The sequence below is a fragment of the Streptomyces sp. 351MFTsu5.1 genome (assembly GCF_000383655.1).
In the GTDB taxonomy this organism is placed as follows: Bacteria; Actinomycetota; Actinomycetes; order Streptomycetales; family Streptomycetaceae; genus Streptomyces; species Streptomyces griseorubiginosus.
In genome coordinates this window covers 459,453-514,747 of record NZ_KB911780.1, presented here as the reverse complement: position 1 = coordinate 514,747, position 55,295 = coordinate 459,453, and the positions used below count along the sequence as shown (strand labels likewise).

Genomic DNA, 55,295 nt, shown 5'->3' with positions numbered 1-55,295 from the left:
AACGGGCGGGAGCCACTTTGTTTTCTCACGGTACAAAACCGGAGCGGGTTCACGCCACCGCCTTCGGGAACCACCCGGAACAGTTCACCCGCTGTTCGCCTCAGCCGGCCACGGCCTCCCACAGGCTCCACAGGCCGAGGGCCAGCATCAGCAGCGCCGCGATCCGGGTGATCAGCTTCAGCGGCACCCGCCTCATCAGGGCCTTTCCGCCGACGATCCCGAGTCCGGCCACCGCCCACAGCGCGAGCACCGCACCCAGGCCCACGGAGAGCGGGTCGTCGTAACGGGCCGCGAGGTTGGCCGTCATGATCTGGGTCAGATCGCCGAACTCGGCGACGAGGATCAGCATGAACCCGGCCCCGGCGACCTTCCAGAAGGACTGGTTCTCAGGCTTGCGGATCTCCTCGTCGCCGTCGTCCTTCTTCAGCAGCAGGACGGCCGCGCCGCCCAGGAAGAGCACGCCGGTGATCGCCTGCACGATCTGCTGCGGCAGCAGGGTCAGCACACTGCCGGCCGCGACGGCGAGCGCGACATGCAGCGCGAAGGCGGCGGCGACGCCCGCGAAGACATAGGAGGCGCGGTAGCGCGTGCCCAGGACGAGGCCCGCGAGCGCGGTCTTGTCGGGCAGTTCGGCGAGGAAGACGACGCCGAACACGACGGCCGTCACGGTGATGCTGATCAAGGGTCCTCAATCGGTCGGGCCGCCCCACCGAGAGTGCTGCACCTCACACACGACACCTCGGCACGGCAGCACACACGGCGCCCGAGCCGGGTCGGCACGGGCGTGCACTGCTTGCCGAAGGTCTCGCTGGCCGGCCCGCGCAATCGGGCCTGCCTCCGGGCGCCGGCTCAGATCGAGCTGAGCAGTATGTCGACGGTCCGGCGAAGAGCTACTCCCCTTCAACTCCGACCATCGTACGTGATCGTTTCCGCCGCACACCTTGTCATGTCATGTACGCGTCATTAACTTCTTACCGGGCGCACATCTCCCGGCAACACGGTGCGCCGAGCATTCGATCGCCCGCGCCTCAACACCCCCACCCCGCCAGGGAGTTCGCATGTCGAAGTTCTACGCGCGTCGACGGCTCAGCATACTCGGCGCCCTCACCGCCCTCATAGCCTCCGTCGCGGTCCTCAACGGCCCGACCGCCTCCGCGGCCCTCCCCACCCCGGTCAGCGCGGCCACCGCCCGCAGTTACCTCGCCTCGCTCACCGTGGCGACCGAGAACCGCACCGGCTACAACCGGGACCTGTTCCCGACCTGGATCACCATCAGCGGCACCTGCAACACGCGCGAGTACATCCTCAAGCGCGACGGCTCCAACGTCGTCACCGACTCCGCCTGCGCCGCCACCAGCGGCAGCTGGTACTCCCCCTACGACGGTGCCACCTGGACCGCCGCCTCCGACCTGGACATCGACCACCTGGTCCCGCTCGCCGAGGCCTGGGACTCCGGCGCGAGCGCCTGGACCACCGCCCAGCGCCAGGCCTTCGCCAACGACGTCACCCGCCCGCAGCTCCTCGCGGTCACGGACAACGTGAACCAGTCCAAGGGCGACCAGGACCCGGCCACCTGGATGCCGTCCCTCACCTCGTACCGCTGCACCTACGTCCGCGCCTGGGTCCAGGTGAAGTACTACTACGGCCTCTCCGTCGACTCGGCCGAGAAGACCGCGCTGACGAACTACCTCGCGAACTGCTGACGATTCCGCGCCGGAACCTCCCCGCGGACCTCCGTCGTTCCGTACCGTACGGGGCGACGGAGGAGGATCACGTGACCGATCTGCGGCTTGGCCCCCTGCTCAGGTACGTCGACGGCTCGTCCGCGACCGTGTGGGTCGAGACGAGCCGTCCGTGCACGGCCGAGGTGCGCTGCTCGGACGGCACCTCCGGCACGTCCGGCACCTTCCAGATCGCGGGCCACCACTACGCCCTCGTCCCGGTCGACGGCTTCACCCCCGGCACCACCCGGTCGTACGAGGTGTTCCTGGACGGCACACGCGCGTGGCCGCTGCCCGACTCGCCGTTCCCGCCGTCGGTCATCCACACCCCCGCCGAGGACGCCGGCGTCCGGGTCGCCTTCGGCTCCTGCCGCTGGGCCGCGCCGCCGGAGGGCGAGAAGGACCCCGTGGGCCCGGACGCCCTGGACACGCTCGCGACCCGGATCGCCGCCGACCCGGACGGCGAACGCCCGGACGTCCTCCTGCTGCTCGGCGACCAGGTCTACGCCGACGAGACCTCCCCGGCCACCCAACGCTGGCTGGCCGCCCGCCGCGACCTGAGCGACCCCCCGGGCGCCCAGGTGGCGGACTACGAGGAGTACACCCACCTCTACTACGAGTCCTGGCTCGACCCGGAGGTGCGCTGGCTGCTCTCCACCGTTCCCAGCTGCATGATCTTCGACGACCACGACGTCATCGACGACTGGAACACCTCCGCCGCCTGGCTGGAGGACATGCGCGCGGTCTCGTGGTGGCGCGAGCGGCTGCTGAGCGGCCTCATGTCGTACTGGGTCTACCAGCACCTGGGCAACCTCCCGCCGGCCGAACTGGCCGCCGACCCGCTCTACGCCGCCGTACGGCAGTCCCCGGACGGCACCGACGAGTTGCGCGCCTTCGCCTGCAAGGCCGACGCCGACGCCGCCTCCGTGCGCTGGAGCTACCGGCGCGACTTCGGCCGGGTGCGGCTGCTCATGGTCGACTCCCGCGCGGCCCGGGTCCTCGAGGAGGAGAAGCGCTCGATGCTGGACCGCGGCGAGGCCGAGTGGCTGCGCGAGCAGGTGCTGGAGGAGCGTTCCTCCTACGACCATCTCCTGATCGGCACCTCGCTGCCCTGGCTGCTGCCGCACCTGGTGCACGACGCCGAGGCCTGGGACGCGGCGCTGTGCCGGGGCGAGCGCGGGGCGCGCTGGGCCCGGTTCGGGGAGAACCTGCGGCGCAAGGCGGACCTGGAGCACTGGGCGGCGTTCCCGCGGTCGTTCGCCGCGCTGGCGGACCTGATCGCCGAGGTGGGCTCCGGGCCCGAGGCGCCGGCGACGGTGCTGGTGCTCTCCGGGGACGTGCACCACGCGTACGTGGCCGAGCCGAAGTGGCACACCGGCGGTCCCGACGCGCGGGTCCTCCAGCTGACCTGCTCCCCCGTCCACAACTCCGTCCCGGGCTACATCCGGTTCGGCTTCCGCTTCGGCTGGAGCGCGACGGCGCGGGCGCTCGGACGGCGGCTCGCCCGGCACGGCCGCTGCGAGCAGCCGCCGGTGTCCTGGCGGCACACCGGCGGCCCGTGGTTCGGCAACCAGCTCATGACACTGACCCTGAACGGCCGTTCGGCACGGCTGCGGCTGGAGCAGGCGCGGGAGTCGGGGCAGGGGCAGGGGCAGGTACGGCTGCTGACGGTGTCGGAGTCCGAACTCACCGCAGCGGGCGGGCACAAGAAGTCCCGGCTTCCGAACGTGTGACAGTGCCCACTATCTGACGGCCCGTCAATAATGTTGCTCCGTAGGACAGTTGACCTTCCGGTGAGAACGGGCCCAGAGGCACATTCGGACACACTTTCGGAAGCGGATATGGCCGCCACAGCCCTCCCACGTGCGGTTGCGAGTGAAACGGCTGGGACAACGGAGACGAATCAGTGGCCAGATGTTGAACTTGCAAGCATTGATTCGGGGCCCCTACCGTTGATGGCTCACTCGGTCCCATCCCCCTGGGGCGATCCCCCAAGTGGGACCGACCCGACCGAAGGAGTCCCCCACAATGACCGGACGCCTCAACAGCGCCCAGCCATACGCCCTCGGCCTGTACCGCATCGTCGTCGGCCTGCTCTTCCTCTGTCATGGCGCCGCCTCGCTCTTCGGCGTGCTCGGCGGTGCCGCGGGCACCGGCGGCACCCTCGACGCCGGTACCTGGCCCGGCTGGTACGCGGCCGTGATCCAGCTCGTCGGCGGAGCCTTCGTGCTGCTCGGCCTGGGCACGCGCGTCGCCGCGTTCGTCGCGGCGGGATCCATGGCGTACGCGTACTTCAAGGTCCACCAGCCGAACGCCCTGTGGCCCATGGAGAACGGCGGTGAGGCCGCGGCGATGTTCTGCTGGGCCCTACTGCTGCTGGTCTTCACCGGCTCCGGCGCGTTCGGCCTGGACCGGCTGTTCGCCAAGCGCTCGACGGAGGAACGCAAGCCGGCCGCCGAGCCGGTGACCGTCTGAGCGGATCCCGTACGGTGCCCTCCCCGCCTCCCCTGGGGAGGGCACCGGCGCGTTCGCGAGACCCGGCCCGCTCCCCGGGACCCGGCAGCCGGGTGAACATGTCGCGCGCATCTCATGAGCCCCCCGTGAATCTCCTGTCACACTCCACGCGTACGCTGTATGGCTGTCCAGGGGGAATCACGGGGAGACGCGGTGTTGGAGAGTCTGGGGTCGCTGACCGGCAGTCCATGGATCTACGCCATGGTCGCGCTGTCGGTGCTCCTCGACGTGTTCCTGCCGGTGCTGCCGAGCGGGGTGCTGGTCATCACGGCCGCGACGGCGGCGGCCGCGGGCAGTGCGGCGACCGGGCGGGTACCGGACGTCCTCTCCCTGATCCTCTGTGCGACGACCGCGTCCGTCCTCGGCGACCTCGCGGCGTACCGCCTCGCCTTCCGGGGCGGGGAACGCCTCGACCGCGCCATCGCCCGCTCCCGTCGGCTCACCACGGCGCAGGAACGTCTCGGCGATGCGCTGGCCGCGGGGGGCGGGGCGCTGGTGGTCCTGGCCCGCTTCGCACCGGCCGGCCGCTCGGTGGTCTCCCTCCTCGCCGGCACGGCTCAGCGCCGGGCCCGCGACTTCCTCCCCTGGTCCGCCCTGGCCGGTCTCTCCTGGGCCGCGTACAGCGTCGCCCTCGGCTACTTCGGCGCGCACTGGCTGGGGGCGACCTGGCTGGCCACGGGAGTGTCGGTGGCAGCACTGTTCGGAGCGGGCGCGGGAGCGGCGTACGTGATGCGCCGCAGGCCGGTGGAGGCGGGGTAGGCGAGGGACGACGGGCGGGAGATGACGGGCGGGGGAATCACCGCGCCGGACTCCCGCGCGGGCTGAGCGCGGGGCACGCACGACTTGGTGGCGTAAGGCTCGGGGCACGTACGACTTGGTGACGTAAGACTCGGGTCACGTACGACCCGGGGCCCGCTTCACGGGACCCGCACCCCCAAGGGCAGACCGCTCCCCACAGCCCACCGAGCCAGCCTCACGCCGGCGGACTCGCCCAAGGTGGGCCCCCTTCCCGCCCAGGTCGAAGCTCGCCGCGCTCAGCTCGCCTCTCGTCGGGCGGCGCCGCGGACCTCCAGGCCGGCCAGCAGTTCCGCGGTCGCCTCGGCGATCACCTCGACGGCGCGGTCGAACACCTCCTGGTTGTGTGCGGCCGGGGCGCGGAACCCCGACACCTTGCGCACGTACTGGAGCGCGGCGGCCCGGATCTCCTCCTCCGTGGCCTCTTCGGGCAGGACGGGCGGACGAAGCGTCTTGATACTGCGGCACATACCGACAGTCTCCCTCCCGGAACGGATCGGCGCTTCCGCCCGCTCCTGAACGAATGTGATGGTCCTCAACGGCCGCCGGAGCCGGTGCCGACGGCACCCCGCACTCGCCCCTGACCGACTCGGCTCAGCCCTCCCCCGCCTCCAGATCGAACCGCCAGTCGTTCGACGTGATCCAGTGGCCCTTCGGATACTCGAACTCGGCCTGCCCCAGCAACGTGAAGCCCGCGCGGCGACAGACCCCGTTCGACGCGAGGTGCTCCACGCTCGGGAACGCGTGGAGATACCGGTGTCCGCCGGCGGCCCGGGCCTCCGCGACGAGGGCTCGGGCCGCCCGCGCGGCCAGCCCCCGCCCCTGGAACTCCGGAAGGATCCCCCACCCGGTCTCCCACACCCGCGTCCCCTGCCACTCCCGCTCCCAGAACCCGATCGACCCGACGGTCTCGCCGCCCTCCGCCAGCGTGACGCGGTACATCCGCCCCGCCGACAGCTCGACGTACCGCCGATGCCGCGAGACGAGCTTCTCCTCGCTCTCGGGCCCGCCCAGGTGCGCGGTCATCTCCGCGCTGTTGGTCCGCTCCAGCAGCCAGAAGTCCCCCTCCGCCCAGGGCACCAGCCGCACCTGCTCCGCTCGCTCCACCCGCACACCCGCCTCCGCCGCAGCCATGTCCCCCACAGTAGGGTCCGGGTCTGACAACGCCCCGGCCACGACGGCTCCCGGTCCGCTCCCCCGCCCCTGGCAGGACCGAGCGGCGCCCCCACACGTCATCGCCGTACGGCCGCCGGACCGTGCTGCTCGTGCTCGGCCGGGCCCGCCCGGTGTGCCGCCACCGCCATGACGGCGACCGCGGTCAGGGTGATGACCGCGCCGACGTAGAGCGGGGCGGTGTAGCCGAGGCCCGCCGTGATCGCGAGGCCGCCCGCCCAGGCGCCCAGGGCGTTGCCGAGGTTGGACGCCGACACGTTGGCGCCCGCGGCCAGGACCGCGCCCTGTGCGTAGTCGGTGACGCGGGTGATCATGCCGGGCACGGCGGCGAACCCGAACACGCCCATCAGGAACACCAGGAGGACCGACGCCGTGGCGCTGGCGGCCAGCAGTCCGAACAGGGTCAGGGTGACGGTGAGCCCGGCCGGCGCCAGGATCAGGGCGCGGTCACGGTCGTGGTCGGCGGCGCGTCCGCCGAGCAGGTTCCCGACGACCAGGCCGACGCCGTAGACCATGAGCAGCCAGGCGACATCCGTGGAGGAGAAGCCGCCGACCTCGGTGAAGGTGTAGGCGAGATAGCTGAACGCGCCGAACATCCCGCCGTAGCCGAGCGCGGTGGCCGCCAGGGTCAGCCACACCTGTCCGGACCGCAACGCGCGGACCTGGGCGCGGAGTCCGGCGGACGGTGCGGACCCGGCCGGTGGGTCCCCGGCCCCGCTCGGCACCCGGGCGGCGATCCCCGCGAGCGCGACCAGGCCGATCGCGGTGACCGCCCAGAACGCGGCCCGCCAGCCCCAGCGCTCCCCGACCAGCGCGCCGAACGGCACGCCCAGCACGTTCGCGACCGTCAGACCGGCGAACATGACGGCCACCGCGCGGGACGTGCGCTCCGGGGCGACGAGCGAGCGCGCGACCAGGGAGCCGATACCGAAGAACGAACCGTGGCACAGGGCGGCGACGATCCGTCCGAGCAGCATCACGCGGTAGCTCGGTGCGACCGCCGACAGCAGGTTGCCGACGACGAACAGGACGAGGAGGCCGAGCAGTACCCGCTTGCGGGGCAGGCGTGCCGTGGCGGCGGTCAGGACGATCGCACCGACCGCGACACTCAGCGCGTATCCGGAGATCAACCCTCCCGCGGCCGCTTCGGACACCCGGAAGTCCTGCGCCACCTGCGGCAGCAGCCCGGCGATCAGGAACTCGGTCAGCCCGATGCCGAATCCGCCGGCAGCCAGCGCGAGAAGCCCGGTGGGGGCCCGCCGGGACCCGGCCGCCCGCCTATGCACGACAATCCCCGAGATCCGCACTCATGGACCGACCCTCGCGCGGCGGCCGCGCACCGGTCCATGGACAAAGGCGCGGCGGCCCTTGGACGAAAGCGAAGCCACGCGATGTTCACCGCCGAACAACGGGAGCACCTCAGGGGGCGGTTGATCGCCCGCGCCGAAGCCGACGAAGCCGTCGTGGGCGCCGCCTTCACCGGCTCGTACGCCCTCGGGGAGGGCGATCGCTGGTCGGACACGGACCTGGTCCTCGCCGTCCGCGGCGAACTCGCGCCGACCCTGCGGCGGTGGACCGACTGGCTCTACGACGACCTCGGCGCCCGGCACCACTGGGACCTGCCCGTCGGGGCCGCCGTGGTCCGGGTGTTCCTCCTGACCGACTGGCTGGAGGTCGACCTGACGTTCGCGCCGGAGGAGGGGTTCGGGCCGCGCGGCCCGCAGTGGCGGACGCTCTTCGGCAGGCCGCGCGCACTGGAGCCCTTCGCGCCGCCCGACCACGACACCCTGGTGGGTCTTCTGTGGCACCACGCGCTCCACGCGCGCGCGTGCGTGGAGCGGGGGCACTGGTGGCAGGCCGAGCACTGGATCAGCGGCCTGCGGGACCAGGTGATCACCCTGGCCTGTCTGCGGCTCGGGCACGCGCACGCGTACGCGAAGGGTGCCCATCTGCTCCCGGACGGGCTCTCTGCCGAGCTGGCGGAGACCCTGGTGCGCTCGCTCACCGCCGCGGAGCTCGATCGCGCCCTGACCGCCGTGATCGGCGTCGCCGCGGCCGAACTCGCACGCTCGCGTCCCGGTCTCGCCGCCCGGCTGGCCCCGATGTTCGCGGAGCTGGTGAACACGCCACCGGGGTAATGCCGTTGAGCCGCCGCTCGTGGTGGGCGAGGCTGCCGGCATGGAGTTCTTCTGCTACCACCGTGACCGTCCCGGCTCCCTCCCCCTGCGTGAGGAGCTGACGGAAGCGCACTGGGCCTACATGGACGGCTACGAGGCCGAACTGATCGCTCGCGGGCCGACGTTCACCCCCGACGGCGAGACGCTCACCGGCAGCGTGCACATCGTCGACCTGCCCGGTCCCGCCGCCGCGCGGGCGTTCGCGTTCGAGGAGCCGAACTACCAGGCGGGCGCCTACCGGGACGTGCTGCTGCGTCGCTGGCGCAATCTGCTGGGCCGCACCATGTGGGACTTCCCGGGCGGCCGGACCGGTGACGACCGCTACCTGGTGCTCGGTCTCGGCTCGGGAGAGGCCGCCGACCTCGCCGTACCGCCCGGCAAGGACGACCTGATCGCGTACGGCCCGCTGCTGTCCGACGACGCGAGCGCCTGGCTGGGCACCGCGGCCCTGGTCCGTGCCGCGGACCCGGACCGGGCCCGGGCCGTGCTGACCCAGGAGCGGTACGCGGCCGTGGAGGTCCACGGGTGGGAGTTCGGCGGGCGACGCTGACAAGCCCGTTTCACGGGGCAAGCGCACAGGGAGCCGCCGTACGACAAGGAGCGCCATGGGTACCGCCGTCCACGTCCCGCAGACCAGGGACATGATCGGGGACGAACTCTCCGGAGACGAGGCGTTCGCCGCGCTGCGCCACTACGGCGGGCTGCGGCTGCTCACCGACTCCTTCGCACGCTTCCGGTACGCGGACGGCTTCACCAACGCGCGCGCCCTCGCCTTCCAGGTGGTGCTCGGCCTTGTGCCGTGCACGGTGGCGCTGGTGGGCCTGGCCACCTCGGTGCACACGGAGAGCGTGGGCCGGGTCATCGAGCTCACGCTCGGCCGGATCGTGCCGGGCGCCAGCGCCGACATCGTCGAGGAGGCGTTCGAGGGGACCCGGCGGACCGCGCACGGCAGTGTCTGGAGCACGCTCGCCCTGTGGCTGGGCCTCGGCTTCGCACTGCTGAACCTCGCCTCGGCCATGGGCCAGATCGAACGCGGCGCCAACCGGATCTACGGCATCGAGCGTGACCGGCCCTTCCCGCGCAAGTACGGGCGCGGGATCGTGCTCGCGCTCGCCGCCGGGCTCCCGCTGGTGCTGGGCTTCGTCGTGCTCGTGGCCGGTGAGGCGGTGGGCGACGCGGTGGCCCGGACCCTCGGCGAGGACGGCGGCGGGCCGCGCTGGTGGGGTGTGCTGGATGTGCCGGTGGGGCTGGCGCTGGCCTGGGTGGCGTCCGCGGTGATCTTCCGCTGGTCGCCGCGCCGCGTGCAGCCCGGCTACACCTGGCTGGCCTTCGGCTCGGCCGTACATCTGCTGCTGTGGGTCGCGGCCACCTGGCTGCTCGCGCTGTACGTCGAGGAGAGCGGTGCCTTCGGCGCGGTGTACGGGCCGCTCACGGCCTTCGTCGCGCTGCTGCTGTGGGCCAATCTGACCGGGGTCGCGCTCTTCCTCGGCATCGCGTTCGCCGCCCAGCTGGAGGCGGCGCGGGCCGGCATCGAGTCCCCCGTCCACCCGGACCCGGGCCCGGGCGACTGACCCCGGACGGGTCCCGTGGGGGCGGCGGCGCCCATGAGGGGCCACCCCAGCCGTCAGCCCTCCACCACACCCTGGCCTCAGCGCCTCCGCCGCACCCCAGCCCGCCGCCCGCAGCCCTCACCGCACCCGGCCGTCAGCCCCCGGCCGCCACGCCCCGACCGTCAGCCCTCCACCGCACCCCGGCCTCAGCGCCCCCGCCACACCTCAGCCTCAACCCCGCCGCCACGCCCCGGATCGCGGCCCTCACCGCATCCCCGCCGTCAGCCCCCCGCCGCCGCCGTGACCGTAGCCGGGTCCACCCCCGTCAGTTCGACGATGCGGTGCGGGGGCACACCCGCGGCCAGGGCGCGGCCGATGAGGTCGTCCCGGCCGTCCGCGAGGTCGCGGTAGGCGAGCAGTTCCTTCTCGACGTCGGCGTGCGACCCGGGTGCCGACAGATGGCGGACCCGGCTCAGTTCCTCGTCGCTCAGCGGCACGGGCAGCCGCTCCGCGCCCTCGGGCACGGCCGCGTTCTCCTCCGGGGGCAGCAGCCGCAGATGCGGCGAGGTGGGTGTGCTGCCCTGCGCGTCCAGCCACGCGCGGACCGCGGGAGTGTCCATGCAGGCCAGCTCCCCGACGTCGGCGGGGGCCACGCCGAGCGGCACGGACGGGTCGTCGAGCAGGAACAGGTAGGCGTCGTCGGTCATCCTCGGCTCTCTCTGCGCACGGGCTGAGCGCGTTCTCAACAGCGGCTGATGGACGTCCCTTTACCCCGCCTCGCCCGTATTACCGCCGCTCACCAGCCGCTCCCCCGGGGGCACACCCGTTCGCGTGAACCCCCAGAAGACACTCGCCACCCAAAATCGAACAGGCGTAGCATTGTGCCGTGGCAACGACCTATGACTTTCCGAGTGACCTCCTCGCCGGTCAGGAGGAGCTGCATCAGGTCCGGGCCGAGCTGTCGGCCCTGCTCAAGCGGCTTCCCTGGTCGGTCGCGCCCCTGGACGGCTTCAGCGACGACAGCGGCTGGCGGAAGGTGGAGCGCCCCGCCTCTCCCGGCTGGACCCCGGACGAACAGGCCGAGGTGGAGAAGCTCCGGCAGCGCGAACACGAACTCGCGGTCTTCGTCACCACCCACCGCTTCTGGACGGAGGTGCCCTCGTCCGAGCGCGTGGACGCCCGCTCCGGACTGAAGCACGCGCACGAATCCGGCGCACGGGAGAGCGACTGAACGCGGAGGGCGACCGACTGCGGGCGGAGCCCGGAGAACACGAGAAGACCCCGGCCGTGATCGGCCGGGGTCTTCTCCCGATGTGGGCGCGGACGGTTTCGAACCGCCGACATCCTGCTTGTAAGGCAGGCGCTCTACCCCTGAGCTACGCACCCGAGACGAGTCGACAGCCTACCTTGCCGCAGCCCCTGCCCTGCAAACCCTTACCCGCGGGGCCGCAAGGGTCAGGGTCGATACGGGGGAAAACCCCACCCCTTGTCCGGGAGCGGCCCGGATCCCCCTCGACCACCCCGGTCCCTAGGGTCGGAAGCAGGTCGCGGAGTGCCCGCGACCGCCCGCCCAGGGCCAGTTCAGGGGGAGATCGTCATGGTCCGTTCCGTTCCCGCACGTGCCGCCGCGGCGGCCGGTGTCGTCGCGCTCCTTGTCGCCGGCGCCACCGCCTGCGCCTCCGCCGGGGACGACAAGACCCCCGACCACAAGTCCTTCGCCCTCCAGGGCCGCACCCTCACCGTCGACTCCGACGACTCGGCGCTGGAGATCGTCGCCGCCGATTCGAACAAGTCGGGCTCGATCGAGGTGACCCGCTGGTTCCAGGGCACCGTCGCGGTCGGCAAGGACCCCGAGGTGACCTGGTCGATGAAGAACGACCGGCTGAAGCTGCGGACGAAGTGCAGCGGTGTCGTCGCCGACTGCGCGGCCAAGCACCGCATAGAGGTGCCCCGGGACATCACCGTGAAGGTCGAGAACCGGGACGGCAGCGTGCGGGCACGCGGGTTCACCCGGCCGCTGGGCATCAGCTCCGGTGACGGCTCCGTGCGCGTCACCGACTCCAGCGGGCCGCTGGACCTGCGCACCGGCGACGGCTCGATCCGCGCGGAGGTCACCTCCCGCCGGGTCACCGCCCGCAGTGGCGACGGCTCCCTCCACCTCGAACTGGGCGCCGTACCGGAGCGGGTGGAGACCCGCAGCGGCGACGGCTCCGTGACCGTCGAGCTGCCGAAGGCCACCTACCGGGTCGACACGAAGTCCGGTGACGGCGGGGTCGACGTGTCCGTGCCCCGCTCCGACTCCAGCCACCATGTCGTGTCCGCCCAGAGCGGAGACGGGAAGATCACGGTGCGAACCGCGAACTGACCGGCCCGTGTGTTCGTCCCTTACCGGTGGGAGAATGACACCGGGCACCGCCAGGACGGAACACAGCACGGGAGAGGGATGTGACGGCGACACCGAAGCAGCCGTACTTGTCGCCGTCGAGGCCGCGCGCACACCGCCAGGCGCTCAAGGACACCCTCACCCTGCTCGGGCTGCCGCTGCTCGCCGTCCTCGCCCTGCCGGCCGCCTTCGCCGGCGGTGGCACCCGGCGCTGGTTCGGCGGGCGCGCGGAGAGCCAGCGGGCCGAGGCGCAGGCCGCGAAGGACGCCGCCGCGGCGGCGTTCTACGAGCTGGACACCGCACAGCGGGATCTGCGGATCTCGATAGAGACCATCACGGCCGTCGACGACTCCCCCGCCGCCAAGCGCGCGGTCGCCGACTTCCAGGCGATCAGCACGCGCATCGACGAGGCGAGTCACCGCTACATCGAGGCCGTCGACGCCCATGACCTCGACCGGGACGACCTGGAGGCGTCGGTCGCCGCCCAGGCGCGCACCGAGCTGACCCGGGCCAAGGACGATCTCGGCAACGTCAAGAAGGAGCTGGACCGTTTCGGCGACAGCCTCGGTCCGCTGCTCGGCAAGGCCGAGACCCAGCTGGCCCGGCTCGCCCCGGCCGTGGAGCGGGCCCGGCAGGGGCTGCTGGCCGCCTCCAACGCCCTTGATGCCGTACGGGAGTCGGGGCTGAGGGCGGACGACCTCGCCGCCCGGCTCGCCGCCCTCGGACCGGAGCTGACGAAGCTGAACCAGGGCGCCGGGCAGCACGGTGTGCCGCAGACCCTGGAGCGGGCCGAGCGGGTGGCCCGGGAGGCCGGGGCGATCCGGGCGGAGGCCGAGCGGCTGCCGGAGCGGGCCGCGGAGATCGACCACCGGCTGGTCTCGCTGCGGACCCGCGCCGAGGCGCTCACCACCCGTGCGGGCCAGGTCGATCCGGTCCTGAGCGAACTGCGCCGCAGATTCACCGCCGCCTGCTGGCAGGACCTCCAGCACGTCCCGGACCAGGCCACGGAGAACGTACGGCAGGCCGAGCTGAAGCTCCGTGAGGCGCGGGCCGCGCGCGACGAACAGCGCTGGCCGGACGCGGCCTCGCTGCTCTCCACGGTGCGTGCCCTGCTCAACACCACCGACGAGGCCGTCTCCGCGGCGGGCGACCGGCTGCGCCGGCTGAACGCCGTGCAGAAGGACCCCCAGCAGGAGATCGACCGCACCCGCTTCGCCCTGCGGGACGCCCAGCGCCTGGCGATGACGGGCCGCACCACCCCCGACCCACGGCACGCCCGCCCTCTGGACGACGCGGTGGCCCGGCTCGACCGGGCGATCGGCACGCTGGAGGGCCGCCATCCCGACTACTGGCACTTTCTGACCGAGACGGAAGCGGTACGGCAGGCGGTGGCGCGGGTGGTCTCGCAGATCCGTGAGGAGCGGGGCGGCGCGCGCTGAGAGGCGCGCTCCGAGACCGTGCACTCTGCAACGTGCACTCCGAATTGGACATTTCATCCTTTTTTGCATAGATCGCCCCAATGCGGTGACATGGAACTAGACCCGCAGATCTCTCTCAAAGGAGATGGTGGTATGTCTTCCACCGAGTTCCAGCTCGACGACCTCACCGAGGTCCAGGGCATCGACGTCGAAGCGGCTCTCGACCCCGTCGAGGCCGACGGCTACTACCGCGACAGCCGCCAGTGCGCGGCGCTCGCTCTGACGTCCTCGTCGAGCAACCTCCTGCTGTCGCCTCCGACGCCACGGCCGAAGAAGGGCTGACGGGAGAATCCGCATGGAGCAGTCAGGCGCTTCGACCCGTCTCGCGGGCGCGGTGCAGGACCTCATGTCGGAACTGGTCTCCGCTCTTCGGAGCGGAGACCGCTTCCGGCTCGCAGGCAGGACCATGGACGGGGACGGCCCCGAGGCGGCCCCCGACCCGGCCCTCGCCGCCGTACGCGTGGTGGGAGCCGACGCCGTCCTGCCGAGCGTGTTGCGGCGCTGCGCACCCCCCGAGCCGGCCGATCTCACCGTGTTCGCCAAGGCCGTTCACGCCTGGCCGCCGCCTGCCGACGCCCCGCCCACCTCGCTGTGGAGCCACTGGGCGATGCGGCGGGCGCTGCTGCGGCTGGACGCGAGCCTCGACGGCGCCCCCGACGACGGGAGCGAGCCCGCAGCGGAGTGGCTCGACGAGGCACCGTGGCAGTTCCTGACCCACCAACTCGCGGTGCTCGCCCCGCTCGCGCTGCCCGGCGAGGACTGCGCGGTGGCCCGCGCGGCACGTGGCCGCCCGGTCGACGTCGCCCGGGGATTCGTCCGGGCCGTCCGCCGCCGCGACTGGCTCCAGGCGGCCGGAGCGGGACGCTGGCTGACCCTCCTCGACGGGGTGCCGGAATCCCTCGGCCTGGACACCGGGCTGGAATTCGTGGCCCAGATGGGCGGCGAGGACGCGCGCGTGGCGTTCCAGGTACGGGCCGCCCAGCTGATGCGCACCGGGGTGATGGTGTGACGGCGGCACCCGAGGTCCGCCCGGCGCGCGGCGTCCGCGACCTGGGCGAGGCCGCGCTGACATGGGTGTCCGCCCACCGTGACGGCTTCGCGCTCGACGAGGACGCGCTCGCCGAGCACGGCAACGTGAACACCACCTGGAAGCCCCTGGGCGAGCTGGCCCAGGTGTGCGTCGGCGTACGGCGACACACCGGGCGGACCGATCCGCTGCATGTGCTGGCGTCCGACCTGCTGTCGTTCGCGTGGCAACAGACCGGCCGGGGCGCCCTGTTCATGGAGCTGCAACGCCTCGAGCCCTTCGCGACCTACCCGTTGGAGGTCTACGCGGCGTTCGCGTCGGCGGGTCTGCGGCACGACCGCTACGAGAACGCCACCGCGACGGTCGCCCGCACCCGCGGCTGGCACGTCACGGAGCAGGAACCCAACCGGCGGCTGAGCGTGCTCAACTCCGAGCGCCGCAGCGGAATCGCCCCGCACGGCGACATGGCCCGGGCGTTGGAGCGCACCTGGCTCGCCGGGCTGCCGGAACCGTGGACCTTCGAACTGCCCTCCGGCTACACCCTGACCCACGTGGTCTTCCACCTCACCGACTGGGGCCTGACCCCGCGTGCCGTGCCCCCGCAGGTCGCGGACTACCTGCGGCACTGGCTCCCGCCCTGGCTCGACACCTGCCTGGAGGACGAGCAGTGGGACCTCTGCTGCGAACTCCTCGCGGTGGCGAGCAGCCTGCCCGGCCCGCCCGAGCGCGCCCTGCTCGAAGAGGCCTGGGCGGGACTCTCGCCGGCCCAGGACGACTCCGGTGCCGTCCCGGAGGTCGGCGGACGCGGCAGCCGTACGACCGCACCCGCCTTCCTCGACTGCTACCACTCGACCCTGATGACGGCGTTCGCCGCCGCACTGACCCTCGACCGGTTGCGCGGGGCCGCGGCCGGCGGACGGGGAGGGCCGGAATGAACCACACGCGTCTCGTCCACAACGTCGGCGTCGGGGCCCTGGAGTGGCTGCACGCCCACCGGGACGGTTTCCGGCTGGAGTCGGACGTCGACCCCGAGGTGGGGTTCCTCGAACGCTTCAAGCCGGTCGGCGAACTCGCCCTCATCTGCGCGGTGTTGTTCCGCGAGGGCGTGGCCGGGTCCCGACAGGTCATGCTGGCACGGCAGTTGATCGACCACGCCTGGTGCCACACCCTGGACGGCGGCCGGATGCTGGTGCGCGGCCAACGCGTCGAGCCCCTCTCCCCGATCCCCTTCGAGGTGTATCTGCCGTTCAGGGAACTGGGGTACAGCTGCCCCGAGGCCGAGCGGGCCTTCCGGCTCAACCAACGCCTGGACGGCTTCGCCGCGTTGGAGATGTCACCGGTCCGCCGCCTCGGCCTGTCCGCGTTCCAGCGCCGCTTCGGCGTACCGCCCCGGCCCCCGGAGGCCGAGCTCGTCGGCGCGACCTGGCTGGGGCGCTCGCCCGAACCCTGGACGGTGGAGGGGCACATCGCCTACGACATCAGCCACACCGTCTTCCATCTCACCGACTGGGGCGAGCGCCCCGAGGGCCTGCCGGCCGGGATCGCCGGCTATCTCGCGCTCTGGCTGCCGGTCTGGCTGGACGACTGGCTCGATCTGCGCCGCTGGGACCTGCTCGGTGAACTGCTCGTCGTCGACGCATGTCTGCCCGACCCCACCTTCGACGTACGGGCCTGGGAAGGCTTCGCCGCCGCCCAGCAGCCCGACGGAGCGATGCCCGCCGTGCGCGGGATGCCCGAGGGCGACCCCGACGAGGTGTTCGACATCGTGTACCACCCGACGCTGGTCGCCGCCTTCGCCTCCGTGCTGGCCACCTCCCGCGCCCTGACACGCCTCGCACGGACCCCGTCGTGACGGCCCACGCACACCCGGGGCGCCCCGCACCCTGGCCAAACGAGCCGGACGAGCTGGACGGGCCGGACAACCTGCTCGACCTCACAGGCGTACTCCCGCCTTTCAACCCCCACCCCCCTCCGCACGACGACGAGGAACTGCTGCGGCGCCTCGACGCGGCCGTCGCCGCCGTGGACGCGCCCGACGTGGTCCTCGCCCTCTCCCGGCACGGTCACCGCACCCTGCGCACCGGCGGCACCGCGCCGCCCCCGCCCGTCCCACGCCACCGGCTGCGCTACGAACTGGGCTCGGCCTCCAAGACGTTCACCGGACTGCTCCTGGCCCACCTGACCGGGACGGGCGCACTGTCCGCGGGACTGCCGGCCGCCGTACTGCTGGACCCGGCCCGGCGCGCCGACGGGGATCCCGTCACGCTCGCCCATCTGATCACCCACACCGCCGGACTGCCCGCCCTGCCCGCCGACTTCTTCGTCCGGGCGCTGCCGGCCTGGCACACGAACCCCTACGCCCGCTATCCGGCCGAGCGCGTGGTCGACGCCTTCCTGCGCCACCGGCCGCGCCACCGGCCCGGCACCCGCTGGCACTACTCCAACTTCGGCGTCGCCGTCCTCGGCCACGCCCTCGCAGCGGCGACCGGCACCCCGTGGGACGCCCTGCTCACCGGAGAGGTGCTGCGCCCCCTGGGGCTCGGCGGCATCGCCCTCGGGCCCGGCGGACCGGGCACCGACGCCACCGGGCACCGCAAGGACGGCACAACGCCCGTTCCCCCACTGGACGTCGGCGGCTTCCAAGCGGCCGGCGCCGTCCGGGCCGATCCGCACGACCTGCTCACGTTCCTCGAAGCCCACCTGGATCCGTCTGACCGCCCGCTCGGCGACGCGCTGCGCGCGGTACGCCGTCCGGTGCTCCGGCGCGGGATCGGGCGCCGGCACGTGCACACCGTCGCCTGGTTCCAGCACCCCACCGAGCACGGCCCGATGTACTTCCACGGCGGGGCGACCCTCAGCCAACAGGCCTTCCTGGGCTTCCGGCCCGCCACCGGAACGGCCCTGGCCGCCCTGTGCACCCGCCGCTTCCGCGCCCGCGACACCTTCGTACCGACGGCCTACGCACTGCTGGCCGAGCTGTAGCGCGGCGGTGGCAGCACGGCGGGGGCGGCCGGACCCCGGCCACCCCCGTCACTGCCACCGCGAAACCGCAACCTCAGTCCGTCCTCACACCGGCTGCCACAGCTCGGGGGCCAGCGCCGGCTGCCAGGCGGTCTGCGCCTGGTGCGACTGGAGGCACTCGTAGGAGACGCCGTCGAGGGTCACCCGCGCCCCGACCTCGTACACCCGGCCCGCGGCCCAGCCGCCCGCCTGGCCGTTGTCCTCGGGAGCCGGCGTCCCGCTCTCCGCCGTGCTGGTCCTGAGCGTGAGGCCGTACGTGCTGAGCAGCGGGTTGATCGGCTGGTAGAAGGTGGTCCCGCCGCGCGTGCAGTCGCCGGAGCCGCCGGACGTGACGCCCTGGGCCTGGACGCCCGAGATGAAGGAACCACCGGAGTCGCCCGGCTCCGCGCACACGGTCGTCCGGGTCACGCCGTCGACGGTGCCCTCGGCGTAGGTGACGCTCGTGTCGTGCTGCTGGATCGTGCCGCAGTGCCAGCCCGTGGTGGAGCCGGACCGGCACACCGCGGCACCCGTCAGCGCCTGCACCGAGCCGGCGGTCTGGACGTCCTGGTCGCCCTCGCCCTTGACGGCGGGTGTCGCGGTCCAGTCGGAGTTGACGCCCACCCAGGCCATGTCGTTGCCGGGGAAGACGGAGGCCTGGAAGGTGCCCTGCGCGACCTGGTTGTACCCGGTGGTCGTCGCGCCCGCCTGTCCGCAGTGGCCGGCCGTGGCGAACCCTTGCTGGTCGCCCTTGGTCACCCCGAATCCCACGGAACAGCGGGCCGTGCCGTCGATGTAGAAGGGGTCGCCGCCCCGGATGTCGTACAGCGCGCGGGGCTGGTCGGCCGACACCTGGACGTCCACGAGCGCGCTGTCGACCCCGGCCGCCGCGACGAGCGTGTCCGCGGCGGCGCGGCTCGTCGCCTGCACCGTGACCCGGTTGGTGCGGACGTCGATGTACCGGACCGGCGTGTCGAGAGCCTTGCCGGTCGCGGCGGCGTCCAGCTTCTTCCGTACCGCCTTCAGCTCCTCCAGCGGCGTCCCGACCACCACGGCCCGCGCGCCGGCGGCCTCGATGGCCGGGGTGTCCGCGATGTCGGTGGTCGCGACCGCCAGGTCGGCGGAGGTGAGGCCGCTGAGCCACGCGCCGGCGAAGCGCTCGCCGAGCGCGTTCTGGAGCCGGCCGGCGCGCGAGCCCGCCTCGGCCTCGTTGACCAGACGCGTCCTGGCCTGCGCCTCGGTCAGGTTCAGATCACGCTCCATCGCCCGCAGGACCGCGGGCGACGGCTCGCCGGCGCCGGGTGCCCCGGCGGCGGGTACCGGCGGTGGCGCGGGGGGCTCGGCGGCCGCGGCCGCGGGCAGTCCGGCCAGCACGAGCGCGCCCAGCAATGTCAGTGCGACACCGCCGGCCGCAACGTGTCTGTGGGCCATGGGAGGTCTCCTCGGATCGGGGGGCGAAAACATCTCGAATCCCTAGGCCTTGCCGAAAACGCGTCAGGGGATGTCCGCTCGCCCCGTCCGTTCCGCGCATCGGAGGACAGGAGGGGGCCGCCCGGCGCAGCACCGGATGCCGACGGACCGGCACCCCGGGTACGCCGGAGAGGTCGGGGCAGGACCTGGGTCGCCGGGGGCGGGCCGGTTAACCTGTGCTCATGCCTCGCTACGAATACCGCTGCCGGACCTGCGGCGACACCTTCGAACTCAGCCGCCCCATGGCCGAGTCCTCGGCCCCCGCCGACTGCCCGGCCGGCCACGACGACACCGTGAAGCTGCTGTCGACGGTGGCGGTGGGCGGCTCGGCCACCGCGTCGGCCCCGGCCCCTCAGGCGGGCGGCGGCGGAGGGTGCTGCGGCGGCGGCTGCTGCGGCTGACGGTCACGCGGCAGCCTTTTCAGGTTGGCTTCAGGTCCGCGTCCCTAACGTGGGCCCATGTCAGCCATCGAGTGGGTCAACGGCCTCATGGACACCCTGGGCGCGCCCGGCGCCGGGGTGGCCATCGCCCTGGAGAACCTCTTCCCGCCCATCCCGAGCGAGGCGATCCTGCCGCTCGCGGGCTTCGCGGCGAGCACCGGCAGGCTGAGCCTGCTCGCCGTGCTGCTGTGGACGACGGCGGGCTCGGTGATCGGCGCCCTCGCGCTCTACGGCGTCGGCGCGCTCCTCGGCCGGGACCGCACGGTGGCGCTCGCGGCCCGGCTGCCGCTCGTCAGGGCGAGTGACGTCGAGCGCACCGAGGCCTGGTTCCTGCGGCACGGCACCAAGGCGGTGTTCTTCGGCCGCATGATCCCCGTCTTCCGCAGCCTGGTCTCGGTCCCGGCCGGTGTCGAACGCATGCCGCTGCCGGTGTTCCTGACGCTGACCACGCTGGGCAGCGCCCTGTGGAACACGGCGTTCGTCCTCGCGGGCCACGCCCTGGGCGCCAACTGGACCCAGGTCACCGACGTGGTGTCCGCGTACTCGAAGGTCGTCCTGGTGGCCGCCGCCGTCGCGGTCGCGGCCTTCGTGGCCGTACGGCTGCGGCGGCGGCCGGCGTCCGCTACGGACGGGACGCCTTCAGGAACTCCCGAAGGATCCGCTCCCCCGCCAGCACGCCCCTCTCGGGCAGCGCGCTGATCGCGGGGGCCGTCCAGCCCTCGTCCGCCAGCTCCCCGTGCCCCGGCCGCCAGCCCCGGTCGGCGGCCAGCAGCAGGTCGGCGTCGAGCAGCGAGTCACCCGCGGCCAGCGTCCAGGAGGCCCCGGTGCGCCGGGCCACCTCGCGCACGGCCGCGCTCTTGGTGAGCGGCTTCGGGACGGCGTAGATCTTGCGGCCCTGGAGGGAGACCGTCCAGCCGCGCTCCTCGGCCCACACCGCGAGCTCCTTCACCCAGTCCTCGGGCAGCAGTTCGCGCTCCACGACGAGGTAGGCGAAGAGGTCCTCGGCGATCCGGTGCTTGCGCAGCCACACCGGGTCGGCCGTCTCGTGGAGGTGGGCGCTGATCTCGTCCAGGGGCGCGCACTCGTCGGCCAGGCGGGCGCTGACCCGGGCGTGCCAGTCGAGGTCCGTGACGCCGTCGACGAGCAGGTGGCCGCCGTTGGCGCAGATCGCGTAGGCCGGCGGGGGGCCGGGGAGGTTGATGCGCTGGTACTGCTTGCGGGTGCGGGTCGTCGTCGGCACGAACACCGCCTTGTCGCCGAGCTCGGAGAGCAGCCCGGCCGCCGTCTCCGTCATGTACGACAGGGGTCTGCTCTCGTGGACCTCGACACAGAGCAGCCGGGGGGCCCGCGCGTCCGGCATGGTCAGCGCGAGGGCGGCGGCGGAGTAGATGAGGGTACGGTCGAGGTCGCTGGCGACGAGTACGGGAGTCTGAGCGGGCATCAGAGGTTCACCGCCCTGCCGTCGGCGCCGGTCGCGCCCCGCGTGTACTTGGGGTGGATCAACCCCACGCAGGTGTACGGGAGTTCGGCGACCTCTTCCACGGGGACACCTCTCTGCCCGGCCAGCAGGCGGACATGGTCCAGGTCGGCGCCCGCACCGGCGCGCGCCAGGATCTTCCAGGGCACCCGGCGCAGCAGCACCCGGGTGGTCTCGCCGACGCCCGGCTTGACGAGGTTGACGTCGTGGATGCCGTACTCCTCACTGATGCGTTCGACGGCCGCCCAGCCCTCCCAGGTCGGTTCGCGGTCGCCGGCCAGCAGTTCCTTCACAGTGGCGTCAACGGCGTCCACCACCTCGGGGAAACGGGCGGCGACGGCGTCCAGGAAGTCCACCGACACGTCGGCGTCCGCGAGTTCGCGGTAGAACTTCGCGCCGTGGAAGTCGTCCGGGCCGACCAGGTCCGCGCGCAGGACGGTCCGTGAGATCAGGCCTGACACCGTGGAGTTGAGGCAGGCGGAGGGGATGAGGAAGTCCTCGCGGGTGCCGTACGTCCGCACGCAGGAGCCGGGGTCGGCGAGGACCGCGATCTCCGGGTCGAAGCCGGCGGCCCCGCCCTCGGCCTCGAACTCCTTGATCGCGTCGGCCAGTTCGCGGGTGATCGCGCCCTTGCCGGTCCAACCGTCCACGAACACGACGTCGGCCGGGTCGTGGTGGGCGGCCAGCCAGCGCAGGGCGTTGGCGTCGATACCGCGGCCGCGGACGATCGAGACGGCGTAGTGCGGCAGCTCGAGGCCGTGGCGGAAGCGGGCCCAGCGGCGCATCAGGACACCGACAGGGGTACCGGCGCGGGCCAGCGAGACGAGGACGGGCCGCGGTGAGCGCTCCTGGAGCACGATCTCCGTGACGGCGCCGACGGCCTGCGCGAGCCTCGCGGAGGATTCCTTCAGGGCGGTGTGGAACAGCTCCTGGTACTGCTCGCTCGGCTGGTACTCCACCGGCAGCGACTCCGCGTAGTGCGCGCCGCCGCTCTGGATGGCCTCCTCGCGCTCCTCGGTCGGCGCCTCCAGGGTGACGTCCGAGAGGTCCTGGAGCAGCCAGCCGACCTCTTCGGGGGCGTACGAGGAGAAGGCTGGGCCGCGGAGGGGCTCGGGCAGCATGGAGGGCCTTTCGGGGGTGTGACTGGGGACGACAGCGAGGACCACGTGCGGGGCGTGCGCGGCCAGCTGCGCCAACAGGCCGTCGGGGGCGTGCAGTTCGGGGGTGTCGGCGGTGTCGTCGACCACCGCGATCACCACGTCGAAGCCGGCTCCGGCGACGTTGTACGCGTAGCGGTCGCCGGGGCCGTCCGCGGGGTTGTCGTGGGCCGGGAAGGTGAGGCGGGTGCGGATCGCGTATCCGGGGTCGTCGACGGCGAGGACGGGGCTGCGGGTGGTGGTGGAGTAGGTGACCTCTGTGTCCTGAGCGGCCTGTTCGAGTTCTCGGGCGAGTCTCAGGGGGGCGTACATCAGCTCTTCGAAGCCGAGGATGTGGACGCGGCGGGCGTCTGCCGGGAGTGCCTGGGCGAGCCTTGCCGTCATCGCGGGGAGTTCGGATTCGAGGCGTATTCGGTGCGCCGGAGTGAAGCCGTGGCGGCCGCCGTCCGGGAGGTCTCGGGGCCACATCAGGTCCACACGGTTGATTGCCGGGTGCGGGTGCGTCGGGGCTGGTCGCGCAGTTCCCCGCGCCCCTGGGTGACTCTCGTACTCGGCGACCAGTTGTTGCCCCTTCTCCAGCACCCCGTCCGGCAGGCGTACGGTGCCCGACGCCGCCGCCACCAGGTCGACCCGCGCGCCTATCTCCACTGCAAAAGCGTCAAGCCGCCCCGCGTCCTCCCCCGACCGCATGTCCACCAGGGCGACCACCACGTACCGGTTCCTGGGATACCTGGCGTGAAGATCCCTGATCGTGTTCAGGACCGTGTTGCCCGTGGAGAACTCGTCGTCGACCAGGACCAGGGGGCCCTCGCCGGCCAGCAGGGCCGGGTCCTCCGGGAGCAACAGATGCGAGGTGGCGTGGGAGTGGGACTCCTCGAAGCCGCCCGCGGGGGTCACTCCGGGGACCGGGCGGCGGGTGGAGTGCAGGTAGGGGGCGAGGGCGAGGCCGTCGGCGACCGAGTGGCCGAGCCCCGTCGCCGTTTCCGCGTAACCGAGGACGACCGCCCGGGCCGCCTCCTCGTCGCCCAGCAGCTCGCGGACCCTGCGGCCCAGGGCGACGCCCTCGCCGTAGACCACCGAGGGCGACTGCGGGACGTGCTTGCCGAGCACGTGGGAGACCAGGAGATGGGCCCGCTTGGGGTTGCGCCGCAGGGCGAGCCCCAGCAGGTCTCTCAGTCGGCCGTCGCCCACGAGTTCGACGCCGAGCCGGTCGGCGACCCAGGTCCCCGACCAGACCTCGCCCGATGTCCGGTCGTTCACTGCCTTGTTCATACGTCCCTTGGTGTCCACGAATGCCACGAGTGGTCAGCTGGTTATTCCGGCGGCGAGCAGCTCGACGAAGCCGATGTCCTCGTTGGCCACCCCGAAGACCTCGGCGCGCATCATGGTCCGCTCGGCCCAGGCGCGGTGCGGCTTCACTTCGTTCATCTTGTTCGTGTACTGCGACCTCAGCACCCCGCCGCCGCCCCGCTCGGGCCGCAGGATGTCCTGCGCGTCGCTGAACTCCTCGTGGCTGACCACGGACAGCGCGTGCACGGGGAGGACGTGGGAGGGGTGGATGCAGGTCTTGCCGAGCAGGCCGTTGGCCTGGTCGAGGGTGATCTCGCGCAGCAGGCCGTCCATGGCGTGCTCGATGAGGGCCTCGCGCAGCTCCTCGGCCTGGCCCTCCAGGAAGGGGCTGCGGCGCAGCTGCGGCTTGAACATGCGCTCCTGGACCCGGAAGTACTCCCAGACCGGTCCGGTCACGGTGAAGCCGGTGCCGTCGGCTCGGCCCAGCATGTTCACCACGTCGGCGATCACGGAGGCGACGATCTGGACGTCCCAGGCGGTCATGTCGGGGGCGCGGCGCAGGCCGTAGGAGGAGCAGAAGTCGGTGACGCCGAGGCGGAGCGCGAGGACCCGGTCGCGGTACTTGTCGACCGCGCGCGCTATGCCCTCGAGGGTCTCTACGCGCGTCTCCCGGTAGAGCAGCTCCGGCGACTCCAGCACCGGCATGGCGAACAGCCGGCGTCCGCTCGCGGCCTCGGCGACGGAGAGGGCCTCCAGGAAGGGGATGCCGCGTTCCTCGGTGAACTTGGGGAGCACGAATCCGGAGAGCAGGCGGACCGCGGGGCCGAGCCGTCGTACGAGATCGGGGATCTGCTCGGGGTGGCGGACCCGGATGAAGAGCAGCGGCAGGTCCACCGCCCGGTCGGCGAGGTCGGTGAACTGGCGGACGAGGTTCTCCTCGCCCGCGGGGACGTCCTCGTCACCGATGGAGTCCTCCAGGCACAGCACCATCGAGACCACGCCGAGCCCTGCCTGTTTGACGATGTCGTCGGCGAGTCGCGGCCGGGTGGCCGGGCTGTAGAGCGTGGCGCCCAGGGCGGCGGAGAGCAGCCGGGCCGGGGAGTCCGCGGTGAACTCGCAGGGCTGCTGGTGGAAGAGGCGCTGCCGCACCTCAGGGGCGATGTGCCCGAAATGACGCATAGGACTCCCCCGTGGCAGTTGTGCCGCCCGTGAACCGCTCACAGGTGGCCGGTAATAGTACGTAGGTACCCATGTCCCAGGTTCCCACCGGGCATGAATTTCAGGTAACGCAGCTGAGCACGGCTCACTGGACACCGGTACGACATGAACCGCTTTTCCCGCACCCCCGCGTTGTCGTGACCAGGACCGAGAGGGCAGGATGACCGCATGACGCACGCCATGCTGAAGGGGTCGAACGTCCCGCTGGATGCCACCACGGTACGCGCTGTGCTGCGCTGGGCGCCCGGGCAGGGGGTTCCGCCGGTCGACGCCTCCGCGCTGCTCCTCGGCCCCGACGGCCGCGTGCGGTCCGACGAGGACTTCGTCTTCTACAACCAGCCCCGCCACCCCTCCGGCAAGGTCTGGCTGCTCGGCAAGAAGCGTCTCGCCGAGGGCCCCACCGACACGATCCAGACAGACCTCGCCGGTGTCGAGGCCGACATCAGTCAGATTCTCGTGGTCGCTTCGGCGGAGGGCGCCACCTTCGACCAGGTGCGGGATCTGCGCATCCTGCTGTACGACGCCTCGGTCGCCGACGGAGAGCCGCTGGCCTACTTCGACATCAAGCCCGAGACGGGCGCGGAGACGGCCCTCATCTGCGGCGAGCTGTACCGGCGCGGCGAGGGCTGGAAGTTCCGCGCCACCGGCGAGGGCTACGCGGACGGCCTCCAGGGCCTGGCCACGGACTTCGGCATCACGGTGGACGAGTCGGACCCCGAAGAGCCCGGCTCCCCGTCCCTGCCCCCGGAGCAGCCGGCCCAGTCGGCCACCTCGGTCCCGACCCAGCCGGCCTACGGCTACCCCCAGCCGACGACTCCCCCGGCCACGGTCCCGGCCTCGGGCTACGGCTACCCCCAGCCGGTGGCTCCGGTGCCCGTGCAGGCGGGCGAATTCCGTATGCCCCCGCAAGGGCCCCAATTCATCGGGCGGTGAGGCTGGCGCCCCATAGGGGCGCGGGGCTGTATCGATATGCGGCTCCGCCGCGTGGGCGCGACCAGCCACACACAACCGGCAGACGACAGCTCACCGATCCGCCTTCGCCTTGTACCCCCGCCCCCACTGCAACCCCCACCCGTACAACCGGTCCAGCTCCCCCTGGAACCCGTACACGAACTGAACCTCGCGCCGCACCACAAGCTCACCCTTGACGTTCTCGATCATCACCACCGCGCAGGACCGCGCCTGGGGGTGCCGCTCGTCGAGGCCTATCTCGATCCGCGGCCCGTTGCTCGGGTACAGCGTCACGATCGCGTGCGTACGGTCGAACGCCGGCGTCTGGTCGTAGATGTACACGAAGACCAGCAGCCGCTTGATCTGGTCCCGGTGGTCGAGGTTGACGTACATCGTCTCGCCGGACGCCGACCCGAACCGGTCGTCCCCGCTGAGCTTCACGTACGGCGGCGCGTTGACGTCGCCCAGCAGGCCGCCGAGGGGCTGTACGACCCCCTTCGTGCCGTCGGCCAGCTCGTACAGGCATCCCAGGTCGAGGTCGACGTTGACCATGGACTGGCTGTGCCCCATGACCTCCGGGGGCTTGAGCGCCTTGAAGGGGTGCCGCAGCAGCGACTCCCGCTGTGAGCCCCCGATGTCGGAGGTCCGCATCCGCCAGGTCAGGTTGACGCGGAGGTTCCCGGTCGCCGCCCCCTGCTTGGTGAGCGAGACCCGGTTGTGCCGCTTGGTCAGTTCAATCGCGTTGCTGGCCGCGCTGCCCGAGTCGAAGTCGACCTCACGGCCGCCCCGGAGCCCGTCGAAGAAGCCCATTCCCGCCCCCACGCTCACGTTGGAAAACCGGCGTCACTACCTGGAAAACCGGCGGGGCGGCCGGAGGCCGGCCGCCCCGCTCAGAGCGTTCCTCACCAGGAAGGGTGTCACACCCCGGACGAGACCTCAGTCTTCTCGTCCGAGCCCTCGGCTTTTCCCTCGGCGGCCGCCAGCGCGTTGTTGCGGCGCACGGAGGACCAGAAGGACCAGCCGATCAGGACCACGCCGACGAGGCCGGTGATGATCTCGTTGATCTCGTACTGGATGGTGACCATCAGGATCACCGCGAGGGCGCCGATCGCGTAATGGGCGCCGTGCTCCAGGTAGACGTAGTCGTCCAGGGTGCCCTGGCGGACCAGGTACACGGTGAGCGAGCGGACGTACATCGCGCCGATGCCGAGGCCCAGCGCCATCAGGACGATGTCGTTGGTGATGGCGAAGGCGCCGATCACGCCGTCGAAGGAGAAGGAGGCGTCCAGGACCTCCAGGTAGAGGAACATGAAGAACGCGGCCTTGCCGGCCATCGCCACGGCCGACTTGGGCTTGCCCTCGCGCTCGGCGCGCTCCTCCTCCTCGTGCTCGCGTTCCTCGTCCTCTTCGAGCTTGTCCTCGAAGTAGCCGGAGAGACCGCCCACGATCATGTAGGTGATCAGGCCCGCGATGCCGGAGATCAGGACCGTCTGCGCCTTGTCGACGTGCGCGCCGCCGTGCTGGTGGGCGTGGGTGGCGAAGGTGAAGGCGGTGACCAGCAGGACGATCAGGGCGATGCAGACCGACAGCATGTCGACCTTGCCGAGCTTGGCGAGCGGGCGCTCGATCCAGCGCAGCCACTGGATGTCCCGGTCCTCGAAGATGAAGTCCAGGAAGATCATCAGCAGGAACATGCCACCGAACGCGGCGATCGCCGGGTGCGCGTCGGTGACCAGCTCCTGGTAGTGGTCCTTGTTGTTGAGGGCGAGGTCGACCGCCTCGATGGGGCCCATCTTGGCGCTGATCGCGACGATGACGACGGGGAAGACCAGCCGCATGCCGAACACGGCGATCAGGACACCGACGGTGAGGAAGATCTTCTGCCAGAAGGCGTTCATCTTCTTCAGGATTCCGGCGTTGACCACCGCGTTGTCGAACGACAGCGAGATCTCGAGGATGGAGAGGATCGCCACGACGCCGAAGCCTTCCCACCCCCCGTAGAAGACGGCGGCGACCAGGCCGAGCGCGGTGACCGCGAACGACCAGCCGAAGGTTTTGAGAACCACTGGCTACCCAATCCGTACGTGTACGGGGCTCCCCCGTGCCGCACTCGGCTTTACGAACTTTTGAAGCCGAAGTCTAGTCGGGCCTTGTTCGCCGCCCACCCTGCCCCGGCTTTTGCTCATATCGCGTTATGAGACGTTGACCCCGAAGTCCAGGGCGATGCCCCTGAGCCCCGACGCGTACCCCTGCCCCACGGCCCTGAACTTCCACTCCCCCTGGTAGCGGTAGACCTCGCCGAAGATCATCGCGGTCTCGGTGGAGGCGTCCTCGGAGAGGTCGTAGCGGGCGAGTTCCTGGCCGTCGGCCTGGTTGACCACACGGATGAAGGCGTTGCTGACCTGGCCGAAGGTCTGGCCGCGGTTGTCGGCCTCATGGATGGAGACCGGGAAGACGATCTTGTCGACGCCGGCCGGCACCTTGGAGAGGTCGATCAGGATCGACTCGTCGTCGCCCTCGCCCTCACCGGTGAGGTTGTCGCCGGTGTGCTCGACCGAGCCGTCCGGGCTCTTGAGCTGGTTGTAGAAGATGAACCACTCGTCGCCCAGGACCCGCCCGTTGCCGCCGCACATCAGGGCGCTGGCGTCGAGGTCGAAGTCGGCTCCGGTGGTGGAGCGCGCGTCCCAGCCGAGCCCGACCATCACCTGGGTGAGGTTGGGTGCGGCCTTGGACAGGGAGACGTTTCCCCCCTTGGCGAGCGTGACGCCCATGTGCTGTTCCCTCCCCGCGAGAAGTGCTGCTGTGCTGTACCTGCGCGTCCGGCGCCGCACGCAAACGGTGCGACGCCGGACGGGTGACCAGGGGTGGCCCTAGACGTTGACGCCGAAGTCCTGGGCGATGCCGCGCAGGCCCGAGGCGTAGCCCTGGCCGATGGCGCGGAACTTCCACTCGGCGCCGTTGCGGTACAGCTCGCCGAAGACCATGGCCGTCTCCGTGGACGCGTCCTCGGAGAGGTCGTAGCGGGCGATCTCGGTCTCGCCGGCCTGGTTCACGACGCGGATGAACGCGTTGCGCACCTGGCCGAAGGACTGCTGGCGGTTCTCGGCGTCGTAGATCGAGACCGGGAAGACGATCTTGTCGACGTCGGCCGGGACGGCGGCGAGGTTGACCTTGATCTGCTCGTCGTCGCCCTCGCCCTCACCGGTGATGTTGTCACCGGTGTGCTCGACGGAGCCGTCCGCGCTCTTGAGGTTGTTGAAGAAGACGAAGTTGGCGTCGCTGGCGACCTTGCCCGCCGAGTTCAGCAGCAGTGCGCTGGCGTCCAGGTCGAAGTCGGTGCCGGTCGTGGTGCGGACGTCCCACCCCAGACCGACGATGACCGCGGTCAGGCCCGGGGCCTCCTTGGTCAGCGATACGTTGCCGCCCTTGCTGAGGCTGACTCCCACGAGTCCTCCATAGGTTTGCTGGTGTGTGATGCTGCCGGATCAACGATTCGATCCTAGTGAGGGGTTCCCGGCCCACGCAGTCCCTGGAGGCGAACAATCACCGGGTGTCGAACTCTCAGAGGGTGTCGAGCGCCTTCACGTACTCGTTCAGGTCGCGGGCGTCCGGCAGGGCGTTGACGACGGTCCAGCGGACCACGCCCTCCTTGTCGATGACGAAGGTGCCGCGGACCGCACAGCCCTTGTCCTCGGCGAAGACGCCGTAGGCGCGGGAGACCTCGCCGTGCGGCCAGAAGTCGCTGAGCAGCGGGTACTCCAGGCCCTCCTGCTCGGCGAAGACGCGCAGGGTGTGGATGGAGTCGTTGGAGACGGCGAGCAGCTGGGTGTCGCGGTCGGAGAACTGCGGAAGGTTGTCACGCAGCTCGCACAGCTCACCGGTGCACACGCCGGTGAAGGCGAAGGGGTAGAAGAGCAGCACGACGTTCTTGCTGCCGCGGAAGTCGGACAGCTTCACGGTGCGCCCGTGGTTGTCCTTGAGCTCGAAGTCGGGGGCCTTTTCGCCGACCTGGATCGCCATCGCGTGGATGTCCCTTCGGGAGCTGTTCGAGTGACGGAACCACCCTACGCAGCGATCACCGCACGGAAGCGGACGGGCCGGTCATACCGGCCCGTCCGGTCCCACGGGGCTACTTCTTGGACTTGGCCGCCTTGGGCGTCACCAGCCGGCTGCCGCTCCAGTCCTTGCCCACGCTGACGCTCTTGGAGGCGGACAGGCCCGCCGTCGTCGCGGCTTCGGAGATGTCGCTCGGCTCCACGTAGCCGTCCCGGCCGGTCTTCGGCGTCAGCAGCAGGATCGAACCGCCCTCCTCGATGTACGTGGTGGCGTCCACCAGCACATCGGTCAGGTCGCCGTCCTCGTCACGGAACCAGAGCACCACGGCATCGGCGACGTCGTCGTAGTCCTCGTCCACAAGGTCGCTGCCGATTACCTGCTCGATGGCCTCGCGGAGTTCCTGGTCTACGTCGTCGTCGTAGCCGATCTCCTGGACCACCTGCTCGGGCTGGAACCCCAGCCTCACGGCAGGGCTCGTCTCCGCGTGGTCCGCGGTCGCGCTCACGGGGTGCCTCCTGATCTTGGTCTTTGGGTATGTCTCAGCCACGCGCGTGCGCGAAGCAATGGCCGTAGTCCACACGGGCGGGGCGGATCGCGCAAGTACCCGGCGTTTCTGACGGCCGAAACGGTGACGTTCCGGAACGTGTCACCGCAACTCCAGGCACATCGTCGCGGTCACGTCGTGACGCATGCCACACCTTTCTGCCCTCTTTGCGTGTTTGGGAACCATACCCGGGTAAAGGGCCTCGGGTTACCCCGGAGTAGAGATGACGTTTGGCCCCCCGAGGTACACGATGGGGAGCGGTGCAGACATCTAGAAATACGGCCCTCTGACAGGTAAGGAACAGCGTGGCTTCCGGATCCGATCGCAACCCGATCATCATTGGCGGCCTTCCGAGTCAGGTTCCTGACTTCGATCCCGAGGAAACCCAGGAGTGGCTCGACTCCCTCGACGCCGCCGTGGACGAGCGCGGCCGGGAGCGGGCCCGCTATCTGATGCTGCGGCTCATCGAGCGGGCCCGTGAGAAGCGCGTGGCCGTGCCCGAGATGCGCAGCACGGACTACGTGAACACCATCCCGACCAGGGCTGAACCGTTCTTCCCGGGCAACGAGGAGATCGAGCGCAAGATCCTGAACGCCACCCGGTGGAACGCGGCCGTGATGGTCTCACGCGCCCAGCGTCCCGGGATCGGCGTCGGCGGCCACATCGCCACCTTCGCCTCCTCCGCCTCCCTCTACGACGTCGGCTTCAACCACTTCTTCCGCGGCAAGGACGAGGGCGACGGCGGTGACCAGGTCTTCTTCCAGGGCCACGCCTCCCCCGGCATCTACGCCCGCGCCTTCCTCCTGGACCGACTGAGCGAGGCGAACCTCGACGCGTTCCGCCAGGAGAAGTCGAAGGCCCCGCACGGCCTGTCCTCCTACCCGCACCCGCGGCTCATGCCGGACTTCTGGGAGTTCCCGACCGTGTCGATGGGCCTCGGCCCGATCGGCGCGATCTACCAGGCCCGGATGAACCGCTACATGCACGCGCGCGGGATCGCGGACACCAGCAAGTCGCAGGTGTGGGCGTTCCTCGGCGACGGCGAGATGGACGAGCCGGAGTCGCTCGGCCAGCTGACCATCGCCGCCCGCGAGGGCCTGGACAACCTGACCTTCGTCGTCAACTGCAACCTCCAGCGCCTCGACGGCCCGGTGCGCGGCAACGGCAAGGTCATCCAGGAGCTGGAGTCGGTCTTCCGGGGCGCCGGCTGGAACGTCATCAAGCTGATCTGGGACCGCACCTGGGACCCGCTGCTCGCACAGGACCGCGACGGCATCCTGGTCAACCGGATGAACACCACCCCGGACGGCCAGTTCCAGACCTACGCCACCGAGTCGGGCGCCTACATCCGCGAGCACTTCTTCGGCGACGACCAGCGGCTGCGCGCGATGGTCGCGGGCATGTCCGACGACCAGATCCTGCACCTGGGCCGCGGCGGGCACGACCACAAGAAGATCTACGCGGCGTTCAAGGCGGCCGTGGAGCACAAGGGCCAGCCGACGGTCATCCTCGCGAAGACCGTCAAGGGCTGGACCCTGGGCCCCAACTTCGAGGGCCGCAACGCCACGCACCAGATGAAGAAGCTGACGGTCGACGACCTCAAGGGCTTCCGCGACCGGCTGCACCTGCCGATCTCCGACAAGGAGCTGGAGTCGGGCGCGCCGCCCTACTACCACCCGGGCCGGGACTCGGAGGAGATCCAGTACATGCACGACCGCCGACAGGGTCTCGGCGGTTACGTCCCCACGCGCGTGGTGCGCGCGAAGCCGCTCGCGCTGCCGGACGACAAGACGTACGCGACCGTGAAGAAGGGTTCCGGGCACCAGTCGATCGCCACGACGATGGCCTTCGTACGACTGCTCAAGGATCTGATGCGGGACAAGGAGCTCGGGCGTCGCTTCGTCCTGATCGCGCCGGACGAGTACCGCACCTTCGGCATGGACTCGTTCTTCCCGAGTGCGAAGATCTACAACCCGCTCGGCCAGCAGTACGAGTCGGTCGACCGGGAGCTGCTGCTCGCGTACAAGGAGTCGCCGACGGGCCAGATGCTGCACGACGGCATCTCGGAGGCGGGCTGCACGGCCTCGCTGATCGCGGCGGGCTCGGCGTACGCCACCCACGGCGAGCCGCTGATCCCGGTCTACGTCTTCTACTCGATGTTCGGTTTCCAGCGCACCGGTGACCAGTTCTGGCAGATGGCCGACCAGCTGGCGCGCGGTTTCGTCCTGGGCGCGACCGCGGGCCGTACGACGCTGACCGGTGAGGGTCTCCAGCACGCGGACGGCCACTCGCAGCTGCTCGCCTCGACCAACCCGGGCTGTGTGGCGTACGACCCGGCGTTCGGGTTCGAGATCGCGCACATCGTGCAGGACGGCCTGCGGCGGATGTACGGCCCGGACAGCGAGGACGTCTTCTACTACCTCACGGTCTACAACGAGCCCATCCAGCACCCGGCCGAGCCGGAGAACGTGGACGTGGAGGGCATCCTCAAGGGCGTCTACCGCTTCAGCGAGGGTGTGGCGGGGTCGATCCCGGCACAGATCGTCGCGTCCGGTGTGGCGGTGCCGTGGGCGGTCGAGGCGCAGAAGATCCTCGCCGAGGACTGGAACGTCAAGGCCGACGTCTGGTCGGCGACCTCCTGGAACGAGCTGCGGCGCGACGCGGTGGCCTGCGAGGAGCACAACCTGCTGCACCCCGAGGAGGAGCAGCGGGTGCCGTACGTGACGCGCAAGTTCGCCGGCGCGGAGGGTCCGTTCGTGGCCGTGTCCGACTGGATGCGGGCGGTTCCGGACCAGATCGCGCGGTGGGTGCCGGGGACGTACCAGTCGCTGGGCGCGGACGGGTTCGGCTTCGCGGACACCCGCGGGGCGGCACGGCGGTTCTTCCACATCGACGCGCAGTCGATCGTGGTGGGCGTGCTGACGGAGCTGGCGCGGGAGGGCAAGGTGGACCGGTCGGTGCTGAAGCAGGCGATCGACCGGTACCAGTTGCTGGATGTTTCGGCGGCTGACCCGGGTGCGGCGGGGGGCGACGCGTAACCGCTGCGCTCGGCTCGGACGAACGAAGGGCAGGGAAGCTTCGGCTCCCCTGCCCTTCACCGTTTCCCTACGATGCGGGCATGAAGGAACAGTCGGCGCAGGACCGTTGGGAACAGCACACCCAGCGGCCCCTGCTGGCCCTCGCGGTGCTGTTCGCCGTCGCCTATGCCGTGCCGATCGTGGACACCTCGGCGGGGCATTCGCTGACGGCGGCGTGCACGGTGGCCGAGTGGGTGGTGTGGGGGGTCTTCGCGGTCGACTACCTGATGCGGTTGTCGCTGTCGCGGGACCGCCGGGGGTTCGTACGGCAGCACTGGATGGACCTGTGTGCCGTGGTGGTCCCGCTCATACAGCCCCTGCGGCTGCTGCGGCTGGTCTCCACGCTGCTGCTGGTGGGGCGGCGGGCGCGGATGGCCTCGCAGATCAGGGTGACGACGTACGTGGGCGGGGCGGTCGTCGGGCTGCTGATGTTCGGCTCGCTGGCGGTGCTCTCGGTGGAGCGGGACTCACCGAACGGGAACATCCGGACGCTGGGTGACGCGGTGTGGTGGTCCTTCACCACGATGACGACGGTCGGCTACGGCGACCACGCCCCGACGACCGGTCTGGGCCGGATGATCGCGGTCGGGCTGATGCTCTCCGGCATCGCCCTCCTCGGTGTCGTCACCGCGAACATCGCCGCCTGGTTCATCGAACGCTTCGAGAAGGACGACGTGGAGGAACGCGAACAGACGGAGGCGATCAGAGCCCTGACAGAGGAGGTAAGGGCCCTACGGGCCGAGGTGGCGGCCTTGCGCAAGACATCCGTCGGCGGCTGAGAAACTCCGGCCCCGGACGCGGACGGGCCCCCGGTCGTCCCACCGGGGGCCCTTCCCTCACGCGCCCCGGGTCAGAACAGGCCGCTGCCCGGGGTGGCCGCTCCGACGAGCCAGATGATCGCCAGGAGCGTGTCGATGGCGCCCAGTACGAAGGCGACCAAGGCCGGCCACGCACGGCTGCCGCCGCCCGACCAGCTGCGACCCATCGCGAGCCAACCACACACCATGGCGACGGGGCCGAGAATGATGCCCAGCACGAAGAAACCGGCCACCGCGCAGATACGGACCCCTCTGGGGGACACCCCCAGACCCCCGGCGATGATTCCGAGCGTCGCGCGATCCGGCCCGCTCCGTGACCACCGGGAGCCCGGAGCCGCTCAAGCCGCCGGCAGACATGGGTGGGCCCCCGGTCGTCCCACCGGGGGCCCTTCCCTCACGCGCCCCGGGTCAGAACAGGCCGCTGCCCGGGGTGGCCGCTCCGACGAGCCAGATGATCGCCAGGAGCGTGTCGATGGCGCCCAGTACGAAGGCGACCAAGGCCGGCCAGGCACGGCTGCCGCCGCCCGACCAGCTGCGACCCATCGCGAGCCAACCACACACCATGGCGACGGGGCCGAGAATGATGCCCAGTACGAAGAAACCGGCCACCGCGCAGATGACTCCGATGATTCCGAGCGTCGCGCGATCCGGCCCGCTCCGTGACCACGTCCGGCCACGTGATCGGGGGTACCTGCGCGTTCCCTGTCCGAAGCCCGCCATCATCAACTCCCTGACACCCTCGGTTGGTTGGGTTCGTCTTGGGTTCAACGATGCGAGTACCCCGGTTCCGGCCGATAATCCTCCGGCCTTGCGGCGCGCCACCCCCCTCCGGCAGCGCGCCGCAGCGCCGTCCGCCCTCCCCGTCGCACGAGATGTGCCGTGCGGAGGGCTTGACTTACTGTGACCTGCGGCGCGTACCGGGTGCGAGAAATCTTTAGCCCCTTCACCCTGATAGGGGAAGAACGCTGACATCCCGTCAGGCGTGACCTGCGGTTTCTCAGATGTGCCCCACGCCCGCGCCCGCCTCGGCGTTCTCCCCGCGCTTGGTGAGCAGGGCGACGAAGATGGCGAACGCGGCAACACCCGCGGCGACCAGGGACGCGAGGCTCATGCCGGAGATGAAGGTGTCGTGGGCGACACCGGTGATCTTCGCGACGATCTCCGGCGGGGTCCCCTTGGCGACCGGCGGCACACCCACCTGGACCGCCTCCGACGCCTGGTCCAGCTGGGCCGGCGTGAGCGGGGGCAGGCCCGCGTCCTTCCAGTTGCCCGCGAGGTCGCCGTCGACCTTGGAGGCCATCACGGCGCCCAGCACGGCCGTACCGAGGCTGCCGCCGATCTGCATCGCGGCCTGCTGGAGACCGCCGGCCACGCCGGACAGCTCCATGGGCGCGTTGCCGACGATGACCTCCGTGGCGCCGACCATCACCGGCGCGAGGCCGAGGCCCAGCAGGGCGAACCAGAGCGACATGACCGCGCTGCCGGTGTCCGTCTTGAGCGTCGACATGCCGAACATGGCGATCGCGACCGACGCCATGCCGCCGGCCAGCGGGATGCGGGGGCCGAGCTTGGTGATCAGCACCCCCGCGAGTGGGGAGCCGACGATCATCATCCCGGTGAGCGGGAGCAGGTGGAGACCCGCGTCGATCGGGCTCATGCCGTGCACGTTCTGGAGGTAGAAGGTCACGAAGAACAGGCCGCCCATGAACGCGATCGCCATGAGGACCATCAGGACCACGCCCGCCGACAGCGGCACCGAGCGGAACAGCGCGAGCGGGATCAGCGGCTCCCTGACCTTCGTCTCCCAGAGGGCGAAGAGGGCGAAGCCCGCCAGGGAGGCCAGGATGAAGGTCCAGGTCAGTCCGTCGCCCCAGCCCCAGGTCGGGGCCTTGATGAGCGCCCACACCAGGCAGAACATGGCGCCGGACAGCAGGGCTATGCCCAGCAGGTCGAAGGAGCGCGGGGCGTTCTCCGCACGGTGGTCGAGCAGGATCAGCACGCCCAGGACCAGGGCGAGGATGCCGACCGGCACGTTGATGAAGAACACCGACTGCCAGTTGACGTGCTCGACGAGGACACCGCCGAGGATCGGCCCGCCGGCGGTGGAGGCGCCGATGACCATGCCCCAGATGCCGATCGCCATGTTGAGCTTCTCGGCCGGGAAGGTGGCCCGCAGCAGCCCGAGCGCGGCCGGCATCAGCAGCGCCCCGAACAGGCCCTGGAGGACGCGGAAGGTGACGACCGCGGCGATGGAGCCGGACAGCCCGATCGCCCCCGAGGCGGCGGCGAAGCCGACCACGCCGATCAGGAAGGTCTGCCGGTGGCCGAAACGGTCACCGAGCTTGCCCGCGGTGATCAGGGTGACCGCCAGGGCGAGGAAGTAGCCGTTGGTGATCCACTGGACGTCCGCGAAGCTCGCCTTGAGGTCGGCCTGGATGGCCGGGTTGGCGATGGCCACGATGGTGCCGTCGAGGGCCACCATCATGACGCCGACAGCCACGGTCAGGAGGGTGAGCCACGGGTGGCCGCGCAGCCCGGAGGCGGGCACCTGATCCGAGGCGGACGGCGACGCCCCGTCCCCCGGTCCCGTCGTGTCGAGGGTGGTCTGACTAGTCATGTGTTCGAGGCTAGTGACAGCCACTGACAATTGACAAACCAATTCACAAGTCGGTAACTGACACCAATGGAAACCCTGCGCGAACGCAAGAAGCAGCGCACCCGGGAGGCACTGCTCCGGGTCGCCGTCGAACTGTTCATCACCCGCGGCTACGAGGGCACGACCGTCGACGACATCGCCGACGCCGTCGGCGTCTCGCAGCGCACCTTCTTCCGCTACTTCGCCGGCAAGGAGGACGCGGCTCTCGCGCTCGACGAGATGACGGTCGCGCGCTTCGTCGAGGCCGTCCGCGCGCGTCCCGCGCAAGAGCCCCCGCTTCAGGCGCTGCGCCAAGCGGTCCTGGAGGGCTGGGACACCCTGCACGAGGTCGTGGACTCGGTCGTGCCGGTGGAGCGGTTCCTCGCCCTGTACCGGGTGATCGAGTCGACCCCCGTGCTGCTCGCCGCCCATCTGCGGCGCTCGGTGGAGGCCGAGGAGGTCCTCGCGCAGGTGCTCGCCGAACGCGAGGGCCTCGACCCGGGGACCGACCCGCGGCCGCGCCTGACGGTGGCCGCCTTCGGCGGGGTGATGCGGATGACGGAACGCCGCTGGATGACGGACGGCGACTTCAGCCTGGAGGCCATGCGGGAGCTGACGGTCTCCCACCTGGAACTGCTGGGACCGGCCCTGGCGGGCAAGTGGCTCCCCTACACCAAAACGTGATACCCGTCACTCGATTAACCCGAGACCGTCCCGTTCTCCTAGTGTGTCCTTTCAGTGACTTCCTTCGACACCTCCCCGCAACTCAACGTCTGGCGCCTACTGCTCGCGCTGGCCGTGGTGTTCGTGATGCTGGCGACCACCGGGTGGACCGCACTGCACAACCAGCGCGAGACCACCCCGCTCCAGGCCTCCCTCGACTCCTGGACGCACGGCCGACTCCACGGACACCGGCTGCCCGAACCGGACGCCTCTCCCGCGCTGCTCTCCCGGTACTTCGCGAAGCTCAGCTCGCAGGAGCGCGTCCACCTCGCCCAGCGCTACCCGCTCGCGGTCGGCAACATGAACGGCGCCCCGGTCGGACTGCGCTACCAGGCCAACCGCCTCGCGCTGCTCCAGGCCCGTGGCGTCGAGCGTGAGCGCATGCACGACCCCCGGCTCACGCCGTCCGGCCAGCAGGAGGCGGGCGAGCGGATGCACCGCTTCGAGGCGCTGACCGCCCCCGACCGCCACATCCTCGCCTTCGACCCCGACGGCTCCGGCCGGATCGCCGAGGTCTTCGGGGACCTGCGCACGGCGGAGCGGGTCTCGGTCGTCGTGCCGGGCGTCGACACCGACCTGCTCACCTTCCAGCGCACCAGCCGCAGTTGGTCCGCGCCGGTCGGCATGGCCAAGGCCCTGTACCAGGCCGAGCGCGAGGCGAGCCCGGCCACGCGTACGGCGGTGGTCGCCTGGGCGGACTACACCGCCCCCGCCGGACTCGGCATCGAATCGGCCACCGCGATGCGCGCCGAGAGCGGTGCCGTACGGCTGAACGCGCTGGTGCGCGCGCTGCCCGGCGCCACCCCCGTCTCCCTGTTCTGCCACAGCTACGGCTCCGTGGTGTGCGGGGTCGCCGCGCACACGCTGCCCGCCCGGGTGGCCGACATCGCGGTGGCCGGCAGCCCCGGGATGCGAGTCGCCAACGCCTCCCACCTGCGCACCTCCGCGCGGGTGTGGGCGATGCGGGACGCCGACGACTGGATCCAGGACGTGCCGTACCTGGAGGTCGGCGGGCTCGGCCACGGCGCCGACCCGATGTCCTCCGCGTTCGGTGCCCGGGTGCTCTCCGCGCAGGGTGCGGACGGACACGCCGGTTACTTCCAACCCGGAACGGAGAGTCTCGACAACTTCGCCGACATCGGCGTTGGCGCATACCGCTCGGTGCGGTGCGCCCACGAGGACGAAGCCTGCCGCGCCGGTTTGTCCGGCACGGCCACGGCCGGACGCGCGTAGAGACCGCAGGAATCGCGGTCTGCGCGAGGAGGGGACGAAGGAGCTCGTGCCGCATACGATGACCCGCATGGGTGACGTACTGGCCGGATTTCATGCCGCCTGGGAGTTCGAGTCCGACTCCGTGCTCATCCGCTACGAACGGGGGATCCGCACACCGAAGCTCTTCCAGGCGCTGGGCGAACGACGGATCCCCCTGGAGGCGATCTCCGGGGTGACCCTGGCTCCCGGCAAGCGGGGCACGGTGGTGCTGCACGCGGTACCGCGACCGGGGGCGGACCCGCTCATGGAGGCGGCGGCGGGGCAGCTCAAGGAAGGGTGCGATCCGTACCGGCTGGTGCTGCCGGCGGACAAGGAGACGCTCGCCGAGTACTACCGGGACGAACTGCACGCGCTGCTGAAGGAGGACGACGAGGAGGCGGATCGTTTCCTGGTCGCGGCGCCCGAAGTGCCGTTGCAGTTCAAGGCGTACGACGGGAAGGCGTCCTTCGACGGCCGTACCGTCGGCTTCCGGTGGTTCTGGACGGGGGCGTCGTCGGCGAAGTGGAAGGCCGGGGACCAGAGTTTCCCGGTGTCCGAGCTGACGGGTGTCGAGTGGCGGTCACCGGAGGTCTTCGAGGGGCATCTGCGGCTGCTGCGCGGGGAGCCGGGGCCGGTGCAGGCGGACCAGGACCCGGCGGCCGTGGTGTTCGGACTCGGGTACGGGCCCGTGCACGAGTCGTTGCCCTTCGCCGCCGCGGTGCTGGCCGCGGTGAAGCAGCGCGGGGCCACGGCGGCGGTCACGGCCGTGGCCGCGCCGCGCCGGGACCCCGCGGACATCGCCGAGCGGATCCGCCATCTCGGGGAGCTGCACCAGGCCGGGCTGGTCACCGACGAGGAGTTCTCCGTGAAGAAGGCGGAACTGCTCGCGGAGCTCTAGCTCACTCCCGGCCCGCCGACGAGAACCGCATGTCCGCGTACCGGTCGCCCGCCACCTGGCCGGCGATCGGCTCCAGCAGTTCCAGTTCCTCCTTGGTGAGCTCGATGCCGGTCGCCGCCGCGTTCTCCTCGACCCGGGCCGACTTGCGGGTGCCCGGGATCGGGACGACCGGGAGGCCGTGGACCTCGGACTGCTGCTGGACCCAGGCCAGCGCGACCTGGCCGAGGGAGACCCCGTGGGCGTCGGCGACCTGGCGGATCGGCTCCAGCAGGGCCGCGTTCGCCGCGGCGTTGTCGCCCGTGAAGCGGGGCTGCTGCCGGCGGAAGTCGTCGGCGGTGAGGTCCTTGGCGGCGTCGGTGAAGGAGCCGGTGAGGAAGCCGCGGCCGAGCGGGGAGTACGGGACGAGGGTGACGCCGAGTTCACGGGCGGCCGGGACCACCTTGGCCTCGATGTCCCGGCTGAACAGGGACCACTCCGACTGCACGGCGGCGATCGGGTGGACGGCCTGGGCCGCGCGCAGCTCGCCCGCGGTGACCTCGCTCAGGCCCAGGTGCTTGACCTTGCCCTCGCGCACCAGCTCGGCCATCGTGCCGACGGACTCCTCGATCGGCACGTTCACATCGCGCCGGTGCATGTAGTAGAGGTCGATCACGTCGACGTCCAGGCGCTTCAGGCTCGCCTCGACGGCCTGGCGGATGTACGGCGGGTCGTTGCGGATGATCCGCCGGGTCGGGTCGTCCGGGGGTATCGACAGGGCGAACTTGGTGGCGATCACGACCTCGTCGCGGTGGGCCCTGAAGAACGGGGACAGGAACTTCTCGTTCTCTCCCTGACCGTAGGCGTCCGCCGTGTCGTAGAGCGTGATCCCGAGCTCCAGGGCCCGCTCCAGGGTGGCCCGGGACGCCTCCGCGTCGACGGGGCCGTACGCGAAGCTCATGCCCATGCAGCCGAGTCCCTGGGCGCCGACCTCCGGGCCGTTCTCGCCCAGTCGTGCGGTGGGGATCCTGCTGTCGGTCATCCTGCCTTCTCCTTCTCCCAGTCGGCGCTGCCGGCCTCGGCGTAGAAACTGATCTTGTGGTCCAGAACGGCGAGGGTGTCCTGGAGTTCCGCGATCCGGGCCCGCACGTCCCGGCGGGTCGCCTCGAGGAGCTTGAAGCGGTCGCCGAAGGTCTGGTCGCCCTCCCGCACCAGTTCCGCGTACCGGACCATGTCGGCGACCGGCATGCCGGTGAGCCGGAGCTTGCCGACGAAGGCGAGCCAGTCGAGGTCGCGGTTGCTGTAGCGGCGCTGGCCGGTGTGCGAGCGGTCGATGTGCGGCATCAGGCCGATGCGCTCGTACCAGCGCAGGGTGTGCGCGGTCAGGCCGGTGAAGGCGACGACCTCGCTGATCGTGTAGCTGTCCTGGCCGTTGGGGCGCCGGTGCGGGTGCGGCGGGGCGGCACAGCTGTCGGTCCTGGTACTCGTGGTCTCCATCACCGTCATGACCTCAACGCTATGGCCTTGGAGTGCACTCCAAGCAAGCGGTACCGGTAAGAAATCGGCAGGACGACACACGGACTTCATGACTGGCGTGCGGGGCATGAGCGGGAGCGGACGAGGTGGCGGTGCGTGGTGGAGTGCCGGTCCAGTGGGGCTGATCGCGCAGTTCCCCGCGCCCCTGAGTGGGTGCCGTGGACGGAGTCCAGTCGGGCCCAGGGTTCTCACGGGGTCGAAGGGGCAGCGCCCCTGGGGATGGGACGGGTAGGGGCGGCGGGGGCGAGAGAACTCAGTACCGTCCACACCGGCACCGCACCGCCTCCGCGTCCCCGAAGGCCGAGCCGCTCTACATCGACCTCGGGTTCGTCACCAAGCCGGACCCCACGATGATTCTGAAGCTGTGAGCGGCTTAACCTCGACGGCATGTCCTTGCAGAGCCTCGCCCTGATCGAGAACTGGCCGGTTCCCACCTCCGCGGCGGGGGTGGTGCGGGCCGACGGCACGGTCCTCGGCACCCACGGACCGGTGAGCCACCGCTTCCCGCTGGCCTCGGTCACCAAGCCGCTCGCCGCCTACGCCGTCCTCGTCGCGTACGAGGAGGGCGCGATCGAGCTCGACGAGCCGGCCGGGCCGAGCGGGTCGACCGTGCGGCATCTGCTCGCGCACACCTCCGGGCTGGCCTTCGACGAGCACCGGGTCACCGCCCCGCCCGGGGAGCGGCGGCTGTACTCGAACGCCGGGTTCGAGCACCTCGGCGACCATCTCGCCAAGGCGACGGACATCCCGTTCGCGGAGTACCTGCGCCAGGCGGTCCTGGAGCCGCTGGGCATGACGTCGACGTCCCTGGAGGGCTCCCCGGCGAAGGACGGGGTCTCGACGGTCGAGGACCTGCTGAGGTTCGCGGCGGAGGTGCAGGCACCGCGGCTGCTGGACCCGCGCACGGTCGCCGAGGCGATGACGGTCCAGTACCCGGGCACGAAGGGCGTGCTGCCCGGCTACGGCCACCAGAACCCCAACGACTGGGGCCTGGGCTTCGAGATCCGCGACTCCAAGTCCCCGCACTGGACGGGCTCCTCGTCCTCGCCGCGCACCTTCGGGCACTTCGGCCAGTCCGGTACGTTCCTGTGGATCGACCCGGACGCGCGGGCGGCCTGCGTGGCCCTGACGGACCGCGCCTTCGGGCCCTGGGCGGTCGAGGCGTGGCCGCCCTTCACCGACGCGGTGCGCTCCGAGCTCTAGGACATCTCCCACAGCAGCAGTTCGGCCCCGGTCACCGCCACCGCGTCCAGCTCCTTCGCGTCGGTGATCCGGGCCGCGTCACCGGGGCCCAGCTCCTCGCCGTCCAGCCGTACGTCACCGCGCACGACATGGACGTAGACGAACGGCGCGTCCGGCACCGCGGTCCGCTCCCCCGCGGCCAGCCGCCGCACGTGCAGCATCGCGCCAGCCCCCGGGATCGCGTACGGCGTCGAGTCGGCGATCCCCCGGACGATCTCGTACGACGGCTCGCCGCCCGGCTCCAGCGGTGCCAGCCAGGTCTGCACGAAGGTCAGCGGGGTGTCGGCGTCGTTGCGCTCGACGTGCCGCACACCCGCGGCGGCGCTGAGCCGCTGCACGTCACCGGCCCGTACGACCGTCCCGTGCCCGGTGGAGTCCCGGTGCGTGAGCTCCCCCTCGACCACCCAGGTCACGATCTCGGTGTGGCTGTGCGGATGCTCGTCGAACCCGGCACCGGGCAGCAGCCGTTCCTCGTTGCACGCGATCAGCGCGCCGAACCGCAGATTGCCGGGGTCGTAGTGCGGCCCGAACGAGAAGGCGTGCCACGACTCGATCCCGGCCCCGGGATCCCCGCCTGGATAGCGCTCGCCGGCGCGCCGTACGTCCGTCACGGGACCACGGTAGACCCGCGGCCACGTGTCCGAACCATCAAGCACAACCCCGGCGGCGCGCACTGACGTCCGGATAAGGCAGTCTTGTCCACGTGCCCGAACCCGAACTCCGCAAGTCCGATCCCGCCGCGTCCGTCGTCCACGCTCACGCCGCGACCCTGAAGCGGCTGGAGAAGTCGTCCGGGTCGCTGGCCCAGCAGGCCATCGCGCGGATGGACGAGACGCTGCCGTGGTACCGGGCGATGCCCCCGGAGAACCGTTCCTGGATCGGGCTGGTCGCCCAGGCCGGTATCGCGGCCTTCACCGAGTGGTTCCGGCAGCCGGACGCCCCGCAGGCCATCTCCACCGACGTGTTCGGCACCGCTCCGCGGGAGCTGACCCGGGCCATCACGCTGCGGCAGACCGTCGAGATGGTGCGCACCACGATCGAGGTGATGGAGAGCGCGATCGACGAGGTCGCGGCTCCCGGTGACGAGTCCGTGCTGCGTGAGGCCCTGCTGGTCTACGCCCGTGAGATCGCCTTCGCCACCGCCCAGGTCTACGCCCAGGCCGCCGAGGCACGCGGTGCCTGGGACGCCCGCCTGGAGTCGCTGGTGGTCAACGCCGTGCTGAGCGGGGAGGCCGACGAAGGTGCCGTGAGCAGGGCCGCCGCGCTCGGGTGGAACGCGCCCGAGCATGTGTGCGTGGTGCTGGGCACCGCCCCCGACGGGGACTCCGAGCTGACCGTGGAGGCCATCCGGCGGGCAGCCCGGCACGCCAAGCTCCAGGTGCTGACCGGGGTGCTCGGGGCGCGGCTCGTCGTCATCGCGGGCGGCAGCGACAACCCGCTGGCCGTGGCCAAGTCGCTGATCGGGCCGTATGCGGCCGGACCGGTGGTCGCCGGTCCCGTCGTACCGGATCTGCTGGCCGCGACCCGGTCCGCGCAGGCGGCCGCCGCCGGGCTCAAGGCGTGTTCGGCCTGGCAGGACGCCCCGCGCCCGGTGCTGGCGGACGACCTGCTTCCGGAACGCGCGATGGCCGGTGATCCCGGTGCGCGCGAGCAGTTGGTGGAGGAGATCTACAGACCGCTGGAGGAGGCCGGTTCCGCGCTCCTCGAAACGCTGTCCGTCTACCTCGAACAGGCGTCCAGTCTGGAAGGTGCGGCCCGGATGCTTTTCGTGCATCCCAACACCGTGCGCTACCGGCTTCGACGTGTGACTGACGTCACCGGTTGGTCGCCTTCCGATGTACGGTCGGCGTTCACCCTGCGGATCGCGCTCATCCTGGGGCGTCTGGCCGACGGTGATCTCCAGCCCTAGGCTTTTGTCGGGGGCCAACAAAACCCCCACACGTTCTTCGTCCCTGTCCCCACGGGCGGCTTGGGCCGCCCTCAAGAGAGAGTGTGAGAGTGCTCGTACTCGTCGCTCCCGGCCAGGGCGCCCAGACGCCCGGCTTCCTGACCCCCTGGCTCGAACTCCCCGGTGCCGCGGACCGCGTCGCCGCGTGGTCCGACGCCATCGGACTGGACCTCGTCCACTACGGCACACAGGCCGACGCCGACGCCATCCGGGACACCTCGGTGGCCCAGCCGCTGCTGGTCGCGGCCGGGATCCTGTCCGCCTCGGCACTCGGTGCCATCGCCGACATCGCCCCCGGTGCGGTCGCCGGGCACAGCGTCGGTGAGATCACCGCCGCCTCCTTCGCGGGCGTCCTGGACGACACCGCCGCCCTCACCCTCGTACGCAAGCGGGGTCTGGCCATGGCCGACGCCGCCGCTATCACCGAGACCGGCATGTCCGCGCTGCTCGGCGGCGACCCGGAGGTCTCCGTCGCGCACCTGGAGAAGCTGGGCCTGACCCCGGCGAACGTCAACGGCGCCGGGCAGATCGTCGCCGCGGGCACGCTGGAGCAGCTCGCCGCGCTGAACGACGACAAGCCCGAGGGCGTCCGCAAGGTCGTCCCGCTCAAGGTCGCCGGCGCCTTCCACACGCACCACATGGCCCCCGCGGTCGACGCGCTGGCCAAGGCCGCCGCCGACCTGACGCCGGCCGACCCGAAGGTCACGTACGTCTCCAACAAGGACGGCCGGGCCGTCGCCACCGGCGCCGAGGTGCTGGAGCGGCTGGTCGGCCAGGTCGCCAACCCGGTCCGCTGGGACCTGTGCATGGAGACCTTCAAGGAGCTCGGCGCCACCGCGCTCATCGAGGTGTCCCCCGGCGGCACGCTGGTCGGCCTCGCCAAGCGCGCGCTGCCCGGTGTGAAGACGCTGGCGCTCAAGACCCCCGACGACCTCGACGCTGCTCGCGAGCTCATCGCCGAGCACGGTGCCTGAGAAGGAGCACGAGAGCATGTCGAAGATCAAGCCCAGCAAGGGCGCCCCGTACGCGCGCATCCTCGGGGTCGGCGGCTACCGTCCGACCCGGGTCGTGCCGAACGAGGTGATCCTCGAGACGATCGACTCCTCCGACGAGTGGATCCGCTCGCGCTCCGGCATCCAGACCCGGCACTGGGCGAACGACGAGGAGACCGTCGCCGCCATGTCGATCGAGGCGTCCGGCAAGGCGATCGCCGACGCCGGGATCTCCGCCGAGCAGATCGGCGGCGTGATCGTCTCGACCGTCTCGCACTTCAAGCAGACCCCGGCCGTGGCGACCGAGATCGCCGACAAGCTGGGCACGGACAAGGCCGCCGCCTTCGACATCTCGGCGGGCTGCGCGGGCTTCGGCTACGGCCTCACGCTCGCCAAGGGCATGATCGTCGAGGGCAGCGCGGAGTACGTCCTGGTGATCGGCGTCGAGCGGCTGAGCGACCTGACCGACCTGGAGGACCGGGCCACCGCCTTCCTGTTCGGCGACGGCGCCGGCGCGGTCGTCGTGGGTCCCTCCCCGGAGCCGGCCATCGGCCCCACGGTCTGGGGTTCCGAGGGCGACAAGTCCGAGACGATCAAGCAGACCGTGGCGTGGAACGAGTACGACAGCTCCACGGACAAGTTCCCTGCGATCACGCAGGAGGGCCAGGCGGTGTTCCGCTGGGCCGTGTTCGAGATGGCGAAGGTCGCCCAGCAGGCGCTGGACGCGGCCGGGATCAGCCCGGACGACCTGGACGTCTTCATCCCCCACCAGGCCAACGAGCGGATCATCGACTCGATGGTGAAGACACTGAAGCTGCCGGAGCACGTCACGGTCGCGCGTGACGTACGCACCACCGGCAACACCTCGGCCGCCTCGATCCCGCTCGCGATGGAGCGGCTTCTGGCGACCGGCGAGGCGAAGAGCGGCGACACCGCGCTCGTCATCGGATTCGGGGCGGGTCTCGTGTACGCCGCCACTGTCGTTACCCTCCCCTAGGCACTCCGTGCCGGATCGACCGGTCCGGGACGGGAACACTGCCAACCCTCTGGATAAGAAAACGAAGGAGCGCCAACATGGCCGCCACTCAGGAAGAGATCGTCGCCGGTCTCGCCGACATCGTGAACGAGATCGCCGGCATCCCGGTTGAGGACGTCCAGCTGGACAAGTCCTTCACCGACGACCTGGACGTCGACTCGCTGTCCATGGTCGAGGTCGTCGTCGCCGCCGAAGAGCGCTTCGACGTCAAGATCCCGGACGACGACGTCAAGAACCTCAAGACGGTCGGCGACGCGACCGACTACATCCTCAAGCACCAGGCCTGAGCCCCTGCTTGGGCCGGACGCTGACCGGCCCCGCCACCCGGCGGTGGCGCCGCTTAATCCTCGTACCGTTGGAGAAAGATTTCCCGTGAGCCCGACCAATCGCACCGTGGTCGTCACCGGTATCGGCGCAACCACACCGCTGGGTGGCGACGCAGCCTCTACCTGGGAGGGTCTGGTCGCCGGCAAGTCCGGCGTCAAGCCCCTCGAGCAGGAGTGGGCCGCCGACCAGGCGGTCCGTATCGCGGCGCCCGTCGCCGTGGAGCCGACCGAGGTGATCCCGCGGCCGCAGGCCCGGCGCCTCGACCGTTCGGCACAGTTCGCACTGGTCGCCGCCAAGGAGGCGTGGGCCGACGCGGGCTTCGAGGGCAAGGCCGGCGAGGAGGGCTCGGTCGGCGACGTCGACCCGGACCGCCTCGGCGCCGTCATCGCCTCCGGCATCGGCGGTGTGACGACCCTCCTGGACCAGTACGACGTGCTGAAGGAGAAGGGCGTCCGCCGCGTCTCCCCGCACACCGTTCCCATGCTCATGCCGAACGGCCCCTCGGCCAACGTGGGCCTGCTGGTGGGCGCCCGTGCGGGCGTGCACACGCCGGTCTCCGCGTGCGCCTCGGGCGCCGAGGCCATCGGCTACGCCATCGAGATGATCCGCACCGGCCGCGCCGACATCGTCGTCGCCGGTGGCACCGAGGCGGCGATCCACCCGCTGCCCATCGCCGCGTTCGGCAACATGATGGCGATGTCCAAGAACAACGACGACCCGCAGGGCGCCTCGCGTCCCTACGACACCGCCCGGGACGGCTTCGTCCTCGGCGAGGGCGCGGGTGTGGTCGTCCTGGAGTCCGCGGAGCACGCCGCCAGGCGCGGCGCCCGGGTCTACGCCGAGGCGGTCGGTCAGGGCATCTCCGCCGACGCCCACGACATCGTGCAGCCGGAGCCGGAGGGCCGGGGCATCTCGGCCGCGCTCCAGCACCTGCTCGAGAACACCGACCTGAACCCGGCGGAGATCGTGCACGTCAACGCGCACGCCACGTCGACGCCGGCCGGTGACATCGCCGAGCTCAAGGCGCTGCGCAAGGTGTTCGGGGACGACGCCGACCACATGGCGGTCTCGGCGACCAAGTCGATGACCGGTCACCTGCTGGGCGGTGCCGGTGGCATCGAGACGGTCGCGACCGTCCTCGCCCTGTACCACCGGGTGGCCCCGCCGACCATCAACGTCGAGAACCTCGACCCGGAGGCGGAGGCCAACGCCGACGTCGTCCGCGGCGAGGCCCGCAAGCTGCCCGTGGAGGGCCGTATCGCCGCGCTGAACGACTCGTTCGGCTTCGGCGGGCACAACGTGGTGCTGGCGTTCCGCACGGTCTGAGAAACGTCTGTACGCAACGGAAGGGCCCCCACCGGTCGGTGGGGGCCCTTCGCGTGTACGGCGGACTCAGACGACCTGGTGCAGCCAGCGGACCGGGGCTCCCTCGCCGGCGTACCGGAAGGGCTCCAACTCGTCGTCCCAGGGCTTGCCGAGGAGCTTGGACAGCTCGGCCTCCAGGTCCGTCTCCCCGCGCTGCGAGCGGGTCAGGGCGGCCCGCAGGCGGTCCTCCGGGATCAGGATGTCGCCGTGGATCCCGGTGACCGCGTGGAAGATGCCCAGCTCGGGGGTGCAGCTGTAGCGCTCGCCCTCGGCGGTGGCGCAGGGCTCGGCAGTGACCTCGAAGCGCAGCAGGTGCCAGCCCCGCAGCGCCGACGCGAGTTTGGACGCGGTGCCGGCCTCGCCCTTCCAGGAGAACTCCGAGCGCCAGGTGCCGGGCGCGGCCGGCTGCCGGATCCAGTCGAGGTTGACGCGTGTGCCGAGCACCCCGGCGATCGCCCACTCGACGTGCGGGCACAGCGCGCGCGGCGCGGAGTGCACGTACAGAACTCCACGTGTCGTCACCGGGACCTCCGGGCAGAGCGGGACAGGTCTTGCTGGCCGGCACGGCGGCGATGCCGACCGGCCACGTTGAGGGCGAGGCTACCGTGCGGCGGCGCAAGGAGTGTGACGTACCGTCGGTCCCGATGCCCCGAAACGCCCGCCATTCACCCGGCAGGACGCCAGTACGGGTCCCGATCGTTCCCTCGGGGCCGCCGGGAACTCGGGCGCGTTGTTATGAACGGACCACCATTTCACGAGGGGAACACCACGGATGCGCATGCAGCGCCACCGCTCGCGGGCCGTCGCCGCCGTCCTGACCGCCGCTCTGGTGGGCGTCGCCGGGTGCGACGCCGTGGGCGGCGACTCCGCGGCGCCGACGGCGAAGGCGAAGCCCTCGCCGAAGCCCACGCCCGCCTGGGACAGCAGCCCGGCCTCACTGGCCGCCGTCGGCGACTCCATCACCCGCGGCTTCGACGCGTGCGGGGTGCTGACCGACTGCCCCGACGTCTCCTGGGCCACCGGGAGCAGCGCGCAGGTCGACTCGCTGGCCGTACGGCTGCTGGGGAAGGCCGAGGCGGCCGAGCGCAGCTGGAACTACGCGGTGTCCGGGTCGCGGATGGCCGATCTGTCCGCGCAGATGTCCCAGGCGGCCTCGCGCGCGCCGGGGCTGGTGACGGTCATGGTGGGCGCCAACGACGCCTGCCGGGACTCCACGGCCGCGATGACATCGGTGTCGGACTTCCGGGCCGGGTTCGAGGACGCCCTGAGCGTGCTGCGCCGGAAGGCGCCCAAGGCCCAGGTGTACGTGGCGAGCGTGCCCAACCTCAAGCGGCTGTGGTCCCAGGGGCGGACCAGTCCGCTGGGCAAGCAGGTGTGGAAGCTGGGCGTGTGCCCGTCGATGCTGGCCGACGCGGACGCCCTGGACGCGGCGGCGACCGAGCGCCGGGACACCGTGCAGCAGCGGGTGGAGGAGTACAACGCCGTGCTGAAGCAGGTGTGCGCGAAGGACAGGCACTGCCGGTACGACGGGGGCGCGGTGTACGACTACCGCTTCGGAACCGACCAGCTCAGTCACTGGGACTGGTTCCATCCGAGCGTGAACGGCCAGGCACGGCTGGCGGAGATCGCATACCGCAAGGTCAAGGCCGTGACCTAAAGTTCCGCACATGAACGAACAATTCGGCACGCTTCCCGACGGCACACCGGTCCACCGCTGGACCCTGGAGCGCGCGGGCGTGCGCGTGCGGATCCTGTCCTACGGCGGGATCGTGCAGTCGGTCGAGGTCCCGGACCGGCAGGGGCGGACCGCGGACGTGGTGCTGGGGTTCCCCGATCTGGACGGGTACCTGGAGCACTCCGGTCCCTATCTCGGCGCCTTCGTCGGGCGGTACGCGAACCGGATCGCGGGCGCCCGTTTCGAGCTGGACGGGCGGACGTACGCCCTCGCGGCGAACAACCCGCCCAACTCCCTGCACGGCGGGGAGACCGGCTTCGACAAGCGGGTGTGGGACCTGGAGCCGGCCGGGGAGTTCGGGGTGCGGCTGAGCCGGGTCAGCCCGCACGGCGAGGAGGGCTTCCCGGGCCGGCTGGAGGTCTCCGGGACCTACGCGCTGGACGAGTCGGGCGCGCTGCGGATCTCGTACGAGGCGGTCACCGACGCGCCGACCCTGGTGAACCTGACCAACCACAGCTACTTCAACCTGGCCGGGTCCGGGAACGCGGGCGGGCACGAACTGCGGATCGACGCCTCGCGGTACACGCCGGTCGACGCGGACCTGATCCCGACGGGGGTCGAGGAGGTCGCGGACACCCGGTTCGACTTCCGCCGGACGCGCAAGGTCGGGGCCGGGTACGACCACAACTTCGTGCTCGACAAGGGGCTCACGGAGCAGGCCGTGGAGGTGGCCGAGCTGTACGACCCGGCGTCCGGGCGGGTCATGACGGTGTCGACCACCGAGCCGGGAATCCAGCTGTACACCGCGGACCATCTGTCCGAGCCCTTCGCGCCCGGCGACGGCATCGCGCTGGAGACCCAGCACTTCCCGGACTCCCCCCACCGCCCGGAGTTCCCGAGCACGGTGCTGCGGCCGGGTGAGGTGTACCGGTCGGAGACGGTGTACGGGTTCGCCGCCCGCTAGGAAGGAACGAGCCCCGGCCCAGGGGTCAGGTCCCGGGCCGGGGCTGCTTGTGCGGGGGGCCGATCCCCCTGATATCAGACGTTAATCGTCGCGGTGACCCGGCGGTCCTCGATCGAGCGTCCCACCTGGATCTCGTACGAACCCTTCACATAAGCCCACGACGAGGTCTTCTCGTCCCAGATCTCGAAGGCCCGGCGCGGGATCTCCACGGTGACCTCGACGCTCTCGCCAGGGCCGGCCTCGGCTCCGGCGAACCCGGCGAGCCTGCGGCCCGGGCGCTCGGCGTCGGGCTCGGGCGCCAGGTAGACCTGGACGACCTCGCGGCCCGCACGGCTGCCGGAGTTGCGCAGCCGGACCCGCACGGTGGCACCCCGGACCTCGACGGACTCGTAGGTCCACTCGGTGTAGCCGAGGCCGTGGCCGAACGGGTAGGCCGGGGTGCGGCCCGCCTTCTCCCAGGCCGGGTAGCCGATGAAGACGCCTTCGTCGTAAGGGAGTTCTCCGTTCACCGGCTCGACCCGGGTGACCGGGGCGTCGGCCAGGGTGCCCCAGGTGGTGGGGAGGCGGCCGCCGGGTTCGTGGGCGCCGGTGAGGACGTCGGCGAGGGCGGCGCCGCCCTCCTGGCCGGGGAACCAGCCGAGCAGGATCGCGGCGACGTCCGCGCGCCAGGGCAGCTCCACCGGGGAGCCGGAGTTGACGATCACGACGGTGTTGGGGTTGGCGGCGGCGACCGCGCGGACCAGGTCGTCCTGCCGGCCGGGCAGGGTGAGGTCCTTGCGGTCGTAGCCCTCGGACTCGACGCGGTCGGTGGTGGCGACCACGACGACGGCGGTGTCCGCGTGCCGGGCCGCCTCGACGGCCTCGGCGATCAGTTCGTCGGGGTCGCGCCGCGGGTCCAGGTGGGCGAGGGTGAACCCGACGACCTTCATGGGGAGGTCGTCGGGGAGATCGACGACATGGGTGAGGGAGACCTCGACCGGCTCGCCCGCGGTCAGCTCGACCTCGGCGCGGGGTTCGGGCGCGCCGAAGAAGGTGACGAACGGGTCGTCCTTGTCGGTGCGCTGGACGTCGTCGTAGTGGGTGGTGCCGTCCACGGCCAGCGTGAAGGCGCCGAGTCCCTTGATGCCGAAGGTGTGGGTGCCGCTCTCGCGCGGGGTGAAGGTGCCGGTCAGCTCGACGGTGTGGAGGCCTTCGTGGGTGACGCCCTCGGGGAGGTCCGAGCCCGTCCACTGGATCTGGCCGTTGGGGGCGGAGCGGGTGCCGAGGACGGTGCCCGCCGCGTCCCGGCAGATCGCCCGGAGGCTGAACCCCTTGTCGGCGACGGCGAGTTCGGTGTTCGGGTCGGCGCCGACGGAGTAGCTCACCGCGCCCTCGGGGAGGGCGGCGGTGAGGCCGTCGAGCGGGGAGACGATCCGGTCCGGGAAGACGGTGGCGGAGCCGCCGCCGAGGATGCGGGCGTCCCGGGCGGCGGCGCCGCTGAGGGCGACGGTGCCCGGCTTCAGCGGCAGCGCGCCCAGGTTGCGGACCAGCACGAAGGAGCGGCGGGCGATCTCGCGGGCCAGGGCCTCGCCGTCGACGGGCGGGGGCAGTTCGGTGACCACGGGTTCGGCGCCGTCCAGGATGCCGACGCGGGCGGCGAGCCGCAGCACGTTGCGTACGGCGGTGTCGACCGTGCTCTCCTCGACCTCGCCGTTGCGTACGGCGCGGGCGAGGGGTTCGCCGTAGACGGTCACCGGGCCGGGCATGGCGATGTCGAGGCCGCCCTCGACGGCGCCCTTGGTGGAGCGGGCGGCCGTCCAGTCGGAGACGTTGCAGCCGTCGAAGCCCCATTCGCCGCGCAGGACTTCGTTGACGAGGTGGTGGTGCTCGGTCATCGTCGTGCCGTTGACCGTGTTGTAGGCGGTCATGATGCCCCACGGGTGGGCGTTCTCCACGATGTGCTCGAAGGGCGCCAGGTACAGCTCGCGCAGGGCGCGTTCGGAGACCAGGTTGTTCACCGTGAAGCGGTCGGTCTCGGCGTCGTTGGCGACGAAGTGCTTGGCGGTGGTGCCGACGCCGCCCTCCTGGACGCCGGTGACGTATCCGGCGGCGATCCGTCCGGTGAGGTACGGGTCCTCGCTGTAGGCCTCGAAGTGGCGGCCGCCGAGCGGGGAGCGGTGGAGGTTCACGGTCGGGGCGAGCAGGACGTGGACGCCCTTGCGGCGGGCTTCCTGGGCGAGCAACCGGCCTGCCCTGCGGGCGAGTTCCGGGTCCCAGGCGGCGGCGAGCGCGGTCGGGGAGGGCAGGGCGATCGACGGGTCGTCGGCGCTCCAGCGGACACCGCGGACGCCGATCGGGCCGTCGGACATGACGAGGGAGGGCAGGCCGATCTCCGGGAGCGCGGGCAGGGACCACAGGTCCTGGCCGCCGAGGAGCCTGGCCTTGGCGTCGAGGTCCAGCCGGCTCAGAGCCGCCTCGACGGCCGCCTCGCGGGCGTGGTCGGCGGGGGTGGTGGCCTGGTGTCCCTCGGGTGCCGCCATGGCGGTGCCTCCTCGTTGAAGTCCGGCCGGTCCTCCCCATCGTGCATCGACCGCCTGGTGAGCGGTAGGTTTCGTTATCTTGCTGTTATATCGGGCTCCCGGTGATGTCGTACGGTGACGCCATGAACGCCAGGACCAGAAGCGAGGAGCGCCGGGCCGAGATCGTCCGGGCGGCCCTGGAGGTCATCGCCGAGCGCGGCTACCGGGGCGCCAGCCTGGCCGCGGTGGCCGAACGGGTCGGGCTGACCCAGCAGGGACTGCTGCACCACTTCCCGACGAAGGACGCGCTGCTGGTCGCGGTGCTGGAGGAGCGGGACCGGTGGGACGCGGTGCCGGCCGGCAGCTGGCGGGTCGACCTGCTCACCTCGCTCGTCGAGTACAACGCGATGCGGCCCGGGATCATCCAGACCTTCTCGGCGCTGCTCGGCGAGAGCGTGACGGAGGGGCATCCGGCGCGGGAGTACTTCACCGAGCGCTACACCCGGGTGCGGGAGTCGATGGCGGTGGCGCTGCGCGCGGAGTACGGCGAGCGGCTCCCCAACGGCCTGACCCCGGAACGCACCGCGCCGCTGCTGGTGGCCGTGATGGACGGCCTCCAGTACCAGTGGCTGCTTGACCCGGAGTCGGTGGACATGCCCGGGGCGTTCCGGGACTTCCTGCGGCTGCTCGGCGAGGAATCCTGAATCCGCCTGCTACTGGCCCCACTTGACGGCCAGGGACTTGCTCACCACGACGAGCACGGCGAGCGTGACTGCCCCGCCGGTGTCGCCGGCGGCCAGCAGGGCGAGTGCACCCGCCCCGAACCACAGCGCCTCGAACCCGACACGGGCCGCGCCGTGCAGCGGGTGCCGCGCCTTCCGCGCCCCGAACTGCGCCCACAGCGCGATCAGCAGGGCGGGCGCGGCAAGGCCGAGCAGCCAGGCCAGGGGTGTGGCGACATCGCGGGTGAAGCCCCAGTACGCGGCACCCGCCAGGGCGCCCAGCTCGACGAGGAAGAGAACGCCCAGGTTGGCTGCCTTCATGGCCGCAGTATCACCCGGTGGCCCGCACCGCCGCCACGCGCCCCATGGCGTAGACCAGTTGGGGCAGGCGATACTGCCGTGGTCCCGCACCACTCGCGCCCCACAGCGACGGAAGGACCCGAACTCCCTTGACTTCCCTGCGCGTTCGGATCGGCATGCTCGGACTGGTCCTGCTGACGGGACCGGTGGTCCCCACGACGGCCGCGGCGGCCGAGGCGGCACCCTCGGCCACGGTGGAGGAGCGGCGCCTGGACGGGGCGGTGCCGCGGGAGATCCTGGAGCGGTCCGGGTTCGACGCGGTGACGCGGCACTTCACCCGGGCGCTCGGGGCGGCCCGCTCCTACACCGAGGCGCGGAAGCTCGTCGTACGGGAGGGGTCCGGGCTGTGGCGGCGGGCCGTCGACCGGGCGCAGGGGCGGGGGCCGGCCGGCGGGGATCTGAGCCGGGACGACGACCGGCCGCTGTACTGGGCACGGTTGGGGATGACCCGGGACGTGCGCACCTGGGAACCGTCGTTCGGGCTGACGGACGCACAACGCACCGCTCTGCTGGGCGAGTTGGAGCGGACCTCGCGCGGGCAGGACGCGGTGCGGTATCCGGCCGGTCAGCGGCTGAAGCGGGTGCTGCTCACCGGGTTCGACCCCTTCACGCTGGACCGGGACATACGGATCTCCAATCCGTCCGGGGCCACCGCGCTCGCGCTCGACGGGACGGTGATCGAGACGGCGAAGGGGCCCGCCCGGGTGGAGACCGTGGTGTTTCCGGTGCGGTGGCAGGACTTCACGGACCAGACCGTGGAGCGGGCGCTGCGGCCGTACCTGAGGAAGGTGGACCTCTTCACGACCGTGAGTCAGGGGCGGGTGGGGCGGT

56 protein-coding genes, 1 tRNA gene and 1 pseudogene (1 of these 58 only partly in view) are annotated in these 55,295 nt (G+C 71.3%); 33 read left to right on the top strand and 25 right to left on the bottom strand.

Annotated features, from left to right (window positions below; all coding sequences use genetic code 11):
* Positions 1-100: 100 nt before the first annotated feature.
* On the bottom strand, positions 101-682 hold the full coding sequence (locus H295_RS0116775) for a TMEM165/GDT1 family protein (RefSeq protein ID WP_020136489.1): 582 nt from the start codon (positions 680-682) through the stop codon (positions 101-103).
* A gap of 376 nt (positions 683-1,058) precedes the next feature.
* Between H295_RS0116775 and H295_RS0116770 the strand changes: the two genes are divergently transcribed.
* From H295_RS0116770 to H295_RS0116755, 4 genes are all read left to right on the top strand, one after another.
* On the top strand, positions 1,059-1,703 hold the full coding sequence (locus H295_RS0116770; protein ID WP_020136488.1) for an HNH endonuclease family protein: 645 nt from the start codon (positions 1,059-1,061) through the stop codon (positions 1,701-1,703).
* 71 nt (positions 1,704-1,774) lie between these two features.
* Positions 1,775-3,454, top strand: coding sequence for an alkaline phosphatase D family protein (locus tag H295_RS0116765; protein WP_020136487.1), 1,680 nt, complete (start codon positions 1,775-1,777; stop codon positions 3,452-3,454).
* 295 nt (positions 3,455-3,749) lie between these two features.
* Entirely contained in the window at positions 3,750-4,196 is a 447-nt protein-coding gene (locus tag H295_RS0116760) for a DoxX family protein (protein WP_020136486.1), read from the top strand.
* A 240-nt stretch (positions 4,197-4,436) separates the two neighbouring features.
* Positions 4,437-4,994: a DedA family protein gene (locus H295_RS0116755; RefSeq protein WP_020136485.1), complete on the top strand. Its 558-nt coding sequence runs from the start codon at positions 4,437-4,439 to the stop codon at positions 4,992-4,994.
* 275 nt (positions 4,995-5,269) lie between these two features.
* On the opposite strand, the gene H295_RS0116750 is transcribed toward H295_RS0116755, so the two are convergent.
* The 3 genes from H295_RS0116750 to H295_RS0116740 all read right to left on the bottom strand — a co-directional run bounded on the left by H295_RS0116750 (position 5,270) and on the right by H295_RS0116740 (position 7,489).
* Positions 5,270-5,500, bottom strand: coding sequence for a DUF2277 domain-containing protein (locus tag H295_RS0116750; protein ID WP_020136484.1), 231 nt, complete (start codon positions 5,498-5,500; stop codon positions 5,270-5,272).
* 124 nt (positions 5,501-5,624) lie between these two features.
* The gene (locus H295_RS0116745; protein WP_051135564.1) at positions 5,625-6,164 is read right to left on the bottom strand and encodes a GNAT family N-acetyltransferase; all 540 of its coding nucleotides are present in this window, start codon (positions 6,162-6,164) and stop codon (positions 5,625-5,627) included.
* 98 nt (positions 6,165-6,262) lie between these two features.
* Complete coding sequence (locus H295_RS0116740) at positions 6,263-7,489, bottom strand: MFS transporter (RefSeq protein ID WP_020136482.1); 1,227 nt, start codon at positions 7,487-7,489, stop codon at positions 6,263-6,265.
* A 105-nt stretch (positions 7,490-7,594) separates the two neighbouring features.
* Between H295_RS0116740 and H295_RS0116735 the strand changes: the two genes are divergently transcribed.
* From H295_RS0116735 to H295_RS0116725, 3 genes are read left to right on the top strand one after another with little or no spacing between them, the layout of a single operon-like run.
* On the top strand, positions 7,595-8,341 hold the full coding sequence (locus H295_RS0116735) for a hypothetical protein (RefSeq protein WP_020136481.1): 747 nt from the start codon (positions 7,595-7,597) through the stop codon (positions 8,339-8,341).
* Positions 8,342-8,381: 40 nt separating this feature from the next.
* A complete protein-coding gene (locus tag H295_RS0116730; RefSeq protein WP_028809434.1) occupies positions 8,382-8,930 on the top strand; it encodes a YciI family protein in 549 nt (182 codons plus the stop codon).
* A 55-nt stretch (positions 8,931-8,985) separates the two neighbouring features.
* A complete protein-coding gene (locus tag H295_RS0116725) occupies positions 8,986-9,951 on the top strand; it encodes a YihY/virulence factor BrkB family protein (protein WP_020136479.1) in 966 nt (321 codons plus the stop codon).
* Between the two features lie 260 nt (positions 9,952-10,211).
* Here H295_RS0116725 and H295_RS0116720 read toward each other — a convergent pair whose 3' ends face one another.
* Positions 10,212-10,637, bottom strand: a complete 426-nt coding sequence (locus H295_RS0116720) for a DUF6003 family protein (protein ID WP_020136478.1) — start codon at positions 10,635-10,637, stop codon at positions 10,212-10,214.
* A 179-nt stretch (positions 10,638-10,816) separates the two neighbouring features.
* Here H295_RS0116720 and H295_RS0116715 point away from each other — a divergent pair, with 179 nt between their 5' ends.
* Entirely contained in the window at positions 10,817-11,161 is a 345-nt protein-coding gene (locus H295_RS0116715) for a hypothetical protein (RefSeq protein WP_020136477.1), read from the top strand.
* An 83-nt stretch (positions 11,162-11,244) separates the two neighbouring features.
* Here the strand turns inward: H295_RS0116715 and H295_RS0116710 are convergent.
* Positions 11,245-11,316: transfer RNA gene (locus H295_RS0116710), tRNA-Val, on the bottom strand.
* A gap of 211 nt (positions 11,317-11,527) precedes the next feature.
* On the opposite strand from H295_RS0116710, the gene H295_RS0116705 reads away from it, so the two are divergent.
* The 7 genes from H295_RS0116705 to H295_RS0116675 all read left to right on the top strand — a co-directional run bounded on the left by H295_RS0116705 (position 11,528) and on the right by H295_RS0116675 (position 17,800).
* Positions 11,528-12,295, top strand: a complete 768-nt coding sequence (locus H295_RS0116705) for a DUF4097 family beta strand repeat-containing protein (RefSeq protein WP_020136476.1) — start codon at positions 11,528-11,530, stop codon at positions 12,293-12,295.
* Positions 12,296-12,375: 80 nt separating this feature from the next.
* Positions 12,376-13,752 carry a hypothetical protein gene (locus H295_RS0116700; RefSeq protein ID WP_020136475.1) on the top strand — a complete coding sequence of 459 codons (1,377 nt, stop codon included), beginning with the start codon at positions 12,376-12,378 and terminating at the stop codon, positions 13,750-13,752.
* A 132-nt stretch (positions 13,753-13,884) separates the two neighbouring features.
* Entirely contained in the window at positions 13,885-14,073 is a 189-nt protein-coding gene (locus H295_RS0116695) for a hypothetical protein (RefSeq protein WP_020136474.1), read from the top strand.
* A gap of 13 nt (positions 14,074-14,086) precedes the next feature.
* Entirely contained in the window at positions 14,087-14,800 is a 714-nt protein-coding gene (locus tag H295_RS0116690) for a hypothetical protein (RefSeq protein WP_020136473.1), read from the top strand.
* Positions 14,797-15,753 carry a DUF6895 family protein gene (locus H295_RS0116685; protein ID WP_020136472.1) on the top strand — a complete coding sequence of 319 codons (957 nt, stop codon included), beginning with the start codon at positions 14,797-14,799 and terminating at the stop codon, positions 15,751-15,753. Before H295_RS0116690 ends, H295_RS0116685 begins: the two co-directional genes overlap by 4 nt.
* Positions 15,750-16,670 carry a DUF6895 family protein gene (locus tag H295_RS0116680; protein ID WP_020136471.1) on the top strand — a complete coding sequence of 307 codons (921 nt, stop codon included), beginning with the start codon at positions 15,750-15,752 and terminating at the stop codon, positions 16,668-16,670. The genes H295_RS0116685 and H295_RS0116680 overlap by 4 nt, the downstream gene beginning before the upstream one ends.
* The gene (locus H295_RS0116675; protein ID WP_020136470.1) at positions 16,667-17,800 is read left to right on the top strand and encodes a serine hydrolase; all 1,134 of its coding nucleotides are present in this window, start codon (positions 16,667-16,669) and stop codon (positions 17,798-17,800) included. The genes H295_RS0116680 and H295_RS0116675 overlap by 4 nt, the downstream gene beginning before the upstream one ends.
* A gap of 84 nt (positions 17,801-17,884) precedes the next feature.
* Here H295_RS0116675 and H295_RS0116670 read toward each other — a convergent pair whose 3' ends face one another.
* A complete protein-coding gene (locus tag H295_RS0116670; protein WP_020136469.1) occupies positions 17,885-19,249 on the bottom strand; it encodes an alpha-lytic protease prodomain-containing protein in 1,365 nt (454 codons plus the stop codon).
* A 221-nt stretch (positions 19,250-19,470) separates the two neighbouring features.
* Here H295_RS0116670 and H295_RS0116665 point away from each other — a divergent pair, with 221 nt between their 5' ends.
* Complete coding sequence (locus H295_RS0116665; protein WP_028809433.1) at positions 19,471-19,689, top strand: FmdB family zinc ribbon protein; 219 nt, start codon at positions 19,471-19,473, stop codon at positions 19,687-19,689.
* Positions 19,690-19,746: 57 nt separating this feature from the next.
* A complete protein-coding gene (locus tag H295_RS0116660) occupies positions 19,747-20,427 on the top strand; it encodes a DedA family protein (protein WP_020136467.1) in 681 nt (226 codons plus the stop codon).
* Here the strand turns inward: H295_RS0116660 and H295_RS0116655 are convergent.
* The 3 genes from H295_RS0116655 to H295_RS0116645 are packed head-to-tail and all read right to left on the bottom strand — an operon-like array spanning position 20,351 to position 24,831.
* The gene (locus H295_RS0116655; protein ID WP_020136466.1) at positions 20,351-21,169 is read right to left on the bottom strand and encodes a hypothetical protein; all 819 of its coding nucleotides are present in this window, start codon (positions 21,167-21,169) and stop codon (positions 20,351-20,353) included. The genes H295_RS0116660 and H295_RS0116655 overlap by 77 nt on opposite strands.
* Positions 21,169-23,634 (bottom strand): phosphoribosyltransferase, encoded by a 2,466-nt coding sequence (locus tag H295_RS0116650; RefSeq protein ID WP_020136465.1) that lies wholly within the window; start codon positions 23,632-23,634, stop codon positions 21,169-21,171. Before H295_RS0116650 ends, H295_RS0116655 begins: the two co-directional genes overlap by 1 nt.
* 33 nt (positions 23,635-23,667) lie before the next feature.
* On the bottom strand, positions 23,668-24,831 hold the full coding sequence (locus H295_RS0116645; protein WP_020136464.1) for an HpcH/HpaI aldolase/citrate lyase family protein: 1,164 nt from the start codon (positions 24,829-24,831) through the stop codon (positions 23,668-23,670).
* Between the two features lie 207 nt (positions 24,832-25,038).
* Here H295_RS0116645 and H295_RS0116640 point away from each other — a divergent pair, with 207 nt between their 5' ends.
* Positions 25,039-25,803, top strand: coding sequence for a TerD family protein (locus H295_RS0116640; protein ID WP_020136463.1), 765 nt, complete (start codon positions 25,039-25,041; stop codon positions 25,801-25,803).
* A 90-nt stretch (positions 25,804-25,893) separates the two neighbouring features.
* Here the strand turns inward: H295_RS0116640 and H295_RS0116635 are convergent, their stop codons facing one another.
* From H295_RS0116635 to H295_RS0116610, 6 genes are all read right to left on the bottom strand, one after another.
* Positions 25,894-26,631: a TerD family protein gene (locus H295_RS0116635; protein ID WP_020136462.1), complete on the bottom strand. Its 738-nt coding sequence runs from the start codon at positions 26,629-26,631 to the stop codon at positions 25,894-25,896.
* A 107-nt stretch (positions 26,632-26,738) separates the two neighbouring features.
* On the bottom strand, positions 26,739-27,887 hold the full coding sequence (locus H295_RS0116630; protein ID WP_020136461.1) for a DUF475 domain-containing protein: 1,149 nt from the start codon (positions 27,885-27,887) through the stop codon (positions 26,739-26,741).
* Between the two features lie 126 nt (positions 27,888-28,013).
* The gene (locus H295_RS0116625) at positions 28,014-28,592 is read right to left on the bottom strand and encodes a TerD family protein (RefSeq protein ID WP_020136460.1); all 579 of its coding nucleotides are present in this window, start codon (positions 28,590-28,592) and stop codon (positions 28,014-28,016) included.
* A gap of 99 nt (positions 28,593-28,691) precedes the next feature.
* On the bottom strand, positions 28,692-29,267 hold the full coding sequence (locus tag H295_RS0116620) for a calcium homeostasis/redox stress adaptation protein (protein WP_020136459.1): 576 nt from the start codon (positions 29,265-29,267) through the stop codon (positions 28,692-28,694).
* A gap of 115 nt (positions 29,268-29,382) precedes the next feature.
* On the bottom strand, positions 29,383-29,841 hold the full coding sequence (locus H295_RS0116615) for a peroxiredoxin (RefSeq protein WP_020136458.1): 459 nt from the start codon (positions 29,839-29,841) through the stop codon (positions 29,383-29,385).
* Positions 29,842-29,950: 109 nt separating this feature from the next.
* Entirely contained in the window at positions 29,951-30,382 is a 432-nt protein-coding gene (locus tag H295_RS0116610) for a DUF3052 domain-containing protein (protein WP_020116104.1), read from the bottom strand.
* Positions 30,383-30,726: 344 nt separating this feature from the next.
* Between H295_RS0116610 and aceE the strand changes: the two genes are divergently transcribed.
* Together aceE and H295_RS0116600 are read left to right on the top strand one after the other, a co-directional pair.
* The gene (gene aceE / locus H295_RS0116605; RefSeq protein ID WP_020136457.1) at positions 30,727-33,459 is read left to right on the top strand and encodes a pyruvate dehydrogenase (acetyl-transferring), homodimeric type; all 2,733 of its coding nucleotides are present in this window, start codon (positions 30,727-30,729) and stop codon (positions 33,457-33,459) included.
* Between the two features lie 80 nt (positions 33,460-33,539).
* On the top strand, positions 33,540-34,277 hold the full coding sequence (locus H295_RS0116600; protein ID WP_020136456.1) for a potassium channel family protein: 738 nt from the start codon (positions 33,540-33,542) through the stop codon (positions 34,275-34,277).
* A 71-nt stretch (positions 34,278-34,348) separates the two neighbouring features.
* On the opposite strand, the pseudogene H295_RS43305 reads toward H295_RS0116600, so the two are convergent.
* The 3 genes and pseudogenes from H295_RS43305 to H295_RS0116585 all read right to left on the bottom strand — a co-directional run.
* Positions 34,349-34,645: pseudogene (locus H295_RS43305) on the bottom strand (hypothetical protein); the annotation flags it as partial.
* A 79-nt stretch (positions 34,646-34,724) separates the two neighbouring features.
* Complete coding sequence (locus H295_RS0116590) at positions 34,725-35,039, bottom strand: hypothetical protein (RefSeq protein ID WP_028809432.1); 315 nt, start codon at positions 35,037-35,039, stop codon at positions 34,725-34,727.
* Positions 35,040-35,313: 274 nt separating this feature from the next.
* Positions 35,314-36,933: an MFS transporter gene (locus tag H295_RS0116585; RefSeq protein ID WP_028809431.1), complete on the bottom strand. Its 1,620-nt coding sequence runs from the start codon at positions 36,931-36,933 to the stop codon at positions 35,314-35,316.
* A gap of 66 nt (positions 36,934-36,999) precedes the next feature.
* Between H295_RS0116585 and H295_RS0116580 the strand changes: the two genes are divergently transcribed.
* The 3 genes from H295_RS0116580 to H295_RS0116570 are packed head-to-tail and all read left to right on the top strand — an operon-like array spanning position 37,000 to position 39,823.
* On the top strand, positions 37,000-37,635 hold the full coding sequence (locus tag H295_RS0116580) for a TetR family transcriptional regulator (RefSeq protein WP_020136453.1): 636 nt from the start codon (positions 37,000-37,002) through the stop codon (positions 37,633-37,635).
* Between the two features lie 54 nt (positions 37,636-37,689).
* Entirely contained in the window at positions 37,690-38,907 is a 1,218-nt protein-coding gene (locus tag H295_RS0116575) for an alpha/beta hydrolase (RefSeq protein WP_020136452.1), read from the top strand.
* Between the two features lie 58 nt (positions 38,908-38,965).
* On the top strand, positions 38,966-39,823 hold the full coding sequence (locus H295_RS0116570; RefSeq protein ID WP_020136451.1) for a DUF4429 domain-containing protein: 858 nt from the start codon (positions 38,966-38,968) through the stop codon (positions 39,821-39,823).
* A 1-nt stretch (position 39,824) separates the two neighbouring features.
* Here H295_RS0116570 and H295_RS0116565 read toward each other — a convergent pair whose 3' ends face one another.
* Positions 39,825-40,841 carry an aldo/keto reductase gene (locus H295_RS0116565; RefSeq protein ID WP_020136450.1) on the bottom strand — a complete coding sequence of 339 codons (1,017 nt, stop codon included), beginning with the start codon at positions 40,839-40,841 and terminating at the stop codon, positions 39,825-39,827.
* Positions 40,838-41,305, bottom strand: a complete 468-nt coding sequence (locus H295_RS0116560; RefSeq protein WP_020136449.1) for a MerR family transcriptional regulator — start codon at positions 41,303-41,305, stop codon at positions 40,838-40,840. Before H295_RS0116560 ends, H295_RS0116565 begins: the two co-directional genes overlap by 4 nt.
* A 417-nt stretch (positions 41,306-41,722) precedes the next feature.
* On the opposite strand from H295_RS0116560, the gene H295_RS0116555 reads away from it, so the two are divergent.
* Positions 41,723-42,538, top strand: coding sequence for a serine hydrolase domain-containing protein (locus tag H295_RS0116555; protein ID WP_020136448.1), 816 nt, complete (start codon positions 41,723-41,725; stop codon positions 42,536-42,538).
* Here the strand turns inward: H295_RS0116555 and H295_RS0116550 are convergent.
* The gene (locus tag H295_RS0116550; RefSeq protein WP_020136447.1) at positions 42,535-43,188 is read right to left on the bottom strand and encodes a pirin family protein; all 654 of its coding nucleotides are present in this window, start codon (positions 43,186-43,188) and stop codon (positions 42,535-42,537) included. The two genes, H295_RS0116555 and H295_RS0116550, sit on opposite strands and share 4 nt — an antisense overlap.
* 92 nt (positions 43,189-43,280) lie before the next feature.
* On the opposite strand from H295_RS0116550, the gene H295_RS0116545 reads away from it, so the two are divergent.
* The 5 genes from H295_RS0116545 (at position 43,281) to fabF (ending at position 48,206) form a co-directional block, all read left to right on the top strand.
* Positions 43,281-44,486, top strand: coding sequence for a PucR family transcriptional regulator (locus tag H295_RS0116545; protein WP_020136446.1), 1,206 nt, complete (start codon positions 43,281-43,283; stop codon positions 44,484-44,486).
* Between the two features lie 89 nt (positions 44,487-44,575).
* Positions 44,576-45,499, top strand: a complete 924-nt coding sequence (locus H295_RS0116540) for an ACP S-malonyltransferase (RefSeq protein WP_020136445.1) — start codon at positions 44,576-44,578, stop codon at positions 45,497-45,499.
* Positions 45,500-45,515: 16 nt separating this feature from the next.
* Complete coding sequence (locus H295_RS0116535) at positions 45,516-46,514, top strand: ketoacyl-ACP synthase III (RefSeq protein ID WP_020136444.1); 999 nt, start codon at positions 45,516-45,518, stop codon at positions 46,512-46,514.
* A gap of 77 nt (positions 46,515-46,591) precedes the next feature.
* Positions 46,592-46,840 carry an acyl carrier protein gene (locus H295_RS0116530; protein ID WP_007381745.1) on the top strand — a complete coding sequence of 83 codons (249 nt, stop codon included), beginning with the start codon at positions 46,592-46,594 and terminating at the stop codon, positions 46,838-46,840.
* Positions 46,841-46,925: 85 nt separating this feature from the next.
* The gene (gene fabF / locus H295_RS0116525) at positions 46,926-48,206 is read left to right on the top strand and encodes a beta-ketoacyl-ACP synthase II (RefSeq protein ID WP_020136443.1); all 1,281 of its coding nucleotides are present in this window, start codon (positions 46,926-46,928) and stop codon (positions 48,204-48,206) included.
* A 66-nt stretch (positions 48,207-48,272) separates the two neighbouring features.
* On the opposite strand, the gene H295_RS0116520 is transcribed toward fabF, so the two are convergent.
* A complete protein-coding gene (locus H295_RS0116520; protein WP_028809429.1) occupies positions 48,273-48,767 on the bottom strand; it encodes a DUF3145 domain-containing protein in 495 nt (164 codons plus the stop codon).
* A gap of 250 nt (positions 48,768-49,017) precedes the next feature.
* Between H295_RS0116520 and H295_RS0116515 the strand changes: the two genes are divergently transcribed.
* Complete coding sequence (locus H295_RS0116515; protein WP_020136441.1) at positions 49,018-49,902, top strand: SGNH/GDSL hydrolase family protein; 885 nt, start codon at positions 49,018-49,020, stop codon at positions 49,900-49,902.
* A gap of 10 nt (positions 49,903-49,912) precedes the next feature.
* Positions 49,913-50,884 (top strand): aldose epimerase family protein, encoded by a 972-nt coding sequence (locus tag H295_RS0116510; RefSeq protein ID WP_020136440.1) that lies wholly within the window; start codon positions 49,913-49,915, stop codon positions 50,882-50,884.
* Positions 50,885-50,958: 74 nt separating this feature from the next.
* On the opposite strand, the gene H295_RS0116505 is transcribed toward H295_RS0116510, so the two are convergent.
* Positions 50,959-53,403 carry a glycoside hydrolase family 3 protein gene (locus H295_RS0116505; RefSeq protein ID WP_020136439.1) on the bottom strand — a complete coding sequence of 815 codons (2,445 nt, stop codon included), beginning with the start codon at positions 53,401-53,403 and terminating at the stop codon, positions 50,959-50,961.
* Between the two features lie 104 nt (positions 53,404-53,507).
* On the opposite strand from H295_RS0116505, the gene H295_RS0116500 reads away from it, so the two are divergent.
* A complete protein-coding gene (locus H295_RS0116500) occupies positions 53,508-54,086 on the top strand; it encodes a TetR/AcrR family transcriptional regulator (RefSeq protein WP_020136438.1) in 579 nt (192 codons plus the stop codon).
* A gap of 9 nt (positions 54,087-54,095) precedes the next feature.
* Here the strand turns inward: H295_RS0116500 and H295_RS0116495 are convergent, their stop codons facing one another.
* Positions 54,096-54,425, bottom strand: coding sequence for a DUF2568 domain-containing protein (locus H295_RS0116495; RefSeq protein ID WP_020136437.1), 330 nt, complete (start codon positions 54,423-54,425; stop codon positions 54,096-54,098).
* Between the two features lie 128 nt (positions 54,426-54,553).
* On the opposite strand from H295_RS0116495, the gene H295_RS0116490 reads away from it, so the two are divergent.
* Positions 54,554-55,295: the 5' portion of a hypothetical protein gene (locus H295_RS0116490; protein WP_020136436.1), read on the top strand. The gene runs 500 nt beyond the window's last position; 742 of the gene's 1,242 nt are visible here — the first part of the coding sequence; it begins with the start codon at positions 54,554-54,556; its stop codon lies beyond the right edge, outside the window.

Excerpts from the sequence above, each read along its gene's own strand:
- H295_RS0116505 (WP_020136439.1), bottom strand. The coding sequence starts at position 53,403 with ATGGCGGCACCCGAGGGACACCAGGCCACCACCCCCGCCGACCACGCC.
- H295_RS0116560 (WP_020136449.1), bottom strand. The coding sequence starts at position 41,305 with ATGACGGTGATGGAGACCACGAGTACCAGGACCGACAGCTGTGCCGCC.
- H295_RS0116655 (WP_020136466.1), bottom strand. The coding sequence starts at position 21,169 with ATGCCCGCTCAGACTCCCGTACTCGTCGCCAGCGACCTCGACCGTACC.
- H295_RS0116500 (WP_020136438.1), top strand. The coding sequence starts at position 53,508 with ATGTCGTACGGTGACGCCATGAACGCCAGGACCAGAAGCGAGGAGCGC.
- H295_RS0116670 (WP_020136469.1), bottom strand. The coding sequence starts at position 19,249 with ATGGCCCACAGACACGTTGCGGCCGGCGGTGTCGCACTGACATTGCTG.
- H295_RS0116570 (WP_020136451.1), top strand. The coding sequence starts at position 38,966 with ATGACCCGCATGGGTGACGTACTGGCCGGATTTCATGCCGCCTGGGAG.
- H295_RS0116590 (WP_028809432.1), bottom strand. The coding sequence starts at position 35,039 with ATGATGGCGGGCTTCGGACAGGGAACGCGCAGGTACCCCCGATCACGT.
- H295_RS0116510 (WP_020136440.1), top strand. The coding sequence starts at position 49,913 with ATGAACGAACAATTCGGCACGCTTCCCGACGGCACACCGGTCCACCGC.
- H295_RS0116530 (WP_007381745.1), top strand. The coding sequence starts at position 46,592 with ATGGCCGCCACTCAGGAAGAGATCGTCGCCGGTCTCGCCGACATCGTG.
- H295_RS0116695 (WP_020136474.1), top strand. The coding sequence starts at position 13,885 with ATGTCTTCCACCGAGTTCCAGCTCGACGACCTCACCGAGGTCCAGGGC.
- H295_RS0116625 (WP_020136460.1), bottom strand. The coding sequence starts at position 28,592 with ATGGGCGTCACGCTCGCCAAGGGGGGAAACGTCTCCCTGTCCAAGGCC.
- H295_RS0116580 (WP_020136453.1), top strand. The coding sequence starts at position 37,000 with ATGGAAACCCTGCGCGAACGCAAGAAGCAGCGCACCCGGGAGGCACTG.
- H295_RS0116690 (WP_020136473.1), top strand. The coding sequence starts at position 14,087 with ATGGAGCAGTCAGGCGCTTCGACCCGTCTCGCGGGCGCGGTGCAGGAC.
- H295_RS0116585 (WP_028809431.1), bottom strand. The coding sequence starts at position 36,933 with ATGACTAGTCAGACCACCCTCGACACGACGGGACCGGGGGACGGGGCG.
- H295_RS0116650 (WP_020136465.1), bottom strand. The coding sequence starts at position 23,634 with ATGAACAAGGCAGTGAACGACCGGACATCGGGCGAGGTCTGGTCGGGG.
- H295_RS0116755 (WP_020136485.1), top strand. The coding sequence starts at position 4,437 with ATGGTCGCGCTGTCGGTGCTCCTCGACGTGTTCCTGCCGGTGCTGCCG.
- H295_RS0116645 (WP_020136464.1), bottom strand. The coding sequence starts at position 24,831 with ATGCGTCATTTCGGGCACATCGCCCCTGAGGTGCGGCAGCGCCTCTTC.
- H295_RS0116565 (WP_020136450.1), bottom strand. The coding sequence starts at position 40,841 with ATGACCGACAGCAGGATCCCCACCGCACGACTGGGCGAGAACGGCCCG.
- H295_RS0116720 (WP_020136478.1), bottom strand. The coding sequence starts at position 10,637 with ATGACCGACGACGCCTACCTGTTCCTGCTCGACGACCCGTCCGTGCCG.
- H295_RS0116600 (WP_020136456.1), top strand. The coding sequence starts at position 33,540 with ATGAAGGAACAGTCGGCGCAGGACCGTTGGGAACAGCACACCCAGCGG.
- H295_RS0116730 (WP_028809434.1), top strand. The coding sequence starts at position 8,382 with ATGGAGTTCTTCTGCTACCACCGTGACCGTCCCGGCTCCCTCCCCCTG.
- H295_RS0116735 (WP_020136481.1), top strand. The coding sequence starts at position 7,595 with ATGTTCACCGCCGAACAACGGGAGCACCTCAGGGGGCGGTTGATCGCC.
- H295_RS0116665 (WP_028809433.1), top strand. The coding sequence starts at position 19,471 with ATGCCTCGCTACGAATACCGCTGCCGGACCTGCGGCGACACCTTCGAA.
- H295_RS0116555 (WP_020136448.1), top strand. The coding sequence starts at position 41,723 with ATGTCCTTGCAGAGCCTCGCCCTGATCGAGAACTGGCCGGTTCCCACC.
- H295_RS0116750 (WP_020136484.1), bottom strand. The coding sequence starts at position 5,500 with ATGTGCCGCAGTATCAAGACGCTTCGTCCGCCCGTCCTGCCCGAAGAG.
- H295_RS0116495 (WP_020136437.1), bottom strand. The coding sequence starts at position 54,425 with ATGAAGGCAGCCAACCTGGGCGTTCTCTTCCTCGTCGAGCTGGGCGCC.
- H295_RS0116640 (WP_020136463.1), top strand. The coding sequence starts at position 25,039 with ATGACGCACGCCATGCTGAAGGGGTCGAACGTCCCGCTGGATGCCACC.
- H295_RS0116515 (WP_020136441.1), top strand. The coding sequence starts at position 49,018 with ATGCGCATGCAGCGCCACCGCTCGCGGGCCGTCGCCGCCGTCCTGACC.
- H295_RS0116660 (WP_020136467.1), top strand. The coding sequence starts at position 19,747 with ATGTCAGCCATCGAGTGGGTCAACGGCCTCATGGACACCCTGGGCGCG.
- H295_RS0116705 (WP_020136476.1), top strand. The coding sequence starts at position 11,528 with ATGGTCCGTTCCGTTCCCGCACGTGCCGCCGCGGCGGCCGGTGTCGTC.
- H295_RS0116615 (WP_020136458.1), bottom strand. The coding sequence starts at position 29,841 with ATGGCGATCCAGGTCGGCGAAAAGGCCCCCGACTTCGAGCTCAAGGAC.
- H295_RS0116535 (WP_020136444.1), top strand. The coding sequence starts at position 45,516 with ATGTCGAAGATCAAGCCCAGCAAGGGCGCCCCGTACGCGCGCATCCTC.
- H295_RS0116745 (WP_051135564.1), bottom strand. The coding sequence starts at position 6,164 with ATGGCTGCGGCGGAGGCGGGTGTGCGGGTGGAGCGAGCGGAGCAGGTG.
- H295_RS0116770 (WP_020136488.1), top strand. The coding sequence starts at position 1,059 with ATGTCGAAGTTCTACGCGCGTCGACGGCTCAGCATACTCGGCGCCCTC.
- H295_RS0116725 (WP_020136479.1), top strand. The coding sequence starts at position 8,986 with ATGGGTACCGCCGTCCACGTCCCGCAGACCAGGGACATGATCGGGGAC.
- H295_RS0116760 (WP_020136486.1), top strand. The coding sequence starts at position 3,750 with ATGACCGGACGCCTCAACAGCGCCCAGCCATACGCCCTCGGCCTGTAC.
- H295_RS0116680 (WP_020136471.1), top strand. The coding sequence starts at position 15,750 with ATGAACCACACGCGTCTCGTCCACAACGTCGGCGTCGGGGCCCTGGAG.
- H295_RS0116635 (WP_020136462.1), bottom strand. The coding sequence starts at position 26,631 with ATGGGCTTCTTCGACGGGCTCCGGGGCGGCCGTGAGGTCGACTTCGAC.